The 55,462-nt window shown below is 60.3% G+C and carries 59 protein-coding genes, 4 tRNA genes and 1 rRNA gene (1 of these 64 cut by a window edge); 6 read left to right on the top strand and 58 right to left on the bottom strand.

All coding sequences use genetic code 11. From position 1 onward, the window contains the following. Together H3H51_RS09615 and H3H51_RS09610 are read right to left on the bottom strand one after the other, a co-directional pair. A protein-coding gene (locus H3H51_RS09615; RefSeq protein ID WP_183088833.1) for a TorF family putative porin crosses the window boundary here: on the bottom strand, positions 1-682 show its 5' portion. Its footprint begins 59 nt before the window's first position; only the first 682 of its 741 coding nucleotides appear in the window; the start codon lies at positions 680-682; its stop codon lies off the left edge, out of view. Between the two features lie 96 nt (positions 683-778). Next, on the bottom strand, positions 779-2,509 hold the full coding sequence (locus tag H3H51_RS09610; protein ID WP_183088832.1) for an amidohydrolase: 1,731 nt from the start codon (positions 2,507-2,509) through the stop codon (positions 779-781). Positions 2,510-2,615: 106 nt separating this feature from the next. Between H3H51_RS09610 and H3H51_RS09605 the strand changes: the two genes are divergently transcribed. Next, positions 2,616-3,539: a LysR family transcriptional regulator gene (locus H3H51_RS09605; protein WP_183088831.1), complete on the top strand. Its 924-nt coding sequence runs from the start codon at positions 2,616-2,618 to the stop codon at positions 3,537-3,539. Positions 3,540-3,581: 42 nt separating this feature from the next. Here the strand turns inward: H3H51_RS09605 and H3H51_RS09600 are convergent, their stop codons facing one another. From H3H51_RS09600 to H3H51_RS09585, 4 genes are all read right to left on the bottom strand, one after another. Further along, positions 3,582-4,706, bottom strand: coding sequence for a M14 family metallopeptidase (locus H3H51_RS09600; RefSeq protein ID WP_183088830.1), 1,125 nt, complete (start codon positions 4,704-4,706; stop codon positions 3,582-3,584). 174 nt (positions 4,707-4,880) lie between these two features. Next, positions 4,881-6,344 carry a PepSY domain-containing protein gene (locus H3H51_RS09595; RefSeq protein WP_183089335.1) on the bottom strand — a complete coding sequence of 488 codons (1,464 nt, stop codon included), beginning with the start codon at positions 6,342-6,344 and terminating at the stop codon, positions 4,881-4,883. Positions 6,345-6,359: 15 nt separating this feature from the next. Further along, positions 6,360-8,525 (bottom strand): TonB-dependent receptor, encoded by a 2,166-nt coding sequence (locus H3H51_RS09590; RefSeq protein ID WP_183088829.1) that lies wholly within the window; start codon positions 8,523-8,525, stop codon positions 6,360-6,362. Between the two features lie 68 nt (positions 8,526-8,593). Continuing rightward, the gene (locus H3H51_RS09585; protein WP_183088828.1) at positions 8,594-9,004 is read right to left on the bottom strand and encodes a DUF2946 family protein; all 411 of its coding nucleotides are present in this window, start codon (positions 9,002-9,004) and stop codon (positions 8,594-8,596) included. Positions 9,005-9,227: 223 nt separating this feature from the next. On the opposite strand from H3H51_RS09585, the gene H3H51_RS09580 reads away from it, so the two are divergent. From H3H51_RS09580 to H3H51_RS09565, 4 genes are all read left to right on the top strand, one after another. Then, complete coding sequence (locus H3H51_RS09580) at positions 9,228-9,851, top strand: TetR/AcrR family transcriptional regulator (protein ID WP_183088827.1); 624 nt, start codon at positions 9,228-9,230, stop codon at positions 9,849-9,851. Positions 9,852-9,986: 135 nt separating this feature from the next. Further along, positions 9,987-10,817 carry an SDR family oxidoreductase gene (locus tag H3H51_RS09575; RefSeq protein ID WP_183088826.1) on the top strand — a complete coding sequence of 277 codons (831 nt, stop codon included), beginning with the start codon at positions 9,987-9,989 and terminating at the stop codon, positions 10,815-10,817. Next, complete coding sequence (locus H3H51_RS09570) at positions 10,814-11,791, top strand: alpha/beta hydrolase fold domain-containing protein (protein WP_183088825.1); 978 nt, start codon at positions 10,814-10,816, stop codon at positions 11,789-11,791. The genes H3H51_RS09575 and H3H51_RS09570 overlap by 4 nt, the downstream gene beginning before the upstream one ends. After that, positions 11,788-13,248 carry a flavin-containing monooxygenase gene (locus tag H3H51_RS09565; protein WP_183088824.1) on the top strand — a complete coding sequence of 487 codons (1,461 nt, stop codon included), beginning with the start codon at positions 11,788-11,790 and terminating at the stop codon, positions 13,246-13,248. Before H3H51_RS09570 ends, H3H51_RS09565 begins: the two co-directional genes overlap by 4 nt. A 66-nt stretch (positions 13,249-13,314) precedes the next feature. On the opposite strand, the gene H3H51_RS09560 is transcribed toward H3H51_RS09565, so the two are convergent. Then, positions 13,315-13,815, bottom strand: coding sequence for a single-stranded DNA-binding protein (locus H3H51_RS09560; RefSeq protein ID WP_183088823.1), 501 nt, complete (start codon positions 13,813-13,815; stop codon positions 13,315-13,317). Positions 13,816-13,824: 9 nt separating this feature from the next. Beyond that, positions 13,825-15,219, bottom strand: a complete 1,395-nt coding sequence (locus H3H51_RS09555; protein WP_183088822.1) for an MFS transporter — start codon at positions 15,217-15,219, stop codon at positions 13,825-13,827. 133 nt (positions 15,220-15,352) lie between these two features. On the opposite strand from H3H51_RS09555, the gene uvrA reads away from it, so the two are divergent. After that, on the top strand, positions 15,353-18,187 hold the full coding sequence (gene uvrA / locus H3H51_RS09550) for an excinuclease ABC subunit UvrA (RefSeq protein WP_183088821.1): 2,835 nt from the start codon (positions 15,353-15,355) through the stop codon (positions 18,185-18,187). Between the two features lie 58 nt (positions 18,188-18,245). Here the strand turns inward: uvrA and katG are convergent, their stop codons facing one another. The 50 genes from katG to rrf form a co-directional block, all read right to left on the bottom strand. Further along, positions 18,246-20,393: a catalase/peroxidase HPI gene (katG, locus tag H3H51_RS09545; protein ID WP_183088820.1), complete on the bottom strand. Its 2,148-nt coding sequence runs from the start codon at positions 20,391-20,393 to the stop codon at positions 18,246-18,248. A gap of 305 nt (positions 20,394-20,698) precedes the next feature. Beyond that, entirely contained in the window at positions 20,699-21,085 is a 387-nt protein-coding gene (gene rplQ / locus H3H51_RS09540) for a 50S ribosomal protein L17 (RefSeq protein WP_183088819.1), read from the bottom strand. A gap of 42 nt (positions 21,086-21,127) precedes the next feature. Further along, positions 21,128-22,129, bottom strand: a complete 1,002-nt coding sequence (locus H3H51_RS09535) for a DNA-directed RNA polymerase subunit alpha (protein WP_183088818.1) — start codon at positions 22,127-22,129, stop codon at positions 21,128-21,130. 22 nt (positions 22,130-22,151) lie between these two features. Then, positions 22,152-22,772 carry a 30S ribosomal protein S4 gene (gene rpsD, locus H3H51_RS09530; RefSeq protein WP_183088817.1) on the bottom strand — a complete coding sequence of 207 codons (621 nt, stop codon included), beginning with the start codon at positions 22,770-22,772 and terminating at the stop codon, positions 22,152-22,154. A gap of 16 nt (positions 22,773-22,788) precedes the next feature. Beyond that, positions 22,789-23,178, bottom strand: coding sequence for a 30S ribosomal protein S11 (gene rpsK, locus H3H51_RS09525; protein ID WP_021702690.1), 390 nt, complete (start codon positions 23,176-23,178; stop codon positions 22,789-22,791). Positions 23,179-23,208: 30 nt separating this feature from the next. Beyond that, on the bottom strand, positions 23,209-23,565 hold the full coding sequence (rpsM, locus tag H3H51_RS09520; protein WP_183088816.1) for a 30S ribosomal protein S13: 357 nt from the start codon (positions 23,563-23,565) through the stop codon (positions 23,209-23,211). Between the two features lie 133 nt (positions 23,566-23,698). Then, positions 23,699-23,815, bottom strand: coding sequence for a 50S ribosomal protein L36 (rpmJ, locus tag H3H51_RS09515; RefSeq protein WP_003281814.1), 117 nt, complete (start codon positions 23,813-23,815; stop codon positions 23,699-23,701). Between the two features lie 31 nt (positions 23,816-23,846). Further along, complete coding sequence (gene secY, locus H3H51_RS09510; protein ID WP_183088815.1) at positions 23,847-25,175, bottom strand: preprotein translocase subunit SecY; 1,329 nt, start codon at positions 25,173-25,175, stop codon at positions 23,847-23,849. Continuing rightward, on the bottom strand, positions 25,176-25,610 hold the full coding sequence (gene rplO, locus H3H51_RS09505; RefSeq protein WP_183088814.1) for a 50S ribosomal protein L15: 435 nt from the start codon (positions 25,608-25,610) through the stop codon (positions 25,176-25,178). 3 nt (positions 25,611-25,613) lie between these two features. After that, entirely contained in the window at positions 25,614-25,790 is a 177-nt protein-coding gene (rpmD, locus tag H3H51_RS09500) for a 50S ribosomal protein L30 (protein ID WP_003176408.1), read from the bottom strand. A 2-nt stretch (positions 25,791-25,792) separates the two neighbouring features. Next, positions 25,793-26,320 carry a 30S ribosomal protein S5 gene (gene rpsE / locus H3H51_RS09495; protein ID WP_183088813.1) on the bottom strand — a complete coding sequence of 176 codons (528 nt, stop codon included), beginning with the start codon at positions 26,318-26,320 and terminating at the stop codon, positions 25,793-25,795. A 3-nt stretch (positions 26,321-26,323) separates the two neighbouring features. After that, complete coding sequence (gene rplR, locus H3H51_RS09490; RefSeq protein WP_183088812.1) at positions 26,324-26,674, bottom strand: 50S ribosomal protein L18; 351 nt, start codon at positions 26,672-26,674, stop codon at positions 26,324-26,326. 10 nt (positions 26,675-26,684) lie between these two features. Next, positions 26,685-27,218 (bottom strand): 50S ribosomal protein L6, encoded by a 534-nt coding sequence (gene rplF, locus H3H51_RS09485; RefSeq protein ID WP_183088811.1) that lies wholly within the window; start codon positions 27,216-27,218, stop codon positions 26,685-26,687. A gap of 12 nt (positions 27,219-27,230) precedes the next feature. Further along, entirely contained in the window at positions 27,231-27,623 is a 393-nt protein-coding gene (gene rpsH / locus H3H51_RS09480) for a 30S ribosomal protein S8 (RefSeq protein WP_183088810.1), read from the bottom strand. 178 nt (positions 27,624-27,801) lie between these two features. After that, the gene (gene rpsN, locus H3H51_RS09475) at positions 27,802-28,107 is read right to left on the bottom strand and encodes a 30S ribosomal protein S14 (RefSeq protein ID WP_183088809.1); all 306 of its coding nucleotides are present in this window, start codon (positions 28,105-28,107) and stop codon (positions 27,802-27,804) included. 14 nt (positions 28,108-28,121) lie between these two features. Further along, complete coding sequence (rplE, locus tag H3H51_RS09470) at positions 28,122-28,661, bottom strand: 50S ribosomal protein L5 (protein ID WP_183088808.1); 540 nt, start codon at positions 28,659-28,661, stop codon at positions 28,122-28,124. A gap of 19 nt (positions 28,662-28,680) precedes the next feature. Beyond that, a complete protein-coding gene (gene rplX / locus H3H51_RS09465) occupies positions 28,681-28,995 on the bottom strand; it encodes a 50S ribosomal protein L24 (protein ID WP_068829019.1) in 315 nt (104 codons plus the stop codon). 12 nt (positions 28,996-29,007) lie between these two features. Then, positions 29,008-29,376, bottom strand: a complete 369-nt coding sequence (gene rplN, locus H3H51_RS09460; protein ID WP_183088807.1) for a 50S ribosomal protein L14 — start codon at positions 29,374-29,376, stop codon at positions 29,008-29,010. Positions 29,377-29,399: 23 nt separating this feature from the next. After that, entirely contained in the window at positions 29,400-29,666 is a 267-nt protein-coding gene (rpsQ, locus tag H3H51_RS09455) for a 30S ribosomal protein S17 (protein ID WP_160082932.1), read from the bottom strand. 2 nt (positions 29,667-29,668) lie between these two features. Next, complete coding sequence (gene rpmC, locus H3H51_RS09450) at positions 29,669-29,860, bottom strand: 50S ribosomal protein L29 (protein WP_160082934.1); 192 nt, start codon at positions 29,858-29,860, stop codon at positions 29,669-29,671. Continuing rightward, a complete protein-coding gene (gene rplP, locus H3H51_RS09445; RefSeq protein ID WP_160082936.1) occupies positions 29,860-30,273 on the bottom strand; it encodes a 50S ribosomal protein L16 in 414 nt (137 codons plus the stop codon). Before rplP ends, rpmC begins: the two co-directional genes overlap by 1 nt. A gap of 12 nt (positions 30,274-30,285) precedes the next feature. Next, positions 30,286-30,972: a 30S ribosomal protein S3 gene (gene rpsC / locus H3H51_RS09440; protein WP_160082938.1), complete on the bottom strand. Its 687-nt coding sequence runs from the start codon at positions 30,970-30,972 to the stop codon at positions 30,286-30,288. Between the two features lie 13 nt (positions 30,973-30,985). After that, positions 30,986-31,318 carry a 50S ribosomal protein L22 gene (rplV, locus tag H3H51_RS09435; RefSeq protein ID WP_003210077.1) on the bottom strand — a complete coding sequence of 111 codons (333 nt, stop codon included), beginning with the start codon at positions 31,316-31,318 and terminating at the stop codon, positions 30,986-30,988. An 11-nt stretch (positions 31,319-31,329) separates the two neighbouring features. Next, complete coding sequence (gene rpsS, locus H3H51_RS09430) at positions 31,330-31,605, bottom strand: 30S ribosomal protein S19 (RefSeq protein WP_173203038.1); 276 nt, start codon at positions 31,603-31,605, stop codon at positions 31,330-31,332. Between the two features lie 16 nt (positions 31,606-31,621). Then, positions 31,622-32,446, bottom strand: a complete 825-nt coding sequence (gene rplB / locus H3H51_RS09425) for a 50S ribosomal protein L2 (RefSeq protein WP_183088806.1) — start codon at positions 32,444-32,446, stop codon at positions 31,622-31,624. Positions 32,447-32,460: 14 nt separating this feature from the next. Next, positions 32,461-32,760 carry a 50S ribosomal protein L23 gene (gene rplW, locus H3H51_RS09420; protein WP_160082942.1) on the bottom strand — a complete coding sequence of 100 codons (300 nt, stop codon included), beginning with the start codon at positions 32,758-32,760 and terminating at the stop codon, positions 32,461-32,463. Then, entirely contained in the window at positions 32,757-33,359 is a 603-nt protein-coding gene (gene rplD / locus H3H51_RS09415; protein WP_183088805.1) for a 50S ribosomal protein L4, read from the bottom strand. The genes rplW and rplD overlap by 4 nt, the downstream gene beginning before the upstream one ends. 14 nt (positions 33,360-33,373) lie before the next feature. Beyond that, positions 33,374-34,009 carry a 50S ribosomal protein L3 gene (rplC, locus tag H3H51_RS09410; RefSeq protein ID WP_183088804.1) on the bottom strand — a complete coding sequence of 212 codons (636 nt, stop codon included), beginning with the start codon at positions 34,007-34,009 and terminating at the stop codon, positions 33,374-33,376. An 83-nt stretch (positions 34,010-34,092) separates the two neighbouring features. Continuing rightward, on the bottom strand, positions 34,093-34,404 hold the full coding sequence (rpsJ, locus tag H3H51_RS09405) for a 30S ribosomal protein S10 (protein ID WP_013789756.1): 312 nt from the start codon (positions 34,402-34,404) through the stop codon (positions 34,093-34,095). Positions 34,405-34,557: 153 nt separating this feature from the next. Then, complete coding sequence (gene tuf / locus H3H51_RS09400; RefSeq protein WP_183088794.1) at positions 34,558-35,751, bottom strand: elongation factor Tu; 1,194 nt, start codon at positions 35,749-35,751, stop codon at positions 34,558-34,560. Between the two features lie 30 nt (positions 35,752-35,781). Beyond that, complete coding sequence (fusA, locus tag H3H51_RS09395) at positions 35,782-37,887, bottom strand: elongation factor G (protein WP_183088803.1); 2,106 nt, start codon at positions 37,885-37,887, stop codon at positions 35,782-35,784. Positions 37,888-37,917: 30 nt separating this feature from the next. Beyond that, entirely contained in the window at positions 37,918-38,388 is a 471-nt protein-coding gene (rpsG, locus tag H3H51_RS09390) for a 30S ribosomal protein S7 (protein ID WP_173203028.1), read from the bottom strand. A gap of 104 nt (positions 38,389-38,492) precedes the next feature. Continuing rightward, positions 38,493-38,864, bottom strand: a complete 372-nt coding sequence (gene rpsL, locus H3H51_RS09385; RefSeq protein WP_021217014.1) for a 30S ribosomal protein S12 — start codon at positions 38,862-38,864, stop codon at positions 38,493-38,495. Between the two features lie 158 nt (positions 38,865-39,022). Then, the gene (rpoC, locus tag H3H51_RS09380; protein ID WP_183088802.1) at positions 39,023-43,222 is read right to left on the bottom strand and encodes a DNA-directed RNA polymerase subunit beta'; all 4,200 of its coding nucleotides are present in this window, start codon (positions 43,220-43,222) and stop codon (positions 39,023-39,025) included. Between the two features lie 65 nt (positions 43,223-43,287). Beyond that, positions 43,288-47,361 (bottom strand): DNA-directed RNA polymerase subunit beta, encoded by a 4,074-nt coding sequence (gene rpoB / locus H3H51_RS09375; RefSeq protein ID WP_183088801.1) that lies wholly within the window; start codon positions 47,359-47,361, stop codon positions 43,288-43,290. A gap of 220 nt (positions 47,362-47,581) precedes the next feature. Continuing rightward, positions 47,582-47,947: a 50S ribosomal protein L7/L12 gene (rplL, locus tag H3H51_RS09370; protein WP_183088800.1), complete on the bottom strand. Its 366-nt coding sequence runs from the start codon at positions 47,945-47,947 to the stop codon at positions 47,582-47,584. Positions 47,948-48,027: 80 nt separating this feature from the next. Continuing rightward, positions 48,028-48,528 carry a 50S ribosomal protein L10 gene (rplJ, locus tag H3H51_RS09365; protein ID WP_183088799.1) on the bottom strand — a complete coding sequence of 167 codons (501 nt, stop codon included), beginning with the start codon at positions 48,526-48,528 and terminating at the stop codon, positions 48,028-48,030. A 199-nt stretch (positions 48,529-48,727) separates the two neighbouring features. Continuing rightward, positions 48,728-49,423 carry a 50S ribosomal protein L1 gene (rplA, locus tag H3H51_RS09360; RefSeq protein ID WP_183088798.1) on the bottom strand — a complete coding sequence of 232 codons (696 nt, stop codon included), beginning with the start codon at positions 49,421-49,423 and terminating at the stop codon, positions 48,728-48,730. Continuing rightward, the gene (gene rplK, locus H3H51_RS09355; protein ID WP_183088797.1) at positions 49,423-49,854 is read right to left on the bottom strand and encodes a 50S ribosomal protein L11; all 432 of its coding nucleotides are present in this window, start codon (positions 49,852-49,854) and stop codon (positions 49,423-49,425) included. The genes rplA and rplK overlap by 1 nt, the downstream gene beginning before the upstream one ends. A 118-nt stretch (positions 49,855-49,972) precedes the next feature. After that, positions 49,973-50,506 (bottom strand): transcription termination/antitermination protein NusG, encoded by a 534-nt coding sequence (gene nusG, locus H3H51_RS09350; RefSeq protein WP_183088796.1) that lies wholly within the window; start codon positions 50,504-50,506, stop codon positions 49,973-49,975. A gap of 9 nt (positions 50,507-50,515) precedes the next feature. Continuing rightward, positions 50,516-50,884, bottom strand: coding sequence for a preprotein translocase subunit SecE (gene secE, locus H3H51_RS09345; protein ID WP_183088795.1), 369 nt, complete (start codon positions 50,882-50,884; stop codon positions 50,516-50,518). Positions 50,885-50,932: 48 nt separating this feature from the next. After that, positions 50,933-51,008, bottom strand: a tRNA-Trp gene (locus tag H3H51_RS09340). 53 nt (positions 51,009-51,061) lie between these two features. Further along, positions 51,062-52,255 (bottom strand): elongation factor Tu, encoded by a 1,194-nt coding sequence (gene tuf / locus H3H51_RS09335; RefSeq protein ID WP_183088794.1) that lies wholly within the window; start codon positions 52,253-52,255, stop codon positions 51,062-51,064. 85 nt (positions 52,256-52,340) lie between these two features. Beyond that, positions 52,341-52,416 (bottom strand) — tRNA-Thr (locus H3H51_RS09330). A 26-nt stretch (positions 52,417-52,442) separates the two neighbouring features. Further along, positions 52,443-52,516 (bottom strand) — tRNA-Gly (locus H3H51_RS09325). A gap of 24 nt (positions 52,517-52,540) precedes the next feature. Then, positions 52,541-52,625 (bottom strand) — tRNA-Tyr (locus tag H3H51_RS09320). Positions 52,626-52,756: 131 nt separating this feature from the next. Continuing rightward, entirely contained in the window at positions 52,757-53,437 is a 681-nt protein-coding gene (locus tag H3H51_RS09315; RefSeq protein WP_183088793.1) for an SPOR domain-containing protein, read from the bottom strand. A gap of 8 nt (positions 53,438-53,445) precedes the next feature. Further along, positions 53,446-54,195, bottom strand: a complete 750-nt coding sequence (locus tag H3H51_RS09310; protein ID WP_183088792.1) for a pantothenate kinase — start codon at positions 54,193-54,195, stop codon at positions 53,446-53,448. After that, a complete protein-coding gene (gene birA, locus H3H51_RS09305) occupies positions 54,185-55,147 on the bottom strand; it encodes a bifunctional biotin--[acetyl-CoA-carboxylase] ligase/biotin operon repressor BirA (RefSeq protein ID WP_183088791.1) in 963 nt (320 codons plus the stop codon). The genes H3H51_RS09310 and birA overlap by 11 nt, the downstream gene beginning before the upstream one ends. Positions 55,148-55,283: 136 nt before the next feature. After that, positions 55,284-55,399: ribosomal RNA gene (gene rrf / locus H3H51_RS09300) — 5S ribosomal RNA — on the bottom strand. Positions 55,400-55,462: the final 63 nt, after the last annotated feature.

Here is a 55,462-nt window from a genome sequence, read left to right as displayed (position 1 = left end):
AGTAGCTGTAGCAGTCCTGCTGCGACAGGTCGGTGTCGACGAAGCTCAAGCCCCAGGTGATGCCCACCAGTTCGCGGGCCAGCGTGGCTTCCCATTCGTGGTAGCTGCTGGTGCCGTCGCCCGAACCACTGACGAACAGCGGGTCCTTGAAGTCCATCCGCCCGTAGCGCAGCTCCAGCCCCAGTTCGAACGGTAACTGGGTCTCGTAGCCGAGGTAGCTGTAGAGGGTGTCCTGGTCGTCGCCGAAGAAGTTCGGCACGTCGTTGGAGTAGTAGGCCGCCGCCTTGAAGCCATAGGCGCTGAGGATGGCGTAGACCTCGCTCTGGTTGAACTGCGATTCGCGCGGGTAGCTGTACTTGACGTAGCCGAGGTCGAGGCCGATCTCGTCGCTGGCCTGCCAGTACCAACCGGCGTAGTAGTCGACCTCCTGACGGGTCTTCAGGCCCAGGCCGAAATCGACGTTGGAGGTCCAGGCGCCGGCATACAGGCCGCTGCTGTGCAGCAACGTGGCGCCAGCCTGGGCAGCCGGGTCGCCGAGGGTCTGGGAAATGCCGCGGGTGCGGTAGTCGCTGGCCAGGGTCAGGTCGATCTGCACGGCGAAGTCGTCGTTGATCGGCAGCGCCTGGCTGCTCAGCGGGGCCAGCAGCAAGCCGCCCAGGACACACAGGTGGGAGTGTTTCATGGCTCTCTCGATTGTTGTGGTTGTTATGGCAGAGACGGGCAAGGCGTTGCCGGGCCCCGCACATGTGGGCCCGGCGACACGCGATGGAAGCTGTTGTTAGCGGGGTGCGACGTAGACTTCGCGACCGGCGAAGTAGGTGCTGAGCACCTGGGTGTCGTGCAGGGCCTTGTCGTCGACGCTGAACACATCACGGTCGAGGACGATGAAGTCGGCCTGCTTGCCGGAGGCCAGCGAACCGATCTGCGACTCCAGGCCGATGGCCCTGGCCGCGTTCAGGGTGTAGGCGTAGAACATGGTTTCGCGGTCGATGGCTTCCTGGGCATTGAGCACGCCCTTGGGGCCCTTGCGGCTCACCGCCTGGTAGATGGCGAACCAGGGATTGGGCGTGGTCACCGGCCAGTCGCTGGCGCCGGCAATGGTGGCGCCATTCTTCAGCAGCGAACGCGCCGGGTACTGGAAGTGGAAGGCCATGGCGCTGATGTACGGCTGCACCAGGTCGATCGACACGTCATCGGCGCTGGCCCAGTAGAGCTGCATGGAAGCGATCACCCCGAGCGGCTTGAAGCGGGTGAACTCCTTGGGATTGACCATCTGCAGGTGAGTGATCGAGTGGGCGATGCCGCTCTGCCGGTCCTTGCGCGCCTGCTCGATGCCATTGAGCGACTCGCGCACCGCACGGTCACCGATGGCATGGATGTGCACCAGCCAGCCACGGGCGTCGGCCGCGCTGACCAGCTCACCGAAGTGCGCCGGGTCGATCAGCAACTCGCCGTACTTCTTCGAGTTCTTGTAGGGCTCCAGCAATGCGGCGGTCTGCGCCGGGAATTCCGGCACGCCATCGGCGAACACCTTGATTCCCGGCAGGGTCAGGTTGGGCACACCCTGGAACTGCTCGCGCACCTGCTCGATGACATCGAGATCGGCCGGGCGGCTTTTCGGGTGCACCACCAGCAAGGCGGCAACGTGAGCATTCAGTTCGCCGCGCTCGGCCAGTTGCTTGTACACCGGCAGGATGCCGACCGACTTGGCCGTGGGCTTGAGGTCGAACAGTGCTTCACCCGGTGCGCCGTTGGCCGCCGGGTCCATCCAGGCGGTGATGCCCAGTTGGTGGTTGTAACGCAGCGCGGCACGTCCGGCTTCCAGCAACTGAGCATCGCTGGCCGCCGGCATCTGCGCCATGGCCGGGTCGAGACCGGCGTCGGCGAGGAAGCCATTGGGCTGCAATTGTTCATCGTGACCGATGGTGTTGCGCGCCTCGCCCTGCAGCGCCGCCACTCGTGCCTGGTCGATGCCGGCACGTTTCAGCATGGCCCGGTTGGCCCAGCCGGTGTGGTGATCCCAGCCGATGAAGAAGATCGGCACTTGCGCCCACTCGCCCTGGTTGAAGCGCTTGTCGAACTCCGCCAGCTGGCTCCAGTAGGCCGATGGCATGCCGCCCACGCTGAGGATGTCGCCCTGCTTGGCCTTGCCATCGCGCAGGCGCCGCTCCAGCTCATCGAACGGCAGGAGCTGGCCCTCGGCGCTGGCCGACGCCAGTTCCAGGCCGCCAAAAATGGCGTGGGAGTGCGAGTCGATCAGCCCCGGCATCAGCACCTTGCCGCCGAGGTCGACCACCTGGGTGCCGGACTCCTTGAGCGCCAGCAGAGCACTGCTGGCGCCCACCTGCAGGACCTTGCCGTCACTCACCGCCAGCGCCTGCTGGAAGCCCTGGCCGGGCTCGCCGGTGAAGATTTTGCCGTTATGCAGGATCAGGTCCACGGCCGCCATGCTTTCCATCGAGGAAAAAGAAACTGCCATGGCGAGCAGCGCAGGAATCACCGGTTTCATCGCACACCCCTTTGTTTTTATCGAGTCAGGGCGGAGACTACCGATGCGCGGGCAATCGAAGAACGCCACAACCCGCACAACTCCTGTGCCTTCTAGGAACGAATGGATGGACAAGCTCAGCGCCCTCACCATGTTCGTCGCCACCGCCGAACACGGCAGTTTCAGCCGCGCCGCCGAGCACCTGGGCAAGACGCCCTCGGCGCTGACCAAGGCCGTCGCCCACCTGGAAGCCGAACTCGGCGCGCGCCTGTTGGTGCGCACCACACGGCGCATGGCCCTGACCGAAGCCGGGCAAATCTATCTGGAAGGTGCGCGCCAGGCCCTGGCCAACCTGCACCAGGCCGGCGAGGAAGTCGGCCAACTGCAGCACGAGCTGCGCGGCACCCTGCGCCTGATCGCCCCGCCGTCGTTCGGCCCGGCTTTTCTCGGTGAAGCGTGCCGGCGCTACATGCGCCGCCATCCGCAGGTGCATCTGGAGGTGGACCTGAGCGACACCTTCATTGACCTGATCGACGGCAGCTACGACCTCGCCCTGCGCGATGGGCCCACCGAGTTGCCCGGGCTGATCGCCCGCCCGCTGACCGAGAACCGCATACTGCTCTGCGCCAGCCCCGCCTACCTGCAGCGCAAACAGCTACCGGTGACCCCTGACAACCTCGCCGAACACGACTGGCTGATGTTCCGCCACCCGCTGCTCAACCGGCATTTCTGGTGGATGCGCCAGGGCGACAAGCGCATCCGTTATGACCATCCGACCCCACGCCTGACCAGCGACAACTACGACTTCCTGCTCGCCTGCCTGCTCGACGGCCAGGGCCTGCAGGTTCTTCCGCGCTGGAGTGCCGCGCCCTACCTGGCGCGTGGCGAGCTGGTGCAACTGTTACCCGAATACTGGCTGGAGCCGGACGCCTTCGGCCCCTGGGTGCACCTGCTCTACCTCGCCCACCGCCGGCAGACACGCAAGGTGGTGGCCTTCATCGAATGCCTGGACGAATACCTCGCCGAACAGGGCCTGGCCTGGCGCCCATAAAAAGCCCGCACAGGGCGGGCTTGTGGTGTGCACAACCGACGCTCAGCGCAGCTGCTCGACCATCCCGGCCACCACCGTCAACACATCGCGGGCCAGGCGCTTGGAGCGCACACCATTCCAGCCGGTGCGTGGGTTGGGGCTGAGGTTGTGGTCCTTGAACGGCATTTCCACGGTGTAGGACAGGCAGTCATACGTCTGCCCGACCCAGTTGCAGGCCAGTGCCAGGTTGGCCTGGCCCGGCTCATCGCGCGCATAGCCGTGCTGAACCTGGAACTCGCCAATGGCCATCAGTTGTTCGCGGAAGGTGTTTTCCAGGGCATCCAGGCGCGGAGTGAAACCGGGATTGCCTTCGCAGCCGGCGGTGAACACGTAGGGGATTTCCTCGTCGCCGTGGATATCGAGGAACAGGTCGACGCCAATCGCCGCCATCTGTTGCTGGACGAACAGCACCTCGGGGCTCTCCTCGGCGCTCGGCGCCTGCCAGGCGCGGTTGAGGTCCTTGCCGGCGGCATTGGTGCGCAGGTTGCCGTGGAAGGCGCCGTCCGGGTTCATGTTCGGCACCAGGTACAGCTCGGCCTTGGCCAGCAGTTGCTGCAGCTCGGCATCGTCGTTGGCCAGGCGCTCGATCAGGCCTTCCATGTACCACTCGGCCATGTGCTCGCCGGGGTGCTGCTGGGCGATCAGCCACAGCTTGCGCGGTGCACTGGAACCGCGGCTGACGCGCAGCAGCGGAATATCGCGGCCCTGCACGCTCTTGCCGGTGGCCAGCAGTTCGACCCCGGGAATGCTCAGGGCCTGCTCGATCAGCCGCTCGTGACGGGCGCGGCTGTAGGGTTCGAAATAGGCGAACCAGGCCTGCGCCTGGCTGGCGTCCAGCTCGAAATGCAGGCCGTTCTGGTCGAAGTGGGTGGGGACGCGGAACCAGTCCTGCTGGTCGTAGGAGGCCACCGCCTGGTAGCCGCTCCAGGCATGCGCGTAGGACGACTGCGCGGCATTGGTCAGGCTGAAGCCATGACGACTGCCGGGCACCAGGCCTTCGGCCTTGAAGTGGAACCACTGGAAATGCGCACTGGCGATGTCCGGGCGGATGGCCAGCAGCACCTGTTGCGGGTTGCTGGCGTCCAGCACCTGGATGTTGCCGCTGTCGAAGTCGCTGCGAATGTTCATGGGCCGCTCGTGAGGCAGAGAAATACCGGCGAATTGAAGCGCGTTCACCGTGCCACGTCCACGCAGACCCTGCGACCACGGGGCCACCGTAGGAGCGAGCTCTGCTCGCGAATCAGCCGCGTAAAAAGCTTCGCGAGCAGAGCTCGCTCCTACAGAGCCGTCGTCTGGCCGTCATCAGATCCGCTGCAGGCGGCGCCAGCCGAGGACGATGCCGCTGAGGCTGATGGCCAGGCCGCCGAGGCTGAACAGGATGACCAGCCCCTCACGCAGCAACGGGCGCTCCAGCAGCGGCAACCAGTCCCAGCTGTGCAGCAGGTTGAACAGCCAGCGCGAGACACGTTGGCGCTGGTCGAGCTGTTCGATCAGCGCACCGCTGTAGGGGTCGAGGTGCACCCAGCTGGCGGCGGGATCGGCGAAACGTGCGCGCAGCATGGGCAGGCGCTTGCGTTGGTGGCCGTACATGCTCTGCTCGGCCCGCGGGTAGTAGTAGGCGTCGTAGCGCTCCAGCCAGTCGAACTGCACGGCCACGCCCGGCAGCATGGCGCGCGCGGCCTGCTCCAGGGTACTGGCGGGCAGTTGTGCAATCACCTCCGCGCCCTCGACAACGGCCAGGAGACGACTCTCGCCTGCGGCGTCGTAGGCCACCCGGTAGAGCTGGCCGCCGACCCTCTGCCAGTGCACTTCCCGCACCAGCAGGCCGGCCTGGCGGAACTGCGCCAGCGTTTCGGCCAGCGGCTGGCGATCAGTAGCGACGCTCAGATCACCGCCCCGATAAGCCGCCGGAGCCAGCGTCGATGAACTGGCAAATAGCTGCCAGGGGTTCATCGACATCAGCCCGCTGAAGATCCAGGCGATCAGCACCGCACCGAACAGCAGGCCACCGATGTGATGCCAGCGCGCGAAGCCACCGGCATAAGGCGAGCGCGAGCCACTGCGATAGGGTTTGGTGAAACGCCAACGGAGCAGGCCGACGACCTGCCCGAGTAGCGCCATAAGGGTGGCGGCCAGCGACAGGTAGATGACGATCTGCGCCCACCAGGGGCTGTCGCGCAAGGGATAGAGCCAATGCAGCCAGGCGCCCAGCCAGTTCCAGGCGCGCTCGTTGCGGCTGGCATCGCGCACCACCGCGCCGGTGTGGCCGGAGATGTACAGCAGGCTGCCCGCCGCGTCGGCCACCTGCACGCGGTGTAGCGGCCGATCCGGGTCGAGGGCGCGCGAATGGCTCCAGGTGTCTTCCTGCACCTGGTCGAGGTACTGCACCGGGGCCGCACCCGCGAACTGGCGCGCGCTGGCCAACGCCGCGGGCGCATCGACCATGGCAACTCGCTGGCCGCTGCGGGCATCCACCGCTAGGCGCGTGCCGTCGGCATAGCCGAGCAGGTAGCGCGGCGTGCCGGCGACGCTGCTCAGGCGCAGCGTGCTTGGGGCCTCGCTGCGCCCACTGGCGGCCAGCGCCTGGCCCGGGCTGACGCAGCAGTCAGCCGAGGGCAGGTCGGGCAGATGCGCCAGGTGCTCGGCCGGGGTCAGCTTGGGATAGCCGACATACAGCATGACCACCCCGGAGACGAACCACAGCGCCATGAACAGGCACAGGCCGATGCCCAGCCAGCGGTGCCAGAGGTAGAAGTAGCGTTTGATCGCCATACCGTCCCCTTAGAACCGCGTATCCACAGCCACCTCGAAGGTACGTGGCGCACCCATGTAGTAGAGCGTGCCGTAGGCCTGCTTGGCGTAGACCTCATCGGTGAGGTTGCGCACCCGCGCGGTCACCGCCGTGTGCTCGTCCACCCGGTAGCGGGCGAAGGCGCCGTACAGGGTGTAGGACGGTGCCTCGAGGGTGTTGGCATTATTGGCGAACACCGCATCGACGTAGCGTGCATCCACTCCCGCCTGCCAGGCCGGGGCGATGTCATAGGTCAGCCAGGCATTGGCGACGTTCTCCGGCACGTTGGTCGGGCTGTTGCCTTCGCGCGATACCGACACGCCGTTCACCGCCTCGTTGAACTCGTCGTACTGGGCGTCCACGTAGGCGTAGTTGGCTTCGGCCAGCAGCTTCGCGGTGACCTGCAGCTTGCCGGCCAGCTCGATGCCGCGTGAGGTCTGCTGCCCCGCCTGGACGGTCAGGTTGGGGTCGTTGGAGTCCTTCACGGTGAAGTCGCGACGGACGATCTGGTATAGCGCCACGGTGGCCGACCCGTGCCCATCGAGGAAGTCGAACTTGCTGCCAACTTCCCACTGCTCGCCGGTAGTCAGGTCATACAGGCCGACCTGCGAGTAGGTCGCCGAGGCCAGCGAGCCGGCCGGTGGATCGGCGGCGGTGCTGTATTGCACGTAGACGTTGGCCGCCGGGGTCAGCGCGTAGACCAGGCCGACGCGGCCGGTAACCGGTTCCCAGGTGCGCTCGAAGAAAGCCGGGCTGGTGGCCGATACCGTGCCGTAGTTGGTCACCTCCATGTGCAGATGGTCGTAGCGCAGGCCGGTCAGCAAGGACAGGCGCTCGGTCAGCTCCAGGCGGTTTTCCAGGAAGCCGGCCAGGGTGGTGACCTCATGCTTGCGCTGTTTCTGCAGGCCGCCGTTGACGCCGGGGATGTCGTAGAAGCTGCCTGGGTCGAAGTGATCCGGGTCGATCGTGTCATAGGGGCTGGAGCTGAACTGGCCGTTGGGGTACAGCTTCTGCTGGTTCACCGAGTAGTCCAGGCCGGCCGACCACTGGCTGAACAGCCCGAACAGTTGAGCGTCATGGCGCAGCTCGAAGCGATTGCCGTCGACCTGCTGGTCGTGCCGTTGCAGGTAGGCCGAGCCACGCTCCAGGCGGCTGTTGTCGGCGTTGTAGACGTAGTTCTCCAGGTTGCGGTAATCGCGCTGGGCGTCGTAGTGATAGAGGGTGTTCTGCAGGCTGGTGCTGTCGCTGATCTGGTAGTCGATGATCGAGCGCACCCAGCGCACGCGCTGTTCGTAGCGGCCGTCGGCGACGTTGTAATTTTCGAAGCGGCGGTCTTCGTCGATCTTCATGGTGCCGCCCACCGGGTTGAGGATCGGCGAGCCCCAGTACGGGCTGTCTTCCTGGTCCTCCTGGTATTCCAGGGCCAGGGTGTGGCTGAGGTTGGGCGTCAGGTCGCTGAGGATGGAAAACGCCGTGCTGGTCGATTCACGCTCGTTGCGATCCATGTAGCCGTTGCCGGCCGTGCGACTGACGTCCAGGCGCGCGAAGTGCTTGGGATCGGGGCCGCTGCTCAGCGCGTGATTGACGCCGATGGCCATCTCCGAGCTGTCGTAGCTGCCGTAGCGCACGCGCCCTTCCACCGCCTGTTCCTCGCGGCTGGCCAGTTTGGTGATGTAGTTGATCGAGCCGCCAACCGCGCCAGCGCCGTAGAGGAAAGTCGAGGGGCCGCCGATCAATTCCACGCGGTCATAGATCCAGGCATCCACCGGGCGCGTAGCGCTGCTGTAGCTCATGCCGATGCCGTTGTAGAGCTGGGTGACCTGCCCCGCGGTGAAGCCGCGGTAGGACACATAACCGCCGTAGCCCGGGTTGGCCGAGGCGTTGACCCCGGTCATGGTGTTGATCACGTCCTGGGTGTCCTTGGCGCCACGTTCCTCGATGACGCGACGGTCGGCGACGCTGACCGAGGCCGGGGTTTCACGGGCGGTCAGGCCCAGGCGCGAGCCGGTCTTGATCGGTTGGTCGAGCTCCACGCCCGAGGGTTTGTCGAGGGTGCCCTCGACGGTCAGAGCGTCCAGCTCGACGGGCACGTGATCCGCCCACGCCAGGTTGCAGGCGCCGAGCAACAGCACCACAGAGGTGTTTCTTATAGTCATGGAGACAACTTCCACGCGAATAGTGATGGCTGCTTCGTGTGGCTACGCCAGGGCGCAGACCGACCGAATCAGACGGCTTGAGTCACTGCGGGGAAGTAGGCAGGAGAGGCGCGGGGGTTCAGCGAGGGCCACTGATAACGGGGCGGTGGCTGCGCCCAGCTGCGCACGATGATCGGTGCCACGGCGCTGCCCGGTACATAGTCCAGGGCCCAGCTCGCCGAGTTGATCGCCACCGCGACGGCGAAGGAAGAACACAGCGGGCAACTGAACGACGCGGTGGCTTGCTGGGTCGACTGCGAACCGCCGAGATCGACACCGGGGCCACTGTCGCTGCCCACAGAACAGAACGCGCCGTTCAAACCGCTCAGGCTCAGGCCGCTCATTTGCCCGTGATGAATACCGCAGGCGAACAGACTGAACAGGACGCTGGCGTACAGCACCCATGCAATCAGCGAGCGGTCATCGCGGGCAAGGTTCATGGCGGCGACTCTAGCATCAGGTGTTCCGGCGCAGAAGTGGCGGTGCGCGGTCAATTGCCGCAGAGCGCCGACGCTGGCACATGGCACGGCTCGGCACCTCCTGCCCTACTGCGTCTACGGCACTGCGCATGGCCGTTGAACCCGTCTGCGCCGCCGTGGGTATACTGCCCCGGCGGAGGCGCCTGGCGGCTCCGGCGTTTCCATCCCGCCTGCAAGAGCATCCATGAGCACAGCGAAACCCGTGGGCCCGCGCGAGCAGCGCAAAGCCGAAAGCCGTCGACTGATCCTGCAGGCCGCCATCCAGGTGTTCGAGCAGGCTGGTTTCGAGGGCGCCTCGACCCGCGAGATCGCCAAGCGCGCCGGGGTCGCCCAGGGCCTGGTCACCTATCACTTCGAGAACAAGGACAAGCTCTGGCGCGAGGCGGTCAAGGCGGCCTTCGCCGACGTGCCGCTGATGGCCGAGGTACCACCGGCAGCCAGCGCCGAGCAGGTGCGCGCGATCTTCCGTGAGTTCATTCGTGGCTATGCGCGGCTGTGCATGCAGTCCTCGGGCATGGCGATGCTGCTGTACCAGCAGATCGGGCAGAAGGACGAGCGCTTCGACTGGCTGGTGCGCGAGCAGTTTCTGCCCACCCAGCAGCGCCTGCAGCCGCTGTACGACGCCTGCCTGGCAACCGGGCTGATCAAGCCGATGCCCTTCGAGCACTTCTGCTTCAGCCTGGCCGGGCTGACCAATACCTACTTCGCCCTGGCCGACGTGTACCACATCGCCACCGACCTGCACCCCGCCGATGGCGAGGTGGCCGACAGCATCGTCGCGCATATCGAAAGCCTGTTCTTCGCCTGAAATCCATCCAAAGAAAAACCATCTGCGGCCTGTCGCCGGCTGTGCCGTGGTTGACTAAAAGTTGCCCAACCCTGTAAATGGCTGTTCACTCGAACAACGAAATTGTTTGCCGTCATTCCCCAGAGGTTGCGCAACATGAATAACAAGAGAGTGGTCATCACCGGCGCCGGCAGTGGCATCGGCCGCGAACTGGCCCTGCAATTCGCCGCCAAGGGCTGCCAGCTGGCCCTGGCCGACGTCAACAGCGCCGGCCTCGACGCGACAGTGACCCTGGCCCGCGCCGAGGGAGCCAGCCAGATCATCAGCGCTGCGGTAAACGTGGCGGACGAAGCCCAGTTCAATGACTTTGCACAAAGCGTGAATGCGCAACTGGGCGGCGTCGACGTGGTCATCAACAATGCCGGCATCACCCGCTTCGGCGAGTTCGCCTCGACTTCGGCGGAAGCCTTTCGCAGCGTGCTGGACGTTAATTTCTGGGGTGTGGTGCATGGCAGCCGCGCGTTCCTGCCGGCACTGCGCAGCAGCCGGGGCAGCCTGGTCAACATTTCCAGCCTGTTCGGCCTGATCGGCGTCGCCGGCCAGGCGCACTACTGCGCCAGCAAGTTCGCCGTGCGCGGCTTTACCGAATCGCTGCGCCAGGAACTCAAGGAAGACGGCGTGCATGTCGCCTGCGTGCACCCGGGCGGCGTGCGCACCGGTATCGCCAGCAACGCGACCTTCGACCAGGCCGTCGACAACCCGGCGGACGTGGTGCGCAACCTCGAGGAAAAGGCCCTCAAGCTGGCGCCCAGCGAGGCGGCTCGGATCATCATCGACGGCATCGAACGCCGCCGCGAGCGCATCCTGGTCGGCGGCGACGCCAAGTTCGTCGACCTGCTGCAGCGCCTGTTCCCCCGCGCCTATGCCGATATCGTCCAGCGCGTGCTGGGCAAGGCCTCGAACATGCGCAAGAAGGTGACGGCATGATCGACAAACGCCTGATCCGTTCGCGCTCGCTGCGTTCGCGCCTGGTCAGCCTGGTGCTGCGCAGCAAGCTGAAACCCATCCTCACGGCCGAGCACTTCGATCACGTGCGCTTTCGCGCCTGGCTGGAGCGCAACAACGCCAAACGCAAGCCCGCAGCGGGCGTCTCGGTCACGCCCGGCGAGCACGCCACGCTCAAGGGCGAATGGAACCTGCCGGACGCTGCCACGCCGGGCCGTTGCATGCTCTACCTGCATGGCGGTGGCTATATCTTCGGCTCGTCACTCACCTACCGCGCCTTCACCACCCAACTGGCCAAGCGGGCCAACTGCGCGCTGTTTTCCCTGGACTACCGCCTGGCGCCCGAGCACCCGTTCCCGGCCGCCGTGGACGATGCCGTAGCGGCCTACCTGTGGCTGCGCCAATCCTTCGCAGCCGAGCAGATCGTGGTGTCCGGGGACTCCGCCGGTGGCGGCCTAAGCCTCGCCCTGCTGCTGGCACTCCAGGCCCAGGGCCACGCGCTGCCTGCTGGCGCGGTGCTGCTCTCGCCCTACACCGACCTGCTGGCCAGTGGTGAATCGCTGCACAGCAACGGCAAGCACTGCGCCATGTTTGATGCCAACGCCATCCAGCGCGCCGCCGCCATCTACCTCAATGGCCAGGACGGCGCGTGGCCACTGGCGTCGCCGCTGTATGGCGACTTCCAGGGCTTCCCGCCCATCGCCATCCATGTCAGCGACAGCGAAGCCCTGCGCGATGACTCCTACCGCGTGGCCGAGCGCCTCGACCAGGCTGGCGCCCCCGTGCAACTGAGCATCTGGAAAGGCCAGGCGCATGTCTGGCCGACCTTCTATCCGTTGTTGCCGGAAGCCGGCACCTGCCTGCGCGAGATGGCCGACTTCGCCCAGCAGTGCTGGCAGGCCGCCGCCGTTGCGACGGCCGCGTCGACCCCCGCCTTGGCGGAGGCCAGCGCATGAGCGAGGTGCTCGACTACGTCATCGTCGGCAGCGGCTTCTCCGGGCTGGGCATGGCGATCGAGCTGAAGAACAGCAGCCGCCACGACTTCGTCATCCTCGAGAAGGCCGCCGACATCGGCGGCTGCTGGCGCGACAACACCTACCCCGGCTGCGGCTGCGACATCCCCTCGCACCTCTACTCGTTCTCCTTCGAGCAACGCCCGGACTGGTCGCGCAAATACCCGCTGCAGCAGGAGATCCACCAGTACCTCAAGCACTGCGTGGCCACGTACGGGCTCGCCCCGCACCTGCGCCTGAATGCCGAGGTGCAGCGCCTGCGCTACCTCGACGAGGAGCGCCTGTGGTGCATCGAACTGGCCGACGGCAGCCAGCTGCGGGCGCGCTTCGTCATGCTCGGCAAGGGGCCGCTGCACGTGCCGTCGATTCCCGACCTGCCAGGGCTGGACAGCTTCCGCGGCAAGGTCTTCCACTCTAGCAACTGGGACCACAGCTACGACCTGCGCGGCAAGAAGGTCGCCTCGATCGGCACCGGCGCCAGCGCGATCCAGTACATCCCGCAGATCGCCCCGCTAGTCGAGGAGCTCTCGCTGTTCCAGCGCACCCCTGCCTGGGTGCTGCCGCGCCCGGACCGGCGCATGAGCGGCGTGGAGCAGAAGCTCTTTGCGCTGTTCCCGCCCCTGCAGTACCTGTATCGCCATGTGCTGTTCCGCGTGCACGAGATGCGCCTGAAGGCCATGCAGGCCGGCAGCTTCGCCAATCGCATGGCCAGCCGCATGGCCAAGCGGCACATCGAGCAGCACATCCCCCAGGCGGACAAGCGCCGCAAGCTGACGCCGAACTACATGCTCGGTTGCAAGCGCATCCTGATCTCCAACGACTACTACCCGGCCGTCGCCCGCAGCAATGTCGAGCTGATCGCTTCCGGGGTCAGTGCCGTCGGCGAGCACCATGTGATCGCCACGGATGGCACGCGCAAGGAAGTCGACGCGATCATCTTCGGCACCGGTTTCGAGGTGATGGATGCCCTGGTGCCGCCTGGCTTCATCATCGGCCCCGGCGGCGAAGACCTCGGCCAGCGCTGGCTGGAACAGGGCACCACGGCCTTTCGCGGCGTGTCGATACCGGGCATGCCCAACCTGTTCTGCCTGATCGGGCCGAACAGCGGCCTGGGCCACAACTCGATGATCCTGATGATCGAGGCGCAGATCGGCTACATCCTCAACTGCCTCGACCACCTGCAGCGCAACGGCCTCAGCCAGCTCGACGTACGCGACGAGGTGGCCCGCGACTACAGCGAGGCGATGCAGGTCGAACTCAAGGACTCGGTCTGGCTGTCGGGTTGCAGCAGTTGGTACCTGGGCAAGGACGGCCGCAACGTCACCCTCTGGCCGGCCGCCGTGGCCACTTACCAGAAGCTGATGAAGTCATTGCCGCTGGCCAGCTACCGCTGGGACTGAGCCCCAAACGAAAAAGGCCCGTAGCATGCGCTACGGGCCTTTTCTTTACCGCCGGACAATCTTCGATCAGAACGGGATGTCGTCGTCGAAGCTGTCGTAGTCGGCAGCCGGCTGCTGGGCGGCCGGTTGCGGTGCCGGACGCTGCTGCGGGGCGGACTGTTGCGGTGCCGGGCGCGACTGCTGCTGGCGCGGGGCGTATTCACCGCCGCCTTCGCTGTTGTTGCCACGGCCGCCGAGCAGTTGCAGGGTGCCGTTCATGTCGACCACGATCTCGGTGGTGTAGCGCTTGACGCCGTCTTTTTCCCACTCGCGGGTCTGCAGACGACCTTCGATGTAGCACTGGCCGCCCTTGCGCAGGTATTCACCGGCGATTTCCGCCAGCTTGCCGAAGAACACCACACGGTGCCATTCGGTACGGTCCTGCTGCTGACCGGTTTGCTTGTCTTTCCAGCTATCGGTAGTGGCGAGGGTGATGTTGGTCACCGCGTTGCCATTGGGTAGATAGCGGGTTTCCGGATCGCCGCCGACGTTGCCGATCAGAATGACTTTGTTAACCCCACGGGCCATTTCGTTCTCCTAAGCTGAATGCGTATCCGCGGCATCTTCGAGCACACGCTCGAGCAACTCGCGGTCCAATTGTTGGGTGTCCACTTTGATGTACAACGCGGTCTCCTCGGCGACCACCACGGCATCACTGACACCGGGTACTGCGAGGATGCGACCTACCAGTCCACGATCCGCCAGCGCAGCTGCTACGAGCGGGCGGCGCAAACTGGTCACATAAGGCGGCTCGCGCATAGTAGCAGCTGCCAGCAGCCAAATAACCCCCAGCAGTGCACAGCCGACGAACACCAGCCCGAGCCCGCCATGCTGGTACAACCAGCCCCCGAGAATGCCGCCCAGCGCCGCGCCGAGGAACTGGCTGGTGGAGTACACGCCCATCGCCGTGCCCTTGCCGCCGGCCGGCGCGACCTTGCTGACCAGCGATGGCAGCGAGGCTTCGAGCAGGTTGAACGCGGTGAAGAACACCACGATGCCCGCCACCAGCGCATGCAGGCTGTGGCCGAACAACCAGAAGAACAGCTCGCACAGCAGCAGCACCAATACCGCACCGCTGAGCACGCGCTTCATGCGGCGCTTTTTCTCGGCATAGATGATGAACGGCACCATGCCGAAGAAGCCGATCAGCAAGGCACTCAGGTAGACCCACCAGTGCTCTTCCTTGGGCAGCGCACCCTCGTCCACCAGCGCCAGCGGCAAGGCGACGAAGCTGGCCATGAGGATCGCGTGCAGCACCAGAATGCCGATATTCAGGCGCAGCAACTCAGGGTTGCGCAGCGTCGCACCCAGCGCCTGGCGCGCCACGTTGGATTCGCGATGGGCCAAGGTGCGCGACGCCTTCGGCACCAGCAGGGCGATGATCAAGATGCCCAGCAGCGCCATGCCGGCGGTGACCCAGAACAACCCGGACAGGCCGTAGGCGCGGGTCAGCAGCGGGCCGACCACCATGGCCACGGCGAAGGACAGGCCGATGCTCATGCCGATCATGGCCATGGCCTTGGTCCGGTGCTGTTCGCGGGTGAGGTCGGAGAGCAGCGCCATCACCGCAGCGGAGATCGCCCCGGCGCCCTGCAGCACGCGGCCAGCGATCACGCCCCAGATCGAGTCGGCATTGGCCGCCAGCACCGCACCGGCGGCGAAGATCAGCAGGCCGACGTAGATGATCGGCAGGCGGCCGATGCGGTCGGAGAGGATACCGAAAGGGATCTGCAGCACGGCCTGGGTCAGGCCGTAGGCACCAATGGCCAGGCCGATCAGCGCCGGCGTGGCGCCCGCCAGGTCCATCCCGTAGGTGGCCAACACCGGCAGCACCATGAACATGCCCAACATGCGGAAGGCGAACACCAGGGCCAGGCCACCTGCGGCGCGGGTCTCACTGGCGCTCATGCGCTCGCTGTGCGGATCGTGCATTGCAACACCCCATGAAAACGAGGCGGCGATTCTACCAGCCGCAGCCCGTCCGGCACAGGCGTGACGCTTTGCCGCGCGGTAGCCCGGAGCCGTATACTTCGCGGTTTCCGGGCGCCAAACGAGGCTGCTGTTCGTGGATAAGATTCTGATTCGTGGTGCACGTACCCATAACCTGAAAAACATCGACCTGACCCTGCCGCGCGACAAGCTGATCGTGATCACCGGCCTGTCCGGTTCCGGCAAGTCATCGCTGGCCTTCGACACGCTCTACGCCGAGGGTCAGCGCCGCTACGTCGAGTCGCTGTCGGCCTACGCCCGGCAGTTCCTATCGATGATGGAAAAGCCCGATGTCGACACCATCGAAGGCCTGTCGCCGGCGATCTCCATCGAGCAGAAGTCCACCTCGCACAACCCGCGCTCGACCGTCGGCACCATCACCGAGATCTACGACTACCTGCGCCTGCTCTACGCCCGCGTCGGCATTCCGCGCTGCCCCGACCACGATGTACCGCTGGAAGCACAGACCGTCAGCCAGATGGTCGACCAGGTGCTGGCCCAGCCGGAAGGCCGCAAGCTGATGCTGCTGGCGCCGGTAATCCGCGAGCGCAAGGGTGAGCACCTGTCGGTATTCGAGGAGCTGCGTGCACAGGGCTTCGTCCGCGTGCGGATCAACGGCAAGCTGTACGAGATGGACGAGCTGCCCAAGCTCGACAAGCAGAAGAAACACAGCATCGATGTGGTGGTGGACCGCTTCAAGGTTCGCGAAGACCTGCAGCAGCGTCTGGCCGAATCCTTCGAGACCGCACTCAAGCTGGCCGATGGCATCGCCCTGGTCGCCCCCATGGATGATGAAGAAGGCGAGGAAACCATCTTCTCCGCCCGCTTCGCCTGCCCACATTGCGGCCACTCGATCAGCGAGCTGGAACCCAAGCTGTTCTCCTTCAACAACCCCGCCGGCGCCTGCCCGACCTGCGACGGCCTGGGCGTGAAGCAGTTCTTCGACACCCGCCGCCTGGTCAACGCCGAGCTGACCCTGGCCGAAGGCGCAATCCGCGGCTGGGATCGACGCAACGTCTATTACTTCCAGATGCTCGGCTCGCTGGCCGCACACTACGGCTTCAGCCTGGAAATCCCCTTCGAGGAACTCAGCCAGGAGAATCGCCAGGCGATCCTGCATGGCAGCGGCAAGGACAACGTCGAATTCCGCTACCTCAACGACCGTGGCGACATCGTCAAACGCGCCCACCCGTTCGAAGGCATCGTGCCGAACCTGGAGCGGCGCTACCGCGAAACCGAATCAACCACCGTGCGCGAGGAACTGGCCAAGTTCCTCAGCACCCAGGCCTGCCAAGATTGCCGTGGCACGCGCCTGCGCCGTGAAGCACGCCATGTGTGGGTCGGCGACAAGACCCTGCCGGCCGTCACCAGCCTGCCGATTGGCGATGCCACCGACTACTTCGGCGGCCTGAGCCTGACCGGTCGGCGTGGCGAGATCGCCGACAAGATCCTCAAGGAAATCCGCGAACGCCTGCAGTTCCTGGTCAACGTCGGCCTTGATTACCTGACCCTGGACCGCAGCGCCGACACCCTGTCCGGTGGCGAAGCGCAGCGCATCCGCCTGGCCAGCCAGATCGGTGCCGGCCTGGTCGGCGTCATGTACATCCTCGACGAACCCTCGATCGGCCTGCACCAGCGCGACAACGAGCGCCTGCTCGGCACCCTGCGCCACCTGCGCGACATCGGTAACACGGTGATCGTGGTCGAGCACGACGAGGACGCCATCCGCATGGCCGACTACGTGGTCGACATCGGTCCGGGCGCCGGCGTGCACGGCGGACGCATCGTCGCCGAGGGCACCGCCGCCGAGGTCATGGCCCACCCGGATTCGCTGACCGGCAAATACCTGTCCGGGCGCGAGAAGATCCGCTACCCGGCCCAGCGCACGCCGCGCAACAAGAAGCTGTCGCTGAAGATCAAAGGCGCACGCGGCAACAACCTGCGCAACGTCGACCTGGATATCCCGATCGGCCTGCTCACCTGCGTGACCGGCGTGTCCGGCTCAGGCAAATCGACGCTGATCAACAACACCCTGTTCCCGCTGGCCGCCACCGCCCTGAACGGCGCGACCACTCTGGAAGCCGCCGTGCACGACAGCATCGACGGCTTGCAGCACCTGGACAAGGTGGTCGACATCGACCAGAGCCCGATCGGCCGTACGCCGCGCTCCAACCCAGCGACCTACACCGGCCTGTTCACCCCGATCCGCGAGCTGTTCGCCGGTGTGCCCGAGTCGCGCTCGCGCGGTTACGGCGCCGGACGCTTCTCCTTCAACGTCAAGGGCGGCCGTTGCGAGGCCTGCCAGGGCGACGGCCTGATCAAGGTGGAAATGCACTTCCTGCCGGACATCTACGTGCCCTGCGACGTGTGCAAGAGCAAGCGCTACAACCGCGAAACCCTGGAAGTGAAGTACAAGGGCAAGAACATCACCGAAGTGCTGGACATGACCATCGAGGAAGCGCGCGAGTTCTTCGACGCGGTGCCGGCGCTGGCGCGCAAGCTGCAGACGCTGATGGATGTCGGCCTGTCCTACATCAAGCTAGGGCAGTCGGCGACCACCCTCTCCGGCGGTGAGGCGCAACGGGTCAAGCTGAGCCGCGAATTGTCCAAGCGCGACACCGGCAAGACCTTGTACATCCTCGACGAGCCGACCACCGGCCTGCACTTCGCCGATATCCAGCAACTCCTCGACGTACTGCACCGCCTGCGCGACCACGGCAACACCGTGGTGGTGATCGAGCACAATCTGGATGTGATCAAGACCGCCGACTGGCTGATCGACCTCGGCCCCGAGGGTGGCTCCAAGGGCGGCATGATCATCGCCACCGGCACCCCGGAAGAGGTCGCCGACATGCCGCAGTCGCATACTGGCTACTTCCTTAAGCCGCTGCTGGAACGTGATCGCAGTTAAGGGTCCGTCCAGACATGAAAAAGCCCCGCATCTGCGGGGCTTTTTTATTGCCGGAGACTCACGCCAGATCGAAGCGATCCAGGTTCATCACCTTGACCCAGGCGGCGACGAAGTCGGCGACGAACTTCTGCTGGCCGTCGGCACTGGCATACACCTCGGCATAGGCACGCAGCACCGAGTTGGAACCGAAGATCAGGTCGCTGCGAGTGCCGGTGTACTTCAACTGGCCGGTCTTGCGATCCCGCCCCTCGAACACCTCGGCCTCGGCATCTACCGCTTTCCACTCCGTACTCATGTCCAGCAGGTTGACGAAGAAGAGGTTGCTGAGCACGCCCTCCTGCTCGCTGAACACGCCATGCTTGCTGCCGTCTGCGTTGGCACCGAGCACACGCAAACCACCAACCAACGCGGTCAGCTCAGGCGCCGTGAGAGTCAGCAACTGCGCACGGTCGACCAGCAGCGCTTCGGTGGCTGCACCGACATAGCCCTTCCTGTAGTTACGGAAGCCATCGGCCAGGGGCTCGAGCACAGCGAACGATTCGACATCGGTCTGCTCTTGCGTGGCATCGACACGTCCCGCCGCGAACGGCACCTCGACCGCAACGCCTGCCGCCTTGGCCGCCAGCTCGATACCGACGCTACCGGCCAGCACGATCACATCGGCCAACGAGGCCTTGCCTGACGCTTGCTGGATCTCGACCAGTTTGGGCAGGGCCTGGACAGCGATCCTGTTGACCTCCCAGTCCTTCTGCGGAGCCAGGGCCAGGCGCGCACCGTTGGCGCCACCGCGCTTGTCGCCACCACGGAAGGTCGAGGCCGAAGCCCAAGCCACAGACACCAACTCACTGACCGACAGACCCGATGCGGCGATCTTGGTCTTGATGTCGGCAATATCGGCCGCCGACGGATTGTGGGTAGCGGCTGGCAACGGGTCTTGCCAGATCAGCTCTTCCTTCGGCACTTCAGGGCCAAGGTAGCGTGCAATCGGCCCCATGTCGCGGTGGGTCAGCTTGTACCAGGCGCGAGCAAAGGCTTCGGCGAACGCCTGCGGGTCTTCGAAGAAACGCTTGGAGATTTTGCCGAACTCCGGATCGAAGCGCAGCGTCAGGTCGGTGGTCAGCATGGTGGGCTTATGGAATTTACCCGGGATATGCGCATCGGGAATGATCTCCGGCGCATCCTTGGCAGTCCATTGCTTGGCGCCGGCCGGCGAGGCGGTCAGCTCCCATTCGAACTTGAACAGGTTCTCGAAGAAGTTGTTGCTCCACAACGCAGGCGTCTTCGTCCAGGTCACTTCGAGACCACTGGAAACGGTGTCCTTGCCGTGGCCGCTGCCGAAGTTGCTGTTCCAGCCCAAGCCCTGGGCCTCGATGGATGCGCCTTCGGGCTCGGCTCCCTTGTGCGACTCCGGTGCAGCGCCGTGGGCCTTGCCGAAGGTGTGACCACCGGCAATCAGGGCAACAATCTCCTCATCATCCATCGCCATGCGGCTAAACGTGGCGCGGATGTCCTTGGCCGCGGCGAGATAATCACCACTGGCGTTCGGCCCCTCCGGGTTCACGTAGATCAGCCCCATGTGGGTGGCGGCGAGGTTGTTGTCCAGCTCACGGTCATCATGGAAGCGCTTGTCAGTGCCCAGCCATTGGGTCTCGGCGCCCCAGTTCACGTCCATGTCCGGTTCCCACACGTCCGCGCGGCCGCCAGCAAAGCCGAAGGTGCGGAACCCCATCGACTCCAGCGCGACGTTGCCCGTGAGGATGAACAGGTCAGCCCAGGAAATTTTTTGCCCGTACTTCTGCTTGATCGGCCACAGCAAGCGGCGCGACTTATCAATGTTGACGTTGTCCGGCCAGGAGTTCAGTGGCGCAAAGCGTTGCTGGCCACGCCCGCCGCCGCCACGACCATCAACGGTGCGGTAGGTGCCAGCCGCATGCCAGGCCATGCGGATCATCTGCGGACCGTAGTGGCCGAAGTCGGCGGGCCACCAGTCCTGGCTATCGGTCATGAGCTTGACCAGATCGGCCTTGAGAGCCTTGTAGTCGAGCTTCTTGAATTCCTCGGCGTAATTGAACGCCTCACCCAGCGGGTTGGACTTTGCCGAGTGCTGGTTGAGCAGATCTACACGCAGCTGATTGGGCCACCAATCCTTGTTGGTAGTGCCGCCGCCGGCGACATGATGGAACGGGCATTTACCTTGGTTCGACATTGTTCTCTCCTTCTCCTCATCAGGTCGGTCCCATCGACTGCGGCCGACGATGGAACAAGACTAGACCCGGATTTCTGAAAGAACCAATATATGAAAGACAATGCCGCGATAGTTTTTATCTTTTACAGAAGCCCGCAGCCCCAAGCGTAATTCATCAGCAAGAGCGCAGCGTAGGCCGCCCAACCAGGCACTCAGCGCGCCCTACAGGTACCCGGTACTACCCCCTCGCCGCACAGCCTGAAATCGTTAAAACCCAAAAACAAAAAACCGGGCACTAGGCCCGGTTCTTCGTAGACGGTTAAGTCTTACTCAGCTTCGACTGCTGCGCCGCCGACCGGACGGTCGACCAGCTCAACATAAGCCATCGGAGCATTGTCGCCAGCGCGGAAACCGCACTTGAGGATACGCAGGTAACCGCCCTGACGGGTGGCGTAGCGCTTGCCCAGATCGTTGAACAGTTTACCGACGATAGCTTTCGAACGAGTACGGTCGAAGGCGAGACGACGGTTAGCAACGCTGTCTTCCTTAGCCAGGGTGATCAGCGGCTCGGCAACGCGGCGCAGTTCTTTGGCTTTCGGCAGAGTAGTTTTGATCAGCTCGTGCTCGAACAGCGAAACCGCCATGTTCTGGAACATGGCCTTGCGGTGAGCGCTGGTGCGGCTGAGGTGACGGCCACTTTTACGATGACGCATGGTTCATTCCTTACCAAACTTCAAGTTCGGTGATCGTGACGATCAGGCAGTCGCCTTATCGTCTTTTTTCAGGCTTGCCGGCGGCCAGTTGTCGAGACGCATACCGAGGGACAGGCCACGGGAGGCCAGTACGTCCTTAATCTCGGTGAGCGACTTCTTGCCCAGGTTAGGAGTTTTCAACAGTTCTACTTCGGTACGCTGGATCAGGTCGCCGATGTAGTAAATGTTCTCCGCCTTCAGGCAGTTGGCCGAACGAACGGTCAGTTCAAGGTCGTCAACCGGACGCAGCAGGATCGGATCGATCTCGTCTTCCTGCTCGACTACCACCGGCTCGCTGTCGCCCTTCAGATCTACGAAGGCCGCCAGTTGGTGCTGGAGGATGGTCGCGGCACGACGGATAGCCTCTTCAGGATCCAGGGTGCCGTTGGTTTCCAGGTCAATGACCAGCTTGTCCAGGTTGGTACGCTGCTCAACGCGGGCGTTTTCAACCACGTATGCAATCCGGCGAACCGGGCTGAACGAAGAGTCCAGCTGCAGACGACCGATGCTACGGCTCTCGTCTTCATCGCTCTGACGGGCATCAGCCGGCTCGTAGCCACGGCCACGACGCACGGTGAGTCGCATGTTCAGAGCGCCGTTTTCCGCCAGGTTGGCGATAACGTGATCGCCATTGACGATCTCGACATCGTGATCCAGCTGAATATCGGCAGCGGTGACCACACCCGAGCCCTTCTTGGCCAGAGTCAGGGTGACTTCGTCACGACCGTGCAGCTTGATGGCCAGGCCTTTCAGGTTGAGCAGGATCTCAATCACATCTTCCTGCACACCTTCGATGGCGCTGTACTCGTGGAGTACACCGTCAATCTCGGCCTCGACTACTGCACAGCCAGGCATGGAGGACAACAGGATGCGACGCAGCGCGTTGCCCAGGGTATGGCCAAAGCCACGCTCGAGAGGCTCGAGAGTGATCTTGGCGCGGGTCGAACTGACCACCTGCACATCAATGTGGCGGGGGGTCAGGAACTCATTTACCGAAATCTGCATGGATGCACCTATTTTCTAGCCCTTACTTGGAGTAGAGCTCGACAATCAGGCTTTCGTTGATGTCGGCGGACAGGTCGCTGCGAGCCGGAACGTTTTTGAACACGCCCGATTTCTTCTCAGTGTCCACGTCAACCCACTCAACGCGACCGCGCTGGGCGCACAGCTCGAGAGCTTGCACGATGCGCAGCTGGTTCTTAGCCTTTTCGCGAACTGCCACGACGTCACCAGCTTTAACCTGGTAGGACGGGACGTTCACGGTCGAACCGTTCACGGTGATCGCTTTGTGCGATACCAGCTGACGGGATTCAGCGCGGGTAGCACCAAAGCCCATACGGTAAATCACGTTATCCAGACGGCACTCGAGCAGTTGCAGGAGGTTTTCGCCGGTAGCGCCTTTACGGCTGGCAGCCAGTTTGTAGTAACCGCTGAACTGACGCTCCAGAACACCGTAGATACGGCGAACTTTTTGCTTTTCACGCAGCTGGGTACCGTAGTCGGACTGACGACCACGGCGAGCGCCGTGCTGGCCAGGAGCCGCTTCGATGTTGCACTTCGATTCAAGCGCGCGCACGCCGCTCTTCAGGAAGAGGTCGGTGCCTTCACGGCGAGACAGTTTGCATTTGGGACCAATGTAACGAGCCATTCTTCACTGTCTCCTATTACACGCGACGCTTCTTCGGCGGACGGCACCCGTTATGCGGGATTGGCGTCACGTCGGTGATGCTGGCGATTTTGTAGCCGCAGGCGTTCAGAGCGCGCACAGCGGATTCGCGACCAGGACCTGGACCCTTGACGTTGACGTCGAGGTTCTTCAGGCCGTATTCCAGGGCTGCTTGACCAGCACGCTCAGCAGCCACCTGGGCAGCGAACGGGGTGGACTTACGGGAGCCGCGGAAACCGGAACCACCGGAGGTAGCCCAGGACAGGGCGTTACCTTGACGGTCGGTAATGGTCACGATGGTGTTGTTGAAAGACGCATGGATATGGGCGATGCCATCCACAACTGTCTTTTTGACTTTCTTACGAGTACGAGCAGCAGGCTTAGCCATGACTTATTTCCTGTCGATTCGCGGGCGCAATTACTTGCGGATCGGCTTACGCGGGCCCTTACGGGTACGCGCGTTGGTCTTGGTGCGCTGACCGCGGACCGGGAGGCCACGACGGTGACGCAGACCGCGATAGCAGCCCAGGTCCATCAGACGCTTGATTTTCATGTTGATTTCGCGGCGCAGATCACCTTCAGTGGTGAGCTTGGCGACTTCGCCACGCAGCTGCTCGATCTGCTCGTCAGAGAGATCTTTGATCTTTACCGCCGGATTAACGCCGGTGGTGGCACAGATTTGCTGTGCCTTGGTGCGACCAACACCGTAGATGTAGGTCAGCGAGATAACAGTGTGCTTGTTATCCGGAATGTTGACGCCTGCAATACGGGCCATTCAGTGGAACTCCAATTGACAGCTACCCACGCCCTGGAAGCCAAGAAATAGGGCGCGCGATATTAACGCTGTAGTAACAAAGAATCAACCCGGCAGCGCACTAGCTGCCGGGCTCATTACGCGTAAATCACACTCAGCCTTGGCGCTGCTTGTGACGCGGCTCCGCGCTGCAGATCACGCGCACGACACCGTCGCGGCGGATGATCTTGCAGTTACGGCACAACTTCTTGACCGATGCACGAACTTTCATCAGTAACTCCTAGAACCTTACGGGAACACTGTCAGCGGAGCATGCCGCTGCCATAGCCCTTCAGGTTGGCTTTCTTCATCAGGGATTCGTACTGGTGAGAAACGAGGTGCGATTGTACTTGGGCCATAAAGTCCATCACAACCACGACCACGATCAGCAGCGAGGTCCCGCCAAGGTAGAACGGTACGTTCGCTGCAACCACCAGGAACTGGGGCAGCAGGCAAACAGCCGTCATGTACAGAGCACCGAACATGGTCAAGCGAGTCAGTACGCCATCGATATAGCGTGCCGATTGCTCGCCCGGACGAATGCCCGGAATAAAGGCACCGGACTTCTTCAGGTTTTCCGCTACGTCTTTCGGGTTGAACATCAGCGCCGTGTAGAAGAAGCAGAAGAAAACGATCCCTGCACTAAACAGCAAAATGTTCAACGGCTGACCGGGAGCGATCGACTGCGAGATGTCCTGCAGCCAGCCCATACCTTCAGACTGACCGAACCAGGAACCCAGCGAAGCCGGGAACAGCAAAATGCTGCTCGCGAAGATGGCCGGGATAACGCCCGCCATGTTCACCTTCAACGGCAGGTGGCTGGTCTGCGCAGCAAAAACCTTGCGGCCCTGCTGACGCTTGGCGTAGTGCACCGCAATGCGACGCTGACCACGCTCAATGAACACCACGAAACCGATGATCGCTACCGCCAACAGACCGATGGCGACCAGAGCGAAGATATTGATATCGCCCTGACGAGCAGACTCGAAAGACTGCCCCACCGCACTCGGCAGACCGGCCACGATGCCCGAGAAAATCAGCATCGAAATACCGTTACCGACACCGCGCTCGGTGATCTGCTCGCCCAGCCACATCATGAACATCGCACCGGCCACGAAGGTCGACACTGCCACGAAGTGGAAGCCGAAATCAGTTGCGAACGCGACACCCTGGCTAGCCAGACCAATGGACATGCCAATGGCCTGAACGATCGCCAGGATCAAAGTGCCGTAGCGGGTGTACTGGCTGATCTTGCGACGGCCAGCTTCCCCTTCCTTTTTCAACTGCTCCAGCTGCGGGCTGACGACGGTCATCAGTTGCATGATGATCGATGCCGAGATGTACGGCATGATCCCCAGTGCAAAGATGCTCATACGCTCCAGCGCGCCGCCGGAAAACATGTTGAACAGGCTAAGAATGGTCCCCTCGTTCTGCCGGAACAGGTCGGCCAGCCGGTCAGGGTTTATTCCGGGCACCGGAATATGCGCGCCGATCCGATAGACGATGATCGCCAGGAACAGAAAACGCAGCCGAGTCCACAACTCGGACAACCCGCCATTGCTGAGCGCAGAGAGAGCACCTTGCTTAGCCATTTAGTCCTCGAACTTGCCGCCAGCTGCTTCGATAGCCGCACGCGCACCTTTGGTGGCAGCGATACCTTTCAGGGTTACCGCACGACCAACCTCACCGGACAGCATGACTTTCACACGCTGTACGTTTTGATTGATCAGATTGGCATCCTTGAGCGACTGCAGAGAAACGACATCGCCTTCCACTTTAGCCAGCTCGGAAGTGCGCACTTCTGCGCGGTCCATGGCTTTCAGGGAAACGAAACCGAACTTCGGCAGACGGCGGTGCAACGGCTGTTGACCACCCTCAAAACCCGGAGCGATGGTGCCACCGGAGCGGGAGGTTTGACCTTTGTGACCACGGCCACCAGTCTTACCCAAACCGCTACCGATACCACGACCCGGACGATGCTTCTCGCGACGGGAACCCGGCGCAGGACTCAGATCATTGAGTTTCATCGATTAACCCTCGACGCGCAGCATGTAGTAAGCCTTGTTGATCATCCCGCGATTCTCGGGAGTATCCTGGACTTCTACAGTGTGACCGATACGACGCAGACCCAGACCCTTCACGCACAGTTTGTGGTTAGGGATACGGCCGGTCATGCTCTTGATCAGCGTAACTTTTACGGTAGCCATGATTAGAGAATCTCCTCGACGCTCTTACCACGCTTGGCAGCAATCGACTGGGGCGACTGCATGGCCTTCAAGCCTTTGAAAGTGGCATGAACCACGTTCACCGGATTGGTGGAGCCATAGCACTTGGCCAGAACGTTTTGCACACCAGCCACTTCCAGCACCGCACGCATCGCGCCACCGGCGATGATGCCGGTACCATCAGAAGCAGGCTGCATGTAGATGTGGGAAGCGCCATGCACTGCCTTCATCGCGTACTGCAGGGTGGTACCCTTCAGGTCGACTTGGATCATGTTGCGGCGCGCAGCTTCCATCGCTTTTTGGATGGCAGCAGGTACTTCGCGGGACTTGCCACGACCGAAGCCAACACGACCTTTACCATCACCCACCACGGTCAACGCGGTGAAAGTGAAGATACGGCCGCCTTTGACGGTCTTGGCAACGCGGTTAACCTGCACCAGCTTCTCGATGTAGCCTTCGTCGCGGCTGTCGTCGCGATTATCGCGATCGCGTCTTTGCTCGTGATTTGCCATAACTTAGAACTCCAGCCCGCCTTCACGAGCAGCATCAGCCAGCGCTTTCACACGGCCGTGGTACTTGAAGCCAGAACGATCGAACGCAACCTGGGTAACACCAGCGGCTTTCGCGCGCTCGGCGACCAGTTGGCCAACCTTCTTGGCCGCGTCGACGTTGCCAGTGGCGGCGTCACGCAGTTCTTTGTCCAACGTCGAGGCGCTTGCCAGGACCTTGGCGCCGTCGGCCGAAATGACCTGGGCGTAGATGTGCTGGGAAGAGCGGTACACACACAGGCGTACGGTTTCCAGCTCGCGCATTTTCAGGCGTGCCTTGCGAGCACGGCGCAGACGAGTTTCTTTCTTTACGCTCATTTGCTATGCCCTACTTCTTCTTAGCTTCTTTACGACGGACGACTTCGTCAGCGTAACGCACACCTTTGCCCTTATAAGGCTCTGGCGGACGGAAGTCGCGGATCTCAGCGGCCACCTGACCAACCAACTGCTTATCGATGCCCTTGATCAGGATATCGGTCTGGCTGGGGGTCTCAGCGGTAATGCCTTGCGGCAGTTCGTAGTCCACCGGATGCGAGAAGCCGAGAGCGAGGTTCAGCACAGTACCTTTGGCTTGGGCTTTGTAGCCTACGCCGACCAGCTGAAGCTTGCGCTCGAAGCCCTGACTTACGCCAATAACCATGTTATTGACCAGTGCACGGGTGGTACCGGCCATGGCGCGGTTTTGCTGATCGCCATTGCGGGCAGCGAAACGCAGCTCACCAGATTCCTGGGTCACTTCCACGGACGAATGTACATTCAGTTCCAGAGCGCCCTTGGCACCCTTAACCGAAAGCTGTTGGCCGGCGAGTTTGACCTCGACACCAGCTGGCAGCTTGACGGGGTTCTTAGCAACGCGAGACATGCTTATCCCCCCTTAGAAAACGGTGCAAAGCACTTCGCCGCCGACACCGGCAGCGCGTGCAGCGCGATCCGTCATCACACCTTTGTTGGTGGAGACGATAGACACACCGAGACCGCCACGAACTTTCGGCAGTTGATCGGCAGGCTTGTACTGGCGCAGACCAGGACGACTCACGCGCTTCACTTCCTCGATGACCGGACGGCCTTCGAAGTACTTCAGCTCGATGGACAGCTGCGGCTTGACGTCGCTGCTGATCTGATAACCCGCAATATAACCTTCGTTCTTCAGAACCTGGGCTACAGCCACCTTCAGCTTGGAAGACGGCATGCTTACGACGGACTTTTCAGCCATCTGGGCATTACGGATACGAGTTAGCATGTCCGCTAACGGGTCCTGCATACTCATGGGCTAGATGCTCCTAAAACAAAAAGAACAGCCTTTCGGCTGGAACCATCCACGAACTCGGCAAATGCCAGGCTCAGGAGAGCCGGACATTCTAGAGACCGATCAGAAATGAATCAAGCCCCAAAAGGGGCTTGATTCATAGAAAGACAAAGCCGGCACTAGGCCGGCTTCGCTTTTATTACCAGCTGGCCTTGACCAGACCCGGTACATCACCACGCATTGCCGCTTCGCGCAGCTTGTTACGGCCGAGGCCGAACTTGCGGTACACGCCGTGCGGACGGCCGGTGATGCGGCAACGGTTACGCAGGCGGCTGGCGCTGGCGTCACGCGGTTGCTTTTGCAGGGCGACCTGGGCTTCCCAACGCTGCTCCGGAGAGGAGTTCGGGTTGGCAATAACAGCTTTCAGCTCGGCACGCTTTTTGGCGTACTTGGCTACCGTTTGCTGACGCTTCAGCTCACGGTTTTTCATGCTCATTTTGGCCATGTTCCAAACTCCAATCAGTTGCGGAACGGGAAGTTGAAAGCACGCAGCAGAGCGCGGCCTTCATCATCCGTACGGGCGGTGGTGGTCAGGGTGATGTCCAGACCGCGCAGCGCATCGATCTTGTCGTAATCGATTTCCGGGAAAATGATCTGCTCTTTGACGCCCATGCTGTAGTTGCCACGACCGTCGAAGGACTTGGCATTCAGGCCGCGGAAGTCACGCACGCGCGGCAGGGAGATCGCGAGCAGGCGATCCAGGAATTCGTACATACGATCGCGACGCAGGGTCACCTTGACACCAATCGGCCAGCCCTCGCGAACCTTGAAGCCTGCAATCGACTTGCGGGCGAAGGTTACAACGGCTTTTTGACCGGTGATTTTTTCCAGGTCAGCAACAGCGTGCTCGATGATTTTCTTGTCACCGATCGCTTCGCCGATACCCATGTTCAGGGTGATCTTGGTAACGCGCGGAACTTCCATCACGTTGGCCAGCTGAAGCTCTTCTTTCAGCTTGGGCGCGATTTGTTTCCGGTAAATCTCTTTCAGTCGTGCCATGGTGTTTTACCTATGATTCTCAAGCGCCAACCGGCTTTTGGGTGGACTTGAAGACACGAATTTTCTTGCCGTCTTCGACTTTGAAACCAACGCGGTCAGCCTTGTTGGTTTCGCTGTTGAAAATGGCAACGTTAGAGACGTGCAGAGGCGCCTCTTTCTCGACGATACCGCCTTGAGCACCCAGCATCGGGTTCGGCTTGGTATGGCGCTTCACCAGGTTGATCCCACCAACGACCAGACGGTCGTCAGCGAGAACCTTGAGCACCTTGCCACGCTTACCTTTGTCTTTGCCGGCGATCACGATGATCTCGTCATCACGACGAATCTTTTGCATGACGGCTTCTCCTTACAGCACTTCGGGGGCGAGCGAGACGATCTTCATGAACTTCTCAGTACGAAGTTCACGAGTCACTGGCCCGAAGATACGGGTGCCGATCGGCTCTTGCTTGGTGTTCAGCAGAACAGCAGCGTTGCCATCAAAGCGGATGATCGAGCCATCAGGACGACGAACGCCGTGACGGGTGCGGACCACAACAGCGGTCATCACCTGGCCTTTCTTCACTTTACCGCGCGGAATTGCTTCCTTTACGGTGACCTTGATGATGTCGCCGATACCGGCATAGCGACGGTGCGAACCACCAAGGACCTTGATGCACATAACGCGACGAGCACCGCTGTTGTCAGCGACGTCGAGCATGGATTGAGTCTGAATCATATAATTTCTCCGACCCCTAGTCCTTAGACTTCCACGGCACGTTCGACGACTTCGACCAGCGCCCAAGATTTGGTCTTGGCCAGCGGACGGGTCTCACGAATGGTGACCTTGTCGCCGATGTGGCACTGATTGGTTTCGTCGTGAGCGTGCAGTTTGGTCGAACGCTTAACGTATTTACCGTAGATCGGGTGCTTAACACGGCGCTCGATCAGAACGGTGATGGTCTTGTCCATTTTATCGCTGACGACACGGCCAGTCAGCGTGCGGACGGTTTTCTCAGCTTCAGCCATGATTACTTACCTGCCTGCTGGGTGAGCACAGTCTTCACGCGAGCAATGTCGCGCTTCACTTGCGAGAGCAGGTGAGACTGCCCCAACTGACCCGTTGCCTTCTGCATACGCAGATTGAACTGGTCACGCAGCAGACCGAGCAGTTGCTCGTTCAGCTGTTGAACCGATTTTTCACGAAGTTCATTCGCTTTCATCACATCACCGTCCGCTTAACAAAGGAGGTGGCGAGGGGCAGCTTTGCAGCAGCCAGGGCGAATGCCTCACGCGCCAGCTCTTCTGGAACACCTTCGATCTCGTAGAGCACCTTGCCCGGCTGAATCTGGGCTACCCAGTACTCGACACCGCCCTTCCCTTTACCCATACGAACTTCGAGGGGCTTTTTGGTAACAGGCTTGTCCGGGAATACGCGGATCCAGATTTTACCGCCACGCTTAACGTGACGAGTCAGGGCACGACGGGCCGACTCGATCTGACGAGCAGTCAAACGACCGCGTGCGACAGCTTTCAAGGCGAACTCGCCGAAGCTTACTTTGCTACCGCGCTGAGCCAGACCACGGTTGTGGCCAGTCATCTGCTTGCGGAATTTTGTACGCTTGGGTTGCAGCATTTTGCGTACTCCTTACTTGGCAGCTTTTTTACGAGGAGCGGGCGCTTGAGGTTTCAGCTCTTCTTTGAGGCCACCGATGACCTCACCTTTGAAGATCCAAACCTTCACACCGATCACACCGTAGGTGGTGTGCGCTTCGTAAGTGGCGTAATCGATATCGGCACGCAGGGTGTGCAGAGGCACACGACCTTCGCGATACCATTCGGTACGGGCGATTTCTGCACCGCCAAGACGACCGCTCACCTGGATCTTGATGCCCTTGGCACCAATACGCATGGCGTTTTGTACGGCACGTTTCATGGCGCGGCGGAACATCACACGACGCTCCAGCTGCTGAGCAACGCTTTGCGCTACGAGCAGACCGTCGAGCTCCGGCTTGCGGATCTCTTCGATGTTGATGTGCACAGGCACACCCATTTGCTTGGTCAGGTCCTGACGCAGCTTCTCAACATCTTCACCTTTCTTGCCGATCACGATGCCGGGACGAGCGGTGTGGATGGTGATGCGTGCAGTCTGAGCCGGACGAGCAATGTCGATACGGCTTACGGACGCGCTTTTTAGTTTGTCTTGGAGGTACTCACGAACCTTGAGGTCGGCAAACAGATAATCAGCGTATTGACGCTTGTCTGCGTACCAAACGGAGGTGTGCTCCTTGACGATTCCCAGGCGAATGCCAGTGGGATGTACTTTCTGACCCATCTGATCGACTCCGTTACTTGTCCGCAACCTTGACAGTGATATGGCAAGACCGCTTGACGATGCGATCAGCGCGGCCTTTGGCACGCGGCATGATGCGCTTCAGCGAACGCCCTTCGTTGACGAAAACGGTGCTGACCTTCAGGTCATCAACGTCTGCGCCTTCGTTGTGCTCGGCGTTGGCTACGGCCGACTCCAGCACTTTCTTGATGATCTCGGCGGCTTTCTTACTGCTGAAAGCCAGGAGGTTGAGCGCTTCGCCCACCTTCTTCCCGCGGATCTGGTCGGCGACCAAGCGGGCTTTCTGGGCGGAGATTCGAGCGCCCGACAACTTAGCGGCTACTTCCATTTCCTTACCCCTTAACGCTTGGCTTTCTTGTCAGCCACGTGCCCACGATATGTGCGGGTACCAGCGAACTCGCCGAGTTTATGGCCGACCATGTCTTCGTTCACGAGAACGGGGACGTGTTGGCGACCGTTGTGTACAGCGATGGTCAGACCGACCATTTGCGGCAGGATCATGGAACGGCGCGACCAGGTTTTAACCGGCTTGCGATCGTTCTTTTCCATCGCCACTTCGACCTTCTTCAGTAGGTGAAGATCGATAAAAGGACCTTTTTTCAGAGAACGCGGCACTGTCGTATCCCTCTAGTTACTTGCGACGACGGACGATCATGTTGTCGGTGCGTTTGTTACCACGAGTCTTCGCGCCCTTAGTCGGGAAGCCCCATGGAGACACCGGATGACGGCCACCAGAGGTACGACCTTCACCACCACCATGTGGGTGGTCTACCGGGTTCATCGCCACACCGCGGACGGTTGGGCGAACACCACGCCAGCGCTTGGCACCAGCTTTACCCAGCGAACGCAGGCTGTGCTCGGAGTTCGAGACCTCGCCCAGGGTCGCACGGCATTCAGCCAGTACTTTACGCATCTCGCCGGAGCGCAGACGCAGAGTGACATAAGCGCCTTCACGAGCGACCAGCTGGGCGGAAGCGCCAGCGGAACGCGCGATCTGAGCACCTTTACCAGGCTTCAGCTCGATACCGTGAACGGTCGAACCCACCGGGATGCTACGCAGCGACATGCTGTTGCCAGCCTTGATCGGTGCTGCAGCACCAGCGATCAGCTGGTCGCCAGCACTCACGCCCTTCGGCGCGATGATGTAGCGACGCTCACCGTCGGCGTACTTCAGCAGAGCGATGTGCGCAGTACGGTTCGGATCGTATTCGATACGCTCGACAGTGGCTGGAATGCCATCTTTGTCGTTGCGACGGAAGTCGACCAGACGGTAATGCTGCTTGTGACCACCACCGATGTGACGAGTAGTGATACGACCGTTGTTGTTACGGCCGCCAGTCTTCGACTTCTTCTCGAGCAGCGGAGCATAAGGAGCGCCTTTGTGCAGCTCCTGATTGACCACCTTGACCACGAAACGGCGGCCAGCGGAAGTCGGTTTGCATTTAACGATTGCCATGATGCACCCCTACCTTACTCAGCACTGCTGGCGAAATCGATGTCCTGGCCCGGCTGAAGAGCGATGTACGCCTTCTTCCAGTCGTTACGCTTGCCCACGCCGCGAGCGGTGCGCTTGCTTTTACCGAGAACATTCACGGTATTAACAGCAGCAACTTTCACGTTGAACAGGCTTTCGACGGCCTTCTTGATTTCCAGCTTGGTTGCGTCAGTGGCAACCTTGAAAACGAATTGGCTCTTGCCGTCCGCCAGCACAGTGGCTTTCTCGGAGACATGCGGGCCAACCAGCACTTTGAATACGCGTTCCTGGTTCATCCCAGCAGCTCCTCGAATTTCTTCACGGCGGACACGGTGACCAGCACCTTGTCGTAGGCGATCAGGCTGACAGGATCGGAACCTTGAACGTCGCGTACGTCGACGTGCGGCAGGTTGCGCGCAGCCAGGTACAGATTCTCGTCGATAGCATCGGACACGATCAGAACGTCGTTCAGACCCATGCCATTCAGCTTGTCCAGGAGAACCTTGGTTTTCGGTGCATCAACAGCGAAATCTTCCACGACAACCAGACGATCCAGACGGACCAACTCGGAGAGGATCGAGCGCAGAGCGGCGCGATACATCTTCTTGTTGAGCTTCTGGTCATGGTTCTGCGGACGAGCTGCGAAGGTCACACCACCGCCACGCCAGATCGGACCACGAGTGGTACCAGCACGAGCACGACCAGTGCCCTTCTGACGCCACGGACGCTTGCCACCACCGGACACGTCGGAACGGGTCTTCTGCTGCTTGCTGCCCTGGCGGCCGCCAGCCATGTAAGCGACAACGGCCTGGTGAACCAGGGTCTCGTTGTATTCGCTACCGAAGGTCGCTTCGGAGACTTCGATCGCCTGAGCGTTAGTTACATTCAATTGCATCTCAGCATCTCCCCTTAACCGCGAGCCTTGACAGCCGGACGCACAACCAGATTGCCGCCAGTAGCGCCAGGAACGGCACCTTTGATCAGCAGCAGGTTGCGTTCAGCGTCGACGCGCACAACTTCCAGGGACTGCACGGTCACGCGCTCAGCGCCCATATGACCGGACATTTTCTTGCCCTTGAATACACGACCAGGAGTCTGGCACTGGCCGATGGAGCCCGGGACGCGGTGCGAGAGGGAGTTGCCGTGGGTATTGTCTTGACCGCGGAAGTTCCAGCGCTTGATGGTACCGGCAAAGCCTTTACCCTTGGACTCACCGGTGACATCCACCAGCTGACCAGCTTGGAACAACTCAGCAGTAATCTGATCGCCAGCCTGGTACTCGCCTTCTGCAAGACGGAATTCCCAGACGCCACGACCAGCAGCGACATTAGCCTTGGCGAAATGACCAGCCTGAGCCTTGGTTACGCGGGAAGCACGACGCTCACCAACGGTCACCTGCACAGCGCGATAGCCATCGCTTTCTTCAGTTTTGAATTGGGTGACGCGATTCGGCTCGATCTCAATGACCGTAACCGGAATGGAGACACCTTCTTCGGTGAAAATACGGGTCATACCCGCTTTTCGACCGACTACACCAATAGTCATGTTGTAAACCTCATGAGTGTACGGGGCTTTCACCCGCTATGGCCGCCCATTTCAGAGCGTTACACGACTAAAACCCCAAGGTTTTAGCCGAGGCTGATCTGCACTTCCACGCCAGCCGCAAGGTCGAGCTTCATCAGCGCATCAACGGTTTTATCCGTCGGCTGGACGATGTCCAGAACACGCTTATGAGTGCGAATCTCGTACTGATCACGCGCGTCTTTGTTGACGTGCGGGGAGGTCAGTACAGTGAAACGCTCCTTGCGAGTAGGCAGAGGAATAGGACCACGCACCTGAGCACCAGTACGTTTCGCGGTTTCCACGATTTCCTGGGTGGATTGATCGATCAGGCGATGGTCAAAAGCCTTCAACCGAATACGGATTTGTTGGTTTTGCATTTTGACCTCAGACTCTATCTCTGCTATCCCCAACGGACGGACTACGCCCGTTAAAAGGAGGCGTGATTGTACGGATGCGCCCAGAGGGTGTCAACTTTTGATCAGAAAACAGAAAAGGCCCCGAAGGGCCTTTTCTTTTACCTCAGTCGTCGATTACTCGATGACTTTGGCAACCACGCCAGCGCCAACGGTACGGCCGCCTTCGCGAATCGCGAAACGCAGACCTTCTTCCATTGCAATGGTCTTGATCAGAGTAACGGTCATCTGCACGTTATCGCCTGGCATTACCATTTCAACGCCTTCCGGCAGCTCGCAGTTACCGGTCACGTCAGTGGTACGGAAGTAGAACTGCGGACGGTAGCCCTTGAAGAACGGAGTGTGACGACCGCCTTCTTCTTTGCTCAGCACGTACACTTCAGCAGTGAACTTGGTGTGCGGCTTAACCGAACCCGGCTTGACCAGAACCTGGCCACGCTCAACGTCTTCACGCTTGGTACCGCGCAGCAGGACACCGCAGTTCTCGCCAGCACGACCTTCGTCGAGCAGCTTGCGGAACATCTCAACACCAGTACAGGTAGTCGTGACGGTGTCTTTCAGACCCACGATCTCGATCGCTTCTTGGATCTTAATGATGCCGCGCTCGATACGACCGGTTACCACGGTACCGCGACCGGAGATCGAGAATACGTCTTCGATCGGCATCAGGAACGGCTTGTCGATGGCACGAACCGGCTCTGGGATGTAGGTATCCAGAGTTTCAACCAGCTTCTTGACAGCACTGGTACCCATTTCGTTGTCGTCTTGGCCGTTCAGAGCCATCAGAGCGGAACCGATGATGATCGGAGTGTCGTCACCCGGGAAGTCGTAGGTCGACAGCAGGTCGCGAACTTCCATCTCAACCAGTTCCAGCAGCTCGGCGTCGTCAACCATGTCAGCCTTGTTCAGGAAGACCACGATGTACGGAACACCTACCTGACGGGACAGCAGGATGTGCTCGCGAGTCTGCGGCATCGGGCCGTCAGCAGCGGAGCAAACCAGGATCGCGCCGTCCATCTGGGCAGCACCGGTGATCATGTTTTTTACGTAGTCGGCGTGACCCGGGCAGTCAACGTGCGCGTAGTGGCGTACGGCCGAATCGTATTCAACGTGAGCGGTGTTGATGGTGATACCGCGAGCTTTTTCTTCCGGAGCGCTATCGATCTTGTCGAAGTCAACGCGAGCCGAACCGAAAACCTCGGAGCAAACACGGGTCAGAGCAGCGGTCAGGGTGGTCTTACCGTGGTCAACGTGACCGATGGTGCCTACGTTGACGTGCGGTTTGTTACGTTCAAACTTTTCTTTAGCCACGACAATTAACTCCTTGCCTAAAGGGCTGAATCAGCCTTGTTTTTTGGTTACAGATTCGACGATGTGCGACGGAGCTGTATTGTATTTCTTGAATTCCATAGAGTAGCTCGCGCGACCCTGAGACATGGAACGGACGTCGGTCGCATAACCGAACATCTCACCCAGCGGAACTTCGGCGCGAATTACTTTGCCGGAGACCGTGTCTTCCATACCCAAGATCATGCCGCGACGGCGGTTAAGGTCGCCCATCACGTCACCCATATAGTCTTCAGGGGTAACAACCTCTACCGCCATGATCGGCTCAAGCAACTCACCACCGCCCTTCTGGGCCAGTTGCTTGGTCGCCATGGAGGCAGCCACCTTGAACGCCATCTCGTTGGAGTCGACGTCGTGGTAGGAACCATCGAACACGGTAGCCTTCAGGCCGATCAGCGGATAGCCGGCAACAACGCCGTTCTTCATCTGCTCTTCGATACCTTTCTGGATAGCCGGAATGTATTCCTTAGGAATCACACCACCCACTACTTCGTTCACGAACTGCAGACCTTCCTGACCTTCGTCAGCAGGTGCGAAGCGAACCCAGCAGTGACCGAACTGACCACGACCACCGGACTGACGCACGAACTTGCCTTCGATTTCGCAGTTCTTCGTGATGCGCTCACGATAGGAAACCTGAGGCTTGCCGATGTTGGCTTCGACGTTGAACTCACGGCGCATCCGGTCAACCAGGATGTCCAGGTGCAGCTCGCCCATGCCAGAGATGATCGTTTGACCAGTCTCTTCATCAGTCTTGACGCGGAAAGACGGGTCTTCCTGAGCAAGCTTGCCCAGTGCGATACCCATTTTTTCCTGGTCATCCTTGGTCTTGGGCTCAACGGCAACCGAAATAACCGGCTCCGGGAAGTCCATGCGAACCAGGATGATTGGCCTGTCAGCGTCGCACAAGGTTTCACCAGTGGTGACGTCCTTCATGCCGATCAAGGCCGCGATGTCGCCAGCGCGCACTTCCTTGATTTCTTCACGGGCGTTTGCGTGCATCTGCACCATACGACCCACGCGCTCTTTCTTGCCCTTGACCGAGTTGATCACGCCGTCGCCGGAGGCCAACACGCCCGAGTAAACACGAACGAAGGTCAGGGTACCCACGAATGGGTCGGTAGCGATCTTGAACGCCAGAGCCGAGAACGGCTCGTCGTCGCTAGCATGACGCTCCATCTGCTTTTCCTCGTCATCCGGGTCAGTACCCTTGATGGCAGGAATATCAGTCGGAGCAGGCAGGTAGTCGATGACGGCGTCGAGAACCAGGGGAACACCCTTGTTCTTGAAGGAAGAACCGCAAACAGCCAGAACGATCTCACCAGCGATAGTACGCTGACGCAGAGCAGCCTTGATTTCCGCGTTGGTGAGCTCTTCACCTTCGAGGTACTTGTTCATCAGCTCTTCGCTGGCTTCGGCAGCAGCCTCAACCATGTTGCTGCGCCACTCATCAGCCAGATCCTGCAGCTCAGCCGGGATAGCTTCGCGACGAGGAGTCATGCCTTTGTCGGCATCGTTCCAGTAAACAGCTTCCATGGACATCAGATCGATCTGACCCTGGAAGTTGTCTTCTGCACCAATGGCCAGCTGGATCGGCACCGGAGTGTGGCCCAGACGCTGCTTGATCTGACCGATCACGCGCAGGAAGTCCGCGCCAGCACGGTCCATCTTGTTCACGTAAACGATACGTGGAACGCCGTACTTGTTGGCCTGGCGCCATACGGTTTCCGACTGCGGCTCAACGCCCGAAGTACCGCAGAACACCACGACCGCACCGTCGAGTACGCGCAGCGAGCGCTCTACTTCGATGGTGAAGTCAACGTGCCCGGGGGTATCGATGACGTTGAAGCGGTAGTCATTCGGGTGCTGCTTCTCGGAACCCTTCCAGAAGGCGGTGATGGCAGCAGAAGTAATGGTGATACCACGCTCCTGCTCCTGCACCATCCAGTCTGTGGTCGCGGCGCCGTCATGCACCTCACCCATCTTGTGACTTTTGCCTGTATAGAACAGGACGCGCTCGGTGGTCGTGGTTTTACCCGCGTCCACGTGAGCCACGATACCGATGTTACGGTAGCGGTTAATCGGTGTAGTACGAGCCATAAAGCCCTCGCAAATTTAGAAGCGCTGAAATTAGAAGCGGTAGTGCGAGAAAGCCTTGTTGGCCTCAGCCATACGGTGCACGTCTTCACGCTTCTTAACTGCAGCACCTTTGCCCTCAGCAGCATCCAGCAGCTCGCCAGCCAAACGCAGAGCCATGGACTTCTCGCCACGCTTACGGGCGTAGTCCACCAGCCAGCGCATGGCCAGAGCGTTACGACGGGACGGGCGAACTTCGACCGGAACCTGGTAAGTCGCACCGCCAACACGGCGGGACTTCACTTCGACCAGCGGAGCGATGGCGTCGAGAGCTTTCTCGAAGATCTCCAGGGGATCGCTGTTCTTGCGCGCTTTAACAGTTTCCAGGGCACCGTAAACGATGCGCTCGGCCACTGCTTTTTTGCCGCTTTCCATCACGTGGTTCATGAATTTGGCGAGAATCAGGCTTCCGTATTTCGGATCGTCCAGAATCTCACGCTTAGCTGCTACACGACGTCTTGGCATGATAAGCCCTCAAACGGTCTTCAGGTTAGCCCGGGACCATAACCATCCGGTTACGCCCGACCTTACTCTTATCGACTCAATAAAAAGAAAAATGGCGAGCCGAATTACTTCGGACGCTTGGTACCGTACTTCGAGCGACCCTGCTTACGGTCTTTAACGCCGGTGGTATCCAGCGAACCGCGAACAGTGTGGTAGCGCACACCAGGAAGGTCTTTTACACGACCGCCACGGATCAGCACGACGCTGTGCTCTTGCAGGTTGTGACCTTCACCGCCGATGTAGGAGGTGACTTCAAAACCGTTGGTCAGACGAACACGGCACACTTTACGCAGTGCGGAGTTCGGTTTTTTCGGCGTAGTGGTGTACACACGGGTGCACACGCCACGACGTTGCGGGCAGTTTTGCAGCGCAGGCACGTCGGATTTCTCGACGATACGCTTACGCGGCTGACGTACCAGCTGGTTGATAGTTGCCATCTACTAGCTCCACTGTTGTCTTTCGACGCTATTTATTACAACAAAAGCAAAATGGCAGAGCTCGACGCCCTGCCAAATTTAGGGGTGCATGAGTCTAAAGAGACTCACGCCCACCGTCAAGGCACCGCCCGGGCGATTGCTCACCCGGGACACTGCACTCAATTGCCGCTGGAGTTCAGCGCTTCGGTCAGTGCGGCTTCCACCTCACTGGCGCTGACACGGACCGGCTTGTCGGCTTCACGGCGACGCTTGCGCTCGCTGTGGTAAGCCAGGCCGGTACCTGCCGGGATCAGACGACCGACCACGACGTTTTCTTTCAGGCCGCGCAGGTAGTCACGCTTGCCGGTTACCGCTGCCTCGGTCAGTACGCGGGTAGTTTCCTGGAAGGAAGCCGCGGAGATGAACGATTCAGTCGACAGCGAGGCTTTGGTGATACCCAGCAGTACGCGATCAAATTTAGAAACAAACTTGTCTTCGGTAGCCAGCGCTTCGTTGCCTTCCAGTACGTGAGTCAGTTCCATCTGGTCGCCCTTGATGAAGCTGGAGTCGCCGGATTCGGTGATTTCAACTTTACGCAGCATCTGACGCAGGATGGTCTCGATGTGCTTGTCGTTGATCTTCACGCCCTGCAGGCGGTAAACGTCCTGGATCTCGTTGACGATGTACTTGGCCAGCGCGCTGACGCCCAGCAGACGCAGGATGTCGTGCGGATCGCTCGGGCCGTCGGAAATAACTTCGCCGCGGTTCACTTGCTCGCCTTCGAAGACGTTCAGGTGACGCCACTTCGGAATCAGCTCCTCGTACGGATCGCTGCCGTCAGTCGGGGTGATGACCAGGCGACGCTTGCCTTTGGTTTCCTTACCGAAAGCGATGGTGCCGCTGATTTCAGCCAGGATCGAGGCTTCCTTCGGACGACGCGCTTCGAACAGGTCGGCAACGCGCGGCAGACCACCGGTGATGTCGCGAGTCTTCGAAGTTTCCTGCGGGATACGGGCGATAACGTCACCGACACCGATCTGCGCACCGTCAGCCACACCAACCAGGGCGTTGGCCGGCAGGAAGTACTGAGCCGGTACGTCAGTACCTGGCAGCAGCAGTTCCTTGCCGTTGGTGTCGACCATCTTGATCGCCGGACGAATGTCCTTGCCAGCAGCCGGACGATCTTTCGGATCGAGGACTTCGATGTTGGTCAGACCGGTCAGCTCGTCGGTCTGGCGCTTGATGGTGATGCCCTCCTCCATGCCGACGAAGGTCACAACACCCTTCATTTCGGTCACGATCGGGTGGGTGTGCGGGTCCCACTTGGCGACGATGGCGCCAGCCTCGACCTTGTCGCCTTCCTTCACGGAAATCACGGCACCGTACGGCAGTTTGTAGCGCTCGCGCTCACGACCGAACTCGTCGGCAACGGCCAGCTCGCCGGAGCGGGAAACCGCTACCAGATTGCCGTCCAGACGCTCGACGTGCTTCAGGTTGTGCAGACGGATCGCGCCGCCGTTCTTCACCTGGACGCTGTCGGCAGCCGAAGTCCGGCTCGCCGCACCACCGATGTGGAACGTACGCATGGTCAGCTGGGTACCCGGCTCACCGATGGACTGGGCAGCGATAACGCCGACCGCTTCACCGATGTTCACCTGGTGACCACGGGCCAGATCGCGACCGTAGCACTTGGCGCAGATACCGAAGCGGGTTTCGCAGCTGATCGGCGAACGCACGATCACTTCGTCGATGCTGGCGCGCTCGATGAACTCGACCCACTGCTCGTCGACCAGGGTACCGGCCGGCACGATGACTTCGTCGGAGCCCGGCTTGAATACGTCCTTGGCGATCACTCGACCCAGAACGCGCTCACCGAGCGGCTCAACCACGTCTCCGCCTTCGATGTGCGGAGTCATCAGCAGACCGTGTTCGGTGCCGCAATCGACTTCGGTCACAACCAGATCCTGTGCCACGTCGACCAGGCGCCGAGTCAGGTAACCGGAGTTCGCGGTCTTCAGTGCGGTATCCGCCAGACCTTTACGAGCACCGTGAGTGGAGATGAAGTACTGGAGTACGTTCAGGCCTTCACGGAAGTTCGCAGTGATCGGGGTCTCGATGATGGAGCCGTCCGGCTTGGCCATCAGACCACGCATACCGGCCAGCTGGCGGATCTGCGCGGCGCTACCACGAGCACCGGAGTCGGCCATCATGTACATGGAGTTGAAGGACTCCTGGTCGACTTCCTTGCCTTCGCGGTCGATGACCTTCTCTTTCGAGAGGTTGGCCATCATCGCCTTCGACACTTCGTCGTTGGCCTTGGACCAGAGGTCGATCACCTTGTTGTACTTCTCGCCCTGGGTTACCAGGCCGGAGGCGTACTGCGATTCGATTTCCTTCACTTCCTCGGTGGCGGCGTCGATGATGCGCGCCTTCTCATCCGGGATGACGAAGTCGTTCACGCCGATCGACACACCGGAGATGGTCGAGTAGGCGAAACCGGTGTACATCAGCTGGTCAGCGAAGATCACGGTGTCTTTCAAGCCAACCACGCGGTAGCACAGGTTGATCAGCTTGGAGATCGCCTTCTTCTTCATCGGCTGGTTGACCACGTCGTACGACAGGCCGGCCGGAACCACCTGGAACAGCAGCGCGCGGCCGACAGTGGTGTCGACGATGCGGGTGTTCTTGGTGATGCTGCCATCACGGTCTTTGATGACCTCGTTGATGCGCACTTTTACCCGGGCGTGCAGGGACGCTTCGCCGGCGCGGAATACGCGGTCGACTTCCTGCAGGTCGGCGAATACGCGACCTTCGCCCTTGGCGTTGATGGCTTCACGGGTCATGTAGTACAGACCCAGTACCACGTCCTGCGACGGAACGATGATTGGCTCACCGTTGGCTGGCGACAGGATGTTGTTGGTCGACATCATCAGCGCACGGGCTTCCAGCTGGGCCTCGAGGGTCAGCGGAACGTGCACGGCCATCTGGTCACCGTCGAAGTCGGCGTTGTACGCGGCGCAAACCAGCGGGTGCAACTGGATGGCTTTACCTTCGATCAGAACCGGCTCGAACGCCTGGATACCCAGACGGTGGAGGGTCGGTGCACGGTTGAGCAGTACGGGGTGTTCGCGGATGACTTCAGCGAGAACGTCCCAAACCTCGGGCAGCTCGCGCTCGACCATCTTCTTGGCAGCCTTGATGGTGGTCGCCATGCCGCGCATTTCCAGCTTGCCGAAAATGAACGGTTTGAACAGCTCGAGAGCCATCTTCTTCGGCAGACCGCACTGGTGCAGACGCAGAGTCGGGCCCACGGTAATAACGGAACGACCGGAGTAGTCCACGCGCTTACCGAGCAGGTTCTGACGGAAGCGACCTTGCTTACCTTTGATCATGTCAGCCAACGACTTCAGCGGACGCTTGTTCGAGCCAGTGATGGCGCGACCACGACGGCCGTTGTCGAGCAGGGCGTCGACCGCTTCCTGCAACATGCGCTTTTCGTTGCGCACGATGATGTCCGGCGCCGACAGATCGAGCAGGCGCTTCAGACGGTTGTTACGGTTGATCACGCGGCGATACAGATCGTTCAGATCGGAAGTCGCGAAGCGGCCGCCATCCAGCGGAACCAGCGGACGCAGATCCGGCGGCAGAACCGGCAGAACGGTCAGGACCATCCACTCCGGATGGTTGCCGGAATCCTTGAAGGCTTCCATCAGCTTCAGGCGCTTGGACAGCTTCTTGATCTTGGTTTCCGAGTTGGTCTGCGGAATCTCTTCGCGCAGGCGGCCGATCTCGTGCTCCAGATCAATGGCGTTGAGCAGCTCGCGAACAGCTTCGGCGCCCATGCGCGCGTCGAAGTCGTCACCGAACTCTTCGAGGGCTTCGAAGTACTGCTCGTCGTTCAGCAGCTGACCCTTTTCCAGGGTGGTCATGCCCGGATCGATAACGACGTAGCTCTCGAAATAGAGCACGCGCTCGATGTCACGCAGGGTCATGTCCAGCAGCAGGCCGATACGGCTCGGCAGGGACTTCAGGAACCAGATGTGGGCGACCGGCGAAGCCAGTTCGATGTGCGCCATGCGCTCACGGCGAACCTTGGCCAGGGCGACTTCAACGCCGCACTTCTCGCAGATAACGCCACGGTGTTTCAGGCGCTTGTACTTACCGCACAGGCACTCGTAGTCCTTTACCGGGCCAAAGATCTTGGCGCAGAACAGACCATCACGCTCAGGCTTGAAGGTACGGTAGTTGATGGTTTCCGGCTTTTTCACTTCACCGAAAGACCAGGAACGGATCATTTCAGGCGAAGCCAGACCGATACGGATCGCATCGAACTCTTCAACCTGATTCTGGTTTTTCAACAGATTCAGCAAGTCTTTCAAGGCCTTTCCTCCTCACGGACCAGCGGCAACCCGGCCTTGGCCGGGCGCCGCATAGGCGGTGCGTGTTATTCGGTTTCCAGTTCGATGTCGATACCGAGCGAGCGGATCTCTTTGATCAACACGTTGAAGGACTCGGGCATGCCGGCCTCCATGCGGTGATCGCCGTCCACGATGTTCTTGTACATCTTGGTCCGGCCGTTCACGTCGTCCGACTTCACGGTCAGCATTTCCTGCAGGGTGTAGGCGGCGCCATAGGCTTCCAGCGCCCAGACCTCCATCTCACCGAAGCGCTGACCACCGAACTGCGCCTTACCACCCAGCGGCTGCTGGGTAACCAGGCTGTAGGAACCGGTGGAACGAGCGTGCATCTTGTCGTCGACCAGGTGGTTCAGTTTGAGCATGTACATGTATCCGACAGTGGTCGGACGCTCGAACTGGTTGCCGGTACGGCCGTCAGTCAGGCGCATCTGGCCGCTTTCCGGCAGATCAGCCAGTTTGAGCATGGCCTTGATCTCGCTTTCCTTGGCACCGTCGAATACCGGGGTGGCCATCGGCACACCGCCACGCAGGTTCTTCGCCAGGTCGAGGATCTCGGTATCGGAGAGCTCGTTCAGGTTTTCCTGACGGCCACCGATCTCGTTGTAGATCTGCTGCATGAACTTGCGCAGCTCGGCGACCTTGCGCTGCTCTTCGAGCATGCGGTTGATCTTCTCGCCCAGACCTTTGGCCGCGAGGCCCAGGTGGGTTTCGAGGATCTGCCCGACGTTCATACGCGATGGTACGCCCAGCGGGTTGAGGACGATGTCGACCGGGGTGCCATTGGCATCATGCGGCATGTCTTCGACCGGCATGATCACCGAGACCACACCCTTGTTACCGTGACGACCGGCCATCTTGTCGCCCGGCTGGATGCGGCGCTTGATAGCCAGGTAGACCTTGACGATCTTCAGCACGCCCGGAGCCAGGTCATCGCCTTGCTGCAGTTTGCGCTTCTTGTCTTCGAACTTGTCGTCGAGCAGCTGACGGCGGTCGGAAATGTAGGCCTGGGCCTTTTCCAGCTGCTCGTTCAGCGCATCTTCAGCCATGCGCAGCTTGAACCACTGACCGCGCTCGAGGCCGTCGAGGAAGGCGTCATCGATGACCGCGCCTTTCTTCACGCCAGCACCGCCTTCAGCCTTGGCACCAACCAGGGCGGAACGCAGACGCTCGAAGGTAGCGCCTTCGACGATACGGAACTCTTCGTTCAGGTCCTTGCGGATCTCGTCGAGCTGCATCTTCTCGATGGACAGGGCACGGGAGTCGCGCTCAACGCCGTCACGGGTGAAGACCTGGACGTCAATGACGGTACCCTTGGTGCCAGTCGGCACGCGCAGGGAGGTGTCTTTAACGTCGGAAGCCTTCTCACCGAAGATCGCGCGCAGCAGCTTCTCTTCCGGAGTCAGCTGGGTCTCGCCTTTCGGAGTGACCTTACCGACCAGAATGTCGCCTGCGCCAACTTCAGCACCCACGTAAACGATACCGGCTTCGTCCAGCTTGTTCAGCGCTGCCTCACCCACGTTCGGGATGTCAGCGGTGATCTCTTCTGGGCCCAGCTTTGTGTCACGCGCCACACAGGTCAGTTCCTGGATGTGGATGGTGGTGAAGCGATCTTCCTGAACCACACGCTCGGACAGGCAGATGGAGTCTTCGAAGTTGTAACCGTTCCACGGCATGAACGCGACGCGCATGTTCTGACCCAGCGCCAGTTCACCCATATCGGTGGACGGGCCGTCGGCCAGGATGTCGCTGCGCGCAACCTTGTCACCCTTGCTCACCAGCGGACGCTGGTTGATGCAGGTGTTCTGGTTGGAGCGGGTGTATTTGGTCAGGTTGTAGATGTCGACACCGGCTTCGCCAGTTTCAACTTCGTCGTCATTGACGCGAACTACCACACGGCTGGCATCGACAGAGTCGATCACGCCGCCACGACGGGCAACGACGCAGACGCCGGAGTCACGGGCAACGTTGCGCTCCATGCCGGTACCTACCAGCGGCTTGTCGGCGCGCAGAGTCGGTACAGCCTGACGCTGCATGTTGGAACCCATGAGTGCACGGTTGGCGTCGTCGTGCTCGAGGAACGGAATCAACGAGGCGGCAACGGAAACAACCTGCTTCGGCGACACGTCCATCAGGGTGACGTCTTCCGGCGCCTTGACGGTGAACTCGTTCAGGTGACGTACAGCCACCAGCTCGTCGGTCAGCTGACCTTTGTCGTTCATGGTCGCGGAAGCCTGGGCGATCACGTGATCGGCTTCTTCGATGGCGGACAGGAACACGATCTCGTCGGTCACCTGAGTGCCATTCACCACGCGGTACGGGCTTTCCAGGAAGCCGTACTGGTTGGTGCGCGCATAGGCTGCCAGGGAGTTGATCAGACCGATGTTCGGACCTTCCGGCGTTTCGATCGGGCACACACGACCGTAGTGGGTCGGGTGTACGTCGCGGACTTCGAAACCAGCGCGCTCACGGGTCAGACCGCCTGGGCCGAGTGCGGAGACGCGGCGCTTGTGGGTGATCTCGGAGAGCGGGTTGTTCTGGTCCATGAACTGCGAGAGCTGGCTGGAACCGAAGAACTCTTTCACCGCCGCCGCAACCGGCTTGGCGTTGATCAGGTCCTGCGGCATCAGGCCTTCGCTTTCGGCCATCGACAGGCGTTCCTTGACCGCGCGCTCGACGCGCACCAGGCCAACGCGGAACTGGTTTTCGGCCATCTCGCCGACGCAACGTACGCGACGGTTACCCAGGTGGTCGATGTCGTCGACGATGCCTTTGCCGTTACGGATATCGACCAGGGTCTTGAGGACCGCGACGATGTCTTCCTTGCTCAGCACGCCCGAACCTTCGATCTCGGTACGACCGATACGACGGTTGAACTTCATCCGGCCTACGGCCGACAGGTCGTAACGCTCGGCGCTGAAGAACAGGTTGTTGAACAGGGTCTCGGCAGCATCCTTGGTTGGCGGCTCGCCAGGACGCATCATGCGGTAGATCTCGACCAGCGCTTCCAGTTGGTTGCTGGTGGAGTCGATCTTCAGCGTGTCGGAGATGAACGGACCGCAATCGATGTCGTTGGTGTACAGCGTCTCGATACGGACGACCTGAGCCTTGACGATCTTCGCCAGAATGTCGGTGGTCAGTTCGGTATTGCACTCGGCAACGATTTCACCGGTGGACGGGTGCACGATGGCCTTGGCCGTGGTGCGACCCAGCACGTAGTCGAGCGGAACTTCCAGCTCTTTGATGCCGGCCTTGTCGATCTGGTTGATGTGGCGCGCGGTGATACGGCGGCCTTGCTCAACGATGACCTTGCCCTTCTCGTCCTTGATGTCGAACGCGGCGATTTCACCACGCAGACGCTGCGGCACCAGTTCCAGGTTGAGCGACTCGCCCTGCACATGGAACACGTTGGTGGCGTAGAAGGCATTGAGCACTTCTTCAGTGCTGTAGCCCAGCGCGCGCAGCAGTACGGAAGCCGGCAGCTTGCGACGACGGTCGATACGCACGAAGACGCAGTCTTTCGGGTCGAACTCGAAGTCCAGCCAGGAACCGCGGTAAGGAATGATCCGCGCCGAGTAAAGCAGCTTGCCCGAGCTGTGGGTCTTGCCACGGTCGTGGTCGAAGAACACGCCCGGCGAGCGGTGCAGCTGGGAAACGATGACGCGCTCGGTACCGTTGATGATGAAGGTACCGTTCTCGGTCATCAGGGGGATTTCCCCCATGTAGACTTCTTGCTCTTTGATGTCCTTGATCGCTTTGTTCGACGATTCTTTGTCGAAAATGATCAGACGGACTTTGACTCGCAGCGGTACCGCGAAGGTCACGCCACGCAGCACGCACTCTTTCACGTCGAATGCCGGCTCGCCCAGGCGATAACCGACGTACTCCAGGGCGGCATTGCCGGAGTAGCTGATGATCGGGAAAACAGACTTGAAGGCCGCATGCAGGCCCACGTCGCGGAACTGCTCCTTGCTCACTCCTTGCTGCAGGAATTCGCGATACGAATCCAGCTGGATGGCCAGGAGATAAGGCACATCCATCACATCCGGCAACTTGCTAAAGTCCTTGCGGATACGTTTTTTCTCAGTGTATGAGTAAGCCATCAGCGTTCCCCAGCTTGGTCACCTGCTTGTTTGGCTACACCCGGCGGGAGTAGCCAGAAAATCGTGCAAACCCCATGGTTTGCTCCACCCTCGGGTGGGATTTTCACGTCACGGGCAGCCACCTTGCAGGAGCTGCCCATAACGGAAAAAGGCCGGTGGCAATTGCCACCAGCCATCAGCCTGTTGCTTAACGCTCGGGCTGTAGACGCAAGGTCGTCGCTTACTTGAGCTCGACTTTAGCGCCAGCTTCTTCCAGCTTCTTCTTGGCGTCTTCGGCAGCTTCTTTGGTCAGACCTTCGGAGATGACCTGAGGAGCGGTGTCGACTTTCTCTTTGGCTTCTTTCAGGCCCAGACCAGTCAGTTCGCGAACAGCTTTGATCACGTTGACTTTCTTCTCGCCAGCTTCAACCAGAACAACGTTGAACTCGGTTTGCTCTTCAACGACAGCGGCAGCAGCAGCTGGGCCAGCAGCGGCAACAGCAGCGGTAACGCCGAAGGTTTCTTCCATCGCTTTGATCAGCTCAACAACTTCCAGAACGGTTTTCTGGCCGATGGCTTCGATGATTTGCTCGTTAGTCAGAGACATGACTATAAATTCCTGTATTGGGGTGACAGCCTACGCAGCCATCAAATTAAACATATGATTTTGAAAGTGCTTACGCGGCCTTAGGCTGCGGCAGCTTCTTTCTGGTCGCGAACGGCTGCCAGAGTACGAGCCAGCTTGCTGGTGGCGCCTTGAATCACGCTCATCAGTCGTGCAATAGCTTCGTCGCGAGTTGGCAGCGAAGCCAACACGTCGATCTGGTTTGCTGCGAGGAACTTGCCCTCGAACGCAGCTGCCTTGATCTCGAACTTGTCGTTACCTTTAGCGAAATCCTTGAACAGACGAGCAGCAGCGCCCGGGTGTTCGTTGGAGAACGCAATCAAGGTCGGGCCGGTGAAGGCGTCGTTGAGAACACTGTATTCAGTGTCAGCAACGGCACGACGGAGCAGGGTGTTACGCACAACACGTACGTACACGCCAGCTTCACGAGCCTCTTTACGGAGTCCGGTCATAGCGCCTACTGTCACACCACGGGCATCAGCCACAACAGCGGACAGGGCAACTTTGGCAGCCTCGTTGACTTCAGCGACGATGGCCTTCTTGTCTTCGAGCTTAATTGCCACGGGTAAAACTCCTGCTTGTTACCGTTTCATCTGGCCGAGGCCGGATGTCGTTTTGGTGTCTGATTCGGTAAGGAACCGGGAGCACCATCTGCGTAGGCTTGAGGTTTAAGGCTTGCGCCGCCTACGGTCTTGGATAGCCCCCGCCAGGCAGGGACCCCAATTTTTCCAGGCCGCTGGATTGCTCCAGCAGCCAAATCACTTACGCGTCGAGCGAAGCTTGGTCGATGACCAGACCCGGGCCCATTGTGGTGCTCAGGGTCACGCGCTTGACGTAGATACCTTTCGAGGTCGACGGCTTCAGACGCTTGAGGTCGGACAGCAGGGCTTCCACGTTCTGTTTCAGCGCAACGGCGTCGAAGCCGATTTTGCCAACGGAAGTGTGGATGATGCCGTTCTTGTCAGTACGGAAGCGCACTTGACCAGCCTTGGCGTTCTTCACGGCAGTTGCCACGTCCGGAGTCACGGTACCGACTTTCGGGTTCGGCATCAGACCGCGCGGGCCGAGGATCTGGCCCAACTGACCAACAACACGCATCGCGTCCGGGGAGGCGATAACGACGTCGTAGTTCAGGTCGCCGGCTTTCATTTCGGCAGCCAGATCATCCATACCTACGCGCTCAGCGCCGGCAGCCAGGGCAGCTTCAGCAGCCGGACCTTGGGTGAACACGGCAACGCGAACGCTTTTGCCAGTGCCGTTCGGCAGCACGGTAGCGCCACGAACAACCTGGTCGGATTTACGCGGATCAACACCGAGGTTGATGGCGATATCGAAGGACTCGACGAACTTCACAGCCGGCAGCTCAGCCAGCAGTTTGGCGGCGTCTTCGAAGCCGTACTGCTTGCCTGCTTCGATTTTCTCGGCGATAGCCTTTTGGCGCTTGGTCAGCTTAGCCATTACACACCCTCCACGTTGAGGCCCATGCTACGCGCGGAGCCGGCGATGGTACGCACGGCCGCATCCAGGTCAGCGGCAGTCAGATCAGCCTGTTTGGCCTTAGCGATCTCTTCCAGCTGAGCACGGGTAACGGTGCCAACTTTGACGGTGTTCGGACGAGCGGAACCACTGGTCAGGCCAGCGGCCTTTTTCAGCAATACCGAAGCCGGGGTGCTTTTGGTTTCGAACGTGAAGCTGCGGTCGCTGTAAACAGTGATGATCACTGGAGTCGGCAGACCAGGTTCCATGCCCTGGGTACGGGCGTTGAACGCCTTGCAGAATTCCATGATGTTCACGCCATGCTGACCCAGAGCCGGGCCGACGGGCGGCGACGGGTTGGCCTGAGCGGCCTTCACTTGCAGCTTGATGTAAGCGGTAATCTTCTTAGCCATGAGCTACTCCAAATACGGGTTCAAGCGCCAAATTGGCTCCCCGGTTGATAACGCCTTTATCCCAGTGACGACAAAACCCCACAGCCAACGGCTGCGGGGTATGGGATGCATTGTTCAGTTACGCCTTCTCGACCTGACTGAACTCCAGCTCTACCGGTGTAGAGCGACCGAAAATAAGCACGGCAACATGAATGCGGCTTTTTTCGTAGTTAACTTCTTCGACGACACCATTGAAGTCAGCAAACGGACCGTCAACCACACGAACAGTCTCGCCCGGCTCGAACAGCGTCTTCGGCTTCGGCTTATCACCGCTATCGGCAACGCGACGCAGAATAGCCTCAGCCTCTTTCTCGGTGATCGGCGCCGGCTTATCGGCGGTACCACCGATAAAGCCCATCACACGAGGAGTGTCCTTGATCAAGTGCCAAGTACCCTCGTTCATTTCCATCTGAACCAGCACGTACCCTGGGAAGAACTTGCGCTCACTCTTGCGCTTCTGGCCATTCCGCATCTCCACCACTTCTTCGGTGGGAACCAGAATTTCACCAAACTCTTCTTCCATGCCAGCCAGCTTCACGCGCTCGGTCAGCGAGCGCATGACATGCTTCTCATAACCCGAGTAAGCATGCACAACATACCAACGCTTAGCCACGGGACACCCTTAACCGACAATCATCGAAACAATCCAACCCAGGAAACTGTCGAGCCCCCAGAGGAGCAACGCCATTACCAGAACAACAGCCACCACAATCAGCGTGGTCTGCGTGGTTTCCTGACGAGTTGGCCATACTACTTTACGAATTTCGGTGCGAGCCTCTTTTGCTAAAGCAAAGAAGGACTGCCCCTTGACCGTTTGCAGCGCAACAAAACCCGCGACCGCAGCAAGCGCAAGAAGGACCAGCACGCGATACAGGAGCGGCTCAGCCGAAAAATACTGATTGCCGACCACGCCAACCACCACCAGAGCGACTACAACCAGCCACTTCAGCAGATCAAAGCGAGAGTCTTTAGCTTCAGCTTTGGCATTCATTGAGGAGAACCCTGTAGAAAGAAATGCCAGATCCACTATTCAGGAATCTGGCAGGCCAGGAGGGAATCGAACCCCCAACCTGCGGTTTTGGAGACCGCCGCTCTGCCAATTGAGCTACTGGCCTAAAACGAAATCAGGCCGACCATTATGCCGGCCTGACAATGCTAGATCAACCGATTACTCGATGACTTTAGCAACCACACCAGCGCCAACGGTACGACCGCCTTCGCGAATCGCGAAACGCAGACCTTCTTCCATTGCAATGGTCTTGATCAGGGTAACGGTCATCTGCACGTTATCGCCAGGCATTACCATTTCAACGCCTTCCGGCAGCTCGCAGTTACCAGTCACGTCAGTGGTACGGAAGTAGAACTGCGGACGGTAGCCTTTGAAGAACGGAGTGTGACGACCGCCTTCTTCTTTGCTCAACACGTACACTTCAGCAGTGAACTTGGTGTGCGGCTTAACCGAACCCGGCTTGACCAGAACCTGGCCACGCTCAACGTCTTCACGCTTGGTACCGCGCAGCAGTACACCGCAGTTCTCGCCAGCACGACCTTCGTCGAGCAGCTTGCGGAACATCTCAACACCAGTACAGGTAGTCGTGACGGTGTCTTTCAGACCCACGATCTCGATCGCTTCCTGGATCTTGATGATGCCGCGCTCGATACGACCGGTTACCACGGTACCGCGACCGGAGATCGAGAATACGTCTTCGATCGGCATCAGGAACGGCTTGTCGATGGCACGAACCGGCTCTGGGATGTAGGTATCCAGAGTTTCAACCAGCTTCTTGACAGCACTGGTACCCATTTCGTTGTCGTCTTGGCCGTTCAGAGCCATCAGAGCGGAACCGATGATGATCGGAGTGTCGTCACCCGGGAAGTCGTAGGTCGACAGCAGGTCGCGAACTTCCATCTCAACCAGTTCCAGCAGCTCGGCGTCGTCAACCATGTCAGCCTTGTTCAGGAAGACCACGATGTACGGAACACCTACCTGACGGGACAGCAGGATGTGCTCGCGAGTCTGCGGCATCGGGCCGTCAGCAGCGGAGCAAACCAGGATCGCGCCATCCATCTGGGCAGCACCGGTGATCATGTTTTTTACGTAGTCGGCGTGACCCGGGCAGTCAACGTGCGCGTAGTGGCGTACGGCCGAATCGTATTCAACGTGAGCGGTGTTGATGGTGATACCGCGAGCTTTTTCTTCCGGAGCGCTATCGATCTTGTCGAAGTCAACGCGAGCCGAACCGAAAACCTCGGAGCAAACACGGGTCAGAGCAGCGGTCAGGGTGGTCTTACCGTGGTCAACGTGACCGATGGTGCCTACGTTGACGTGCGGTTTATTACGTTCGAACTTTTCTTTAGCCATCTTGACCGTCTCCCATCAATGAATTGAGCGAGTCACGCCACCATTAAAACAAAGGCAGATATCTGCATATCTGCCTTTGTTGAAGTGGAGCTCTTGAGCGGATTTGAACCGCTGACCTCACCCTTACCAAGGGTGTGCTCTACCAGCTGAGCTACAAGAGCGAAACACGTTGCACAAACAGCAAACTTGGAGCGGGCAGCGGGAATCGAACCCGCATCATCAGCTTGGAAGGCTGAGGTTCTACCATTGAACCATGCCCGCGGAGCTTGCAACTCACGCGAAATTTGGTGGAGGGGGAAGGATTCGAACCTTCGAAGTCGTAGACGTCAGATTTACAGTCTGATCCCTTTGGCCGCTCGGGAACCCCTCCAAAACGAGGCGGCATTCTTAACTCATGCCACCCTACTGTCAAGCAATTTCTCAATAAAAACTTGAGGTTAGCAATTTCGACAGCAACCTTGCAGAGGCCTACCCTGCAAAGCGGGCGCCATTCTATGCAAACTATTGAGCAGTTGCAACGCCTTCGCACGGCATTATTTGATGTTGTAGATCTTTGAAGTCAGAAGCGAGCTGTTGCAGCAGCACATCATCAGCCAAGCGCCGACTTTGCGGCGCGATACGCACCCAGAAACTACGCTGAGCACGCGGCAATTCGCGCAACAATGGCTCGTAACCAGCGTCACGAAGGCGCTGTACTACGCTCTCCGCCGAGTCGCTGCGCGGAAATATCCCGAGGGATATTCCGTTTGCCAAGTCACCCTGCGTGATGATGTAGCTATCAATCTTGCGCGCCTGCAGCTCCTTCAACTGCCGAAGCGAAGCCTGACGCGAAGCCAGCGGCGCCAAATAAACCCAATAATCGAGCCCTGCCGTGGCATCTATGCCATGCACATCAGCATCAATATCCAGTGAAACCAGGCGCTGCTCAATTTCCTCTGCTGCCGACTCCTGCTGAAAGCTACCAAGGAACAGGCAGGTTTCAGTCACCGCAGCCTCAGGCGCCACAGCCAGCTCGCGCCGCCCACGCTCTTTGTCCGACTTGCTGAGCAAGCGAACATCCTGCTGCCCACCGCGATATGAGGCCATAGGCTCGACCTCCTTGGCCCGCAGAGGCACCTGCTGCTGATGCCAGACGTAATAGAACAGATTCAAAACCAGCAGAAGAAGAAACAACCAGCGCATCGCACACCTCAAGACAGCGGGCAGGCCGCCGCCAACCCAACAAAGACCAAATCAGAGACATGACATGCCTGCGGCAATATCTCGCGCACAAGCGGCGCATCGCCCCCCGTCAGGTAAATGGTGAAGTCCGCCCCCCAATACCCCCGCGCCATCTCTAGCTGCGTCAGCACGAAACCGCGCAACATCAGCGCACACCCTCTCTCCACCGCCTCCACCGTAGAGCTACCGGGATCCAGGCTAAGCGCTGCCTCCTGGGCAGCTGCATCGTCATAACGGATGCGTCGAGTGTGCGTACGCAATTGATTACGCATCAGCGGCACACCAGGACAGATGAAGCCGCCAAGATGCAGGCCATCAGGAGACACGAAGTCGGAGGTGACTGCCGTACCCAAATCCAATACCACACACGCACCACCACACAACTGGTACGCGCCGACCAGCGCGAGCCAGCGATCCAGGCCAAGGCGCGAGTAGTCGCCATAGCCATTGCGCACACCGGCCAGTTCCTGCATTGGCATCGCACACTGGACGCTCACCGCAAAAGCGCTCTCGAGCCGCCCAACCAACGCAGCGGTTTCGGCATCGCTACGAACACTGACCAGCCGGCAACTAACAAGCTGCAGCAGCCCAGCACTGCGCAACCCCGCAACCAGCTCATCATCGGAATCCACCACCCCACCCAGCAGCGGCGCACGCCCTGGGCGATCAATCACCCGCCACTTGATGAAGCTATTGCCACAGTCCAGCTCAAGAATCATTGCGCAACCTCAAGCTCAGCTCACCGCCACTGAATGAACGCTCCTCACCCGCCACGTCCAAACGCAACGCCCCCAACCCATCCACCCCCAGGACAACCCCCTCGATTTGCTGCGGCCCGGCAGAAAGCACAACCTCGCGCCCCTGCCAGAGATGCACAGCCTGCCACTCATCGCGCAGTGCGGAAAAACCCCGATCCCGATGCACATCTAAATAGTGCTGTAGCCAACGGCTCAAGCCGAGAACCAAAGCCGTCCTATCGACCACAGAGCCAAGCTCCTGACGCAAAGAGGTCCAGGGCTGATCGATATCAGCACGCCCCGGCAGCATATTGGCATTAACGCCAATGCCAATCACAACCTGGCAGGAGCCCGCCGGATCGCCGGACAGCTCCAGCAGTACGCCGGCTATCTTGCGCCCAGAAACCAATACATCATTCGGCCATTTGAGCCCCACCGCCACACAGCCAGCCTCACGCAGTGCGCGCAATACGGCAAGACCAACGCTCAAGCTGAGCCCCTCCAGCGGATAAGCCCCACCCTCTATGCGCAGCCCGAGGCTGTAATACAGATTTTCAGCGAAAGGGCTAGCCCACAATCGCCCTCGGCGACCACGCCCACTGGACTGAGTCTCCGCGACCACCAGAAGTGGAGCCGAAACGCCATTCGATAGCTGACGCAGGACTTCAGCATTGGTTGAGTCCAGTGACTCAGAAAGACAAACAGACCAGCCCAGGCCTGATGCACCTGCGGCAAGGGCGTCGTAGTCCAGCAGAGAGATAGGCGAAGCCAACCGGTAGCCACGACCACGCACGCTGTGGATGACCAGCCCCAGGTCAGACTCCAGATGCTGGAGGCGCTTCCAGACTGTCGCGCGACTAACCCCAAGGATCGCCCCCAGAGCCTCGCCCGAATGGAACTCGCCATCCTTCAGCAGTTTCAGCACGTCATGCATTGAGGACCCGCCCTTTAAAGAGGCAGGCATCATAACGATGCAAGACAACCTTGCCTAGAAAGCCCGCCTTGGCTTTTTCGCCCCCAAAAGCCAAACCCCCAACCCGATTTCTCGGATTGGGGGTTTGGGGATAGGAGCTTGACGATGACCTACTCTCACATGGGGAAACCCCACACTACCATCGGCGATGCATCGTTTCACTACTGAGTTCGGGATGGGATCAGGTGGTTCCAACGCTCTATGGTCGTCAAGCAATTCGTTTGCTGTTTCGGTGTTTAGTCGCAACAGCTAATTGGGTATGTGATATCGGTGCAC

The organism is Aquipseudomonas ullengensis (assembly GCF_014174475.1).
Lineage (GTDB): Bacteria > Pseudomonadota > Gammaproteobacteria > Pseudomonadales > Pseudomonadaceae > Aquipseudomonas > Aquipseudomonas ullengensis.
The sequence above is the reverse complement of the archived record's forward strand: the minus strand, read 5'-3'. Positions and strand labels throughout refer to the sequence as shown.

What these genes read in the sequence shown, in the direction of transcription:
- H3H51_RS09610 (WP_183088832.1), bottom strand. Translation starts at nt 2,509, where the DNA reads ATGAAACCGGTGATTCCTGCGCTGCTCGCCATGGCAGTTTCTTTTTCC.
- H3H51_RS09605 (WP_183088831.1), top strand. Translation starts at nt 2,616, where the DNA reads ATGGACAAGCTCAGCGCCCTCACCATGTTCGTCGCCACCGCCGAACAC.
- H3H51_RS09600 (WP_183088830.1), bottom strand. Translation starts at nt 4,706, where the DNA reads ATGAACATTCGCAGCGACTTCGACAGCGGCAACATCCAGGTGCTGGAC.
- H3H51_RS09590 (WP_183088829.1), bottom strand. Translation starts at nt 8,525, where the DNA reads ATGACTATAAGAAACACCTCTGTGGTGCTGTTGCTCGGCGCCTGCAAC.
- H3H51_RS09585 (WP_183088828.1), bottom strand. Translation starts at nt 9,004, where the DNA reads ATGAACCTTGCCCGCGATGACCGCTCGCTGATTGCATGGGTGCTGTAC.
- H3H51_RS09580 (WP_183088827.1), top strand. Translation starts at nt 9,228, where the DNA reads ATGAGCACAGCGAAACCCGTGGGCCCGCGCGAGCAGCGCAAAGCCGAA.
- H3H51_RS09575 (WP_183088826.1), top strand. Translation starts at nt 9,987, where the DNA reads ATGAATAACAAGAGAGTGGTCATCACCGGCGCCGGCAGTGGCATCGGC.
- H3H51_RS09570 (WP_183088825.1), top strand. Translation starts at nt 10,814, where the DNA reads ATGATCGACAAACGCCTGATCCGTTCGCGCTCGCTGCGTTCGCGCCTG.
- H3H51_RS09565 (WP_183088824.1), top strand. Translation starts at nt 11,788, where the DNA reads ATGAGCGAGGTGCTCGACTACGTCATCGTCGGCAGCGGCTTCTCCGGG.
- H3H51_RS09560 (WP_183088823.1), bottom strand. Translation starts at nt 13,815, where the DNA reads ATGGCCCGTGGGGTTAACAAAGTCATTCTGATCGGCAACGTCGGCGGC.
- H3H51_RS09555 (WP_183088822.1), bottom strand. Translation starts at nt 15,219, where the DNA reads ATGCACGATCCGCACAGCGAGCGCATGAGCGCCAGTGAGACCCGCGCC.
- katG (WP_183088820.1), bottom strand. Translation starts at nt 20,393, where the DNA reads ATGTCGAACCAAGGTAAATGCCCGTTCCATCATGTCGCCGGCGGCGGC.
- rplQ (WP_183088819.1), bottom strand. Translation starts at nt 21,085, where the DNA reads ATGCGTCATCGTAAAAGTGGCCGTCACCTCAGCCGCACCAGCGCTCAC.
- H3H51_RS09535 (WP_183088818.1), bottom strand. Translation starts at nt 22,129, where the DNA reads ATGCAGATTTCGGTAAATGAGTTCCTGACCCCCCGCCACATTGATGTG.
- rpsD (WP_183088817.1), bottom strand. Translation starts at nt 22,772, where the DNA reads ATGGCTCGTTACATTGGTCCCAAATGCAAACTGTCTCGCCGTGAAGGC.
- rpsK (WP_021702690.1), bottom strand. Translation starts at nt 23,178, where the DNA reads ATGGCTAAGCCTGCTGCTCGTACTCGTAAGAAAGTCAAAAAGACAGTT.
- rpsM (WP_183088816.1), bottom strand. Translation starts at nt 23,565, where the DNA reads ATGGCCCGTATTGCAGGCGTCAACATTCCGGATAACAAGCACACTGTT.
- rpmJ (WP_003281814.1), bottom strand. Translation starts at nt 23,815, where the DNA reads ATGAAAGTTCGTGCATCGGTCAAGAAGTTGTGCCGTAACTGCAAGATC.
- secY (WP_183088815.1), bottom strand. Translation starts at nt 25,175, where the DNA reads ATGGCTAAGCAAGGTGCTCTCTCTGCGCTCAGCAATGGCGGGTTGTCC.
- rplO (WP_183088814.1), bottom strand. Translation starts at nt 25,610, where the DNA reads ATGAAACTCAATGATCTGAGTCCTGCGCCGGGTTCCCGTCGCGAGAAG.
- rpmD (WP_003176408.1), bottom strand. Translation starts at nt 25,790, where the DNA reads ATGGCTACCGTAAAAGTTACGCTGATCAAGAGCATGACCGGCCGTATC.
- rpsE (WP_183088813.1), bottom strand. Translation starts at nt 26,320, where the DNA reads ATGGCAAATCACGAGCAAAGACGCGATCGCGATAATCGCGACGACAGC.
- rplR (WP_183088812.1), bottom strand. Translation starts at nt 26,674, where the DNA reads ATGAGCGTAAAGAAAGAAACTCGTCTGCGCCGTGCTCGCAAGGCACGC.
- rplF (WP_183088811.1), bottom strand. Translation starts at nt 27,218, where the DNA reads ATGTCTCGCGTTGCTAAGAACCCCGTCAAGCTGCCAGCTGGTGTCGAG.
- rpsH (WP_183088810.1), bottom strand. Translation starts at nt 27,623, where the DNA reads ATGAGTATGCAGGACCCGTTAGCGGACATGCTAACTCGTATCCGTAAT.
- rpsN (WP_183088809.1), bottom strand. Translation starts at nt 28,107, where the DNA reads ATGGCCAAAATGAGCATGAAAAACCGTGAGCTGAAGCGTCAGCAAACG.
- rplE (WP_183088808.1), bottom strand. Translation starts at nt 28,661, where the DNA reads ATGGCACGACTGAAAGAGATTTACCGGAAACAAATCGCGCCCAAGCTG.
- rplX (WP_068829019.1), bottom strand. Translation starts at nt 28,995, where the DNA reads ATGCAAAAGATTCGTCGTGATGACGAGATCATCGTGATCGCCGGCAAA.
- rplN (WP_183088807.1), bottom strand. Translation starts at nt 29,376, where the DNA reads ATGATTCAGACTCAATCCATGCTCGACGTCGCTGACAACAGCGGTGCT.
- rpsQ (WP_160082932.1), bottom strand. Translation starts at nt 29,666, where the DNA reads ATGGCTGAAGCTGAGAAAACCGTCCGCACGCTGACTGGCCGTGTCGTC.
- rpmC (WP_160082934.1), bottom strand. Translation starts at nt 29,860, where the DNA reads ATGAAAGCGAATGAACTTCGTGAAAAATCGGTTCAACAGCTGAACGAG.
- rplP (WP_160082936.1), bottom strand. Translation starts at nt 30,273, where the DNA reads ATGCTGCAACCCAAGCGTACAAAATTCCGCAAGCAGATGACTGGCCAC.
- rpsC (WP_160082938.1), bottom strand. Translation starts at nt 30,972, where the DNA reads ATGGGTCAGAAAGTACATCCCACTGGCATTCGCCTGGGAATCGTCAAG.
- rplV (WP_003210077.1), bottom strand. Translation starts at nt 31,318, where the DNA reads ATGGAAGTAGCCGCTAAGTTGTCGGGCGCTCGAATCTCCGCCCAGAAA.
- rplB (WP_183088806.1), bottom strand. Translation starts at nt 32,446, where the DNA reads ATGGCAATCGTTAAATGCAAACCGACTTCCGCTGGCCGCCGTTTCGTG.
- rplW (WP_160082942.1), bottom strand. Translation starts at nt 32,760, where the DNA reads ATGAACCAGGAACGCGTATTCAAAGTGCTGGTTGGCCCGCATGTCTCC.
- rplD (WP_183088805.1), bottom strand. Translation starts at nt 33,359, where the DNA reads ATGCAATTGAATGTAACTAACGCTCAGGCGATCGAAGTCTCCGAAGCG.
- rplC (WP_183088804.1), bottom strand. Translation starts at nt 34,009, where the DNA reads ATGACTATTGGTGTAGTCGGTCGAAAAGCGGGTATGACCCGTATTTTC.
- rpsJ (WP_013789756.1), bottom strand. Translation starts at nt 34,404, where the DNA reads ATGCAAAACCAACAAATCCGTATTCGGTTGAAGGCTTTTGACCATCGC.
- fusA (WP_183088803.1), bottom strand. Translation starts at nt 37,887, where the DNA reads ATGGCTCGTACTACACCGATTAACCGCTACCGTAACATCGGTATCGTG.
- rpsG (WP_173203028.1), bottom strand. Translation starts at nt 38,388, where the DNA reads ATGCCAAGACGTCGTGTAGCAGCTAAGCGTGAGATTCTGGACGATCCG.
- rpsL (WP_021217014.1), bottom strand. Translation starts at nt 38,864, where the DNA reads ATGGCAACTATCAACCAGCTGGTACGTCAGCCGCGTAAGCGTATCGTC.
- rpoB (WP_183088801.1), bottom strand. Translation starts at nt 47,361, where the DNA reads ATGGCTTACTCATACACTGAGAAAAAACGTATCCGCAAGGACTTTAGC.
- rplL (WP_183088800.1), bottom strand. Translation starts at nt 47,947, where the DNA reads ATGTCTCTGACTAACGAGCAAATCATCGAAGCCATCGGCCAGAAAACC.
- rplA (WP_183088798.1), bottom strand. Translation starts at nt 49,423, where the DNA reads ATGGCTAAGCTGACCAAGCGCCAAAAGGCTATCGCCGAGAAAATCGAA.
- rplK (WP_183088797.1), bottom strand. Translation starts at nt 49,854, where the DNA reads ATGGCTAAGAAGATTACCGCTTACATCAAGCTGCAAGTGAAGGCCGCT.
- secE (WP_183088795.1), bottom strand. Translation starts at nt 50,884, where the DNA reads ATGAATGCCAAAGCTGAAGCTAAAGACTCTCGCTTTGATCTGCTGAAG.
- tuf (WP_183088794.1), bottom strand. Translation starts at nt 52,255, where the DNA reads ATGGCTAAAGAAAAGTTCGAACGTAATAAACCGCACGTCAACGTAGGC.
- H3H51_RS09315 (WP_183088793.1), bottom strand. Translation starts at nt 53,437, where the DNA reads ATGCGCTGGTTGTTTCTTCTTCTGCTGGTTTTGAATCTGTTCTATTAC.
- H3H51_RS09310 (WP_183088792.1), bottom strand. Translation starts at nt 54,195, where the DNA reads ATGATTCTTGAGCTGGACTGTGGCAATAGCTTCATCAAGTGGCGGGTG.
- birA (WP_183088791.1), bottom strand. Translation starts at nt 55,147, where the DNA reads ATGCATGACGTGCTGAAACTGCTGAAGGATGGCGAGTTCCATTCGGGC.